At 73.5% G+C, this 55,933-nt stretch carries 53 protein-coding genes and 2 pseudogenes (2 of these 55 cut by a window edge); 21 read left to right on the forward strand and 34 right to left on the reverse strand.

Annotated features, from left to right (window positions below; all coding sequences use genetic code 11):
• Positions 1–136 carry the 3' portion of an alpha/beta hydrolase gene (locus BT341_RS29200; RefSeq protein WP_072479329.1) on the forward strand. 887 nt of this gene lie to the left of the window's left edge, so 136 of the gene's 1,023 nt are visible here — the last part of the coding sequence; its start codon lies beyond the left edge, outside the window; its stop codon occupies positions 134–136.
• Positions 133–984 carry an alpha/beta fold hydrolase gene (locus tag BT341_RS29205; RefSeq protein WP_072479330.1) on the forward strand — a complete coding sequence of 284 codons (852 nt, stop codon included), beginning with the start codon at positions 133–135 and terminating at the stop codon, positions 982–984. The genes BT341_RS29200 and BT341_RS29205 overlap by 4 nt, the downstream gene beginning before the upstream one ends.
• On the opposite strand, the gene BT341_RS29210 is transcribed toward BT341_RS29205, so the two are convergent.
• The 6 genes from BT341_RS29210 to BT341_RS29235 all read right to left on the reverse strand — a co-directional run bounded on the left by BT341_RS29210 (position 942) and on the right by BT341_RS29235 (position 5,230).
• The gene (locus BT341_RS29210; protein WP_072479331.1) at positions 942–1,283 is read right to left on the reverse strand and encodes a DoxX family protein; all 342 of its coding nucleotides are present in this window, start codon (positions 1,281–1,283) and stop codon (positions 942–944) included. The genes BT341_RS29205 and BT341_RS29210 overlap by 43 nt on opposite strands.
• 95 nt (positions 1,284–1,378) lie before the next feature.
• Positions 1,379–2,365, reverse strand: a complete 987-nt coding sequence (gene ligD / locus BT341_RS29215; protein ID WP_177328914.1) for a non-homologous end-joining DNA ligase — start codon at positions 2,363–2,365, stop codon at positions 1,379–1,381.
• A 48-nt stretch (positions 2,366–2,413) separates the two neighbouring features.
• Positions 2,414–2,833: a DUF6292 family protein gene (locus BT341_RS29220; RefSeq protein ID WP_072479332.1), complete on the reverse strand. Its 420-nt coding sequence runs from the start codon at positions 2,831–2,833 to the stop codon at positions 2,414–2,416.
• A gap of 55 nt (positions 2,834–2,888) precedes the next feature.
• The gene (locus tag BT341_RS45535) at positions 2,889–3,293 is read right to left on the reverse strand and encodes an STAS domain-containing protein (protein ID WP_177328915.1); all 405 of its coding nucleotides are present in this window, start codon (positions 3,291–3,293) and stop codon (positions 2,889–2,891) included.
• A 250-nt stretch (positions 3,294–3,543) separates the two neighbouring features.
• Complete coding sequence (gene ligD / locus BT341_RS29230) at positions 3,544–4,464, reverse strand: non-homologous end-joining DNA ligase (RefSeq protein WP_072479333.1); 921 nt, start codon at positions 4,462–4,464, stop codon at positions 3,544–3,546.
• A 25-nt stretch (positions 4,465–4,489) separates the two neighbouring features.
• Entirely contained in the window at positions 4,490–5,230 is a 741-nt protein-coding gene (locus tag BT341_RS29235; RefSeq protein WP_072479334.1) for a GAF and ANTAR domain-containing protein, read from the reverse strand.
• Positions 5,231–5,335: 105 nt separating this feature from the next.
• Here BT341_RS29235 and BT341_RS29240 point away from each other — a divergent pair, with 105 nt between their 5' ends.
• Both BT341_RS29240 and BT341_RS29245 read left to right on the forward strand, forming a co-directional pair.
• Positions 5,336–6,070 (forward strand): GAF and ANTAR domain-containing protein, encoded by a 735-nt coding sequence (locus BT341_RS29240; protein ID WP_072479335.1) that lies wholly within the window; start codon positions 5,336–5,338, stop codon positions 6,068–6,070.
• 8 nt (positions 6,071–6,078) lie between these two features.
• Positions 6,079–7,488: a PP2C family protein-serine/threonine phosphatase gene (locus BT341_RS29245; protein WP_072479336.1), complete on the forward strand. Its 1,410-nt coding sequence runs from the start codon at positions 6,079–6,081 to the stop codon at positions 7,486–7,488.
• Positions 7,489–7,550: 62 nt separating this feature from the next.
• On the opposite strand, the gene BT341_RS29250 is transcribed toward BT341_RS29245, so the two are convergent.
• Both BT341_RS29250 and BT341_RS29255 read right to left on the reverse strand, forming a co-directional pair.
• Positions 7,551–7,931 carry an STAS domain-containing protein gene (locus BT341_RS29250; RefSeq protein WP_245805142.1) on the reverse strand — a complete coding sequence of 127 codons (381 nt, stop codon included), beginning with the start codon at positions 7,929–7,931 and terminating at the stop codon, positions 7,551–7,553.
• Positions 7,932–8,036: 105 nt separating this feature from the next.
• Positions 8,037–8,798, reverse strand: a complete 762-nt coding sequence (locus tag BT341_RS29255; protein ID WP_245805362.1) for an ANTAR domain-containing protein — start codon at positions 8,796–8,798, stop codon at positions 8,037–8,039.
• Positions 8,799–9,014: 216 nt separating this feature from the next.
• Here BT341_RS29255 and BT341_RS29260 point away from each other — a divergent pair, with 216 nt between their 5' ends.
• On the forward strand, positions 9,015–9,953 hold the full coding sequence (locus BT341_RS29260; protein WP_072479339.1) for a PfkB family carbohydrate kinase: 939 nt from the start codon (positions 9,015–9,017) through the stop codon (positions 9,951–9,953).
• 29 nt (positions 9,954–9,982) lie between these two features.
• Here the strand turns inward: BT341_RS29260 and ligD (BT341_RS29265) are convergent, their stop codons facing one another.
• The 6 genes from ligD (BT341_RS29265) to BT341_RS29285 form a co-directional block, all read right to left on the reverse strand.
• Positions 9,983–11,566 carry a non-homologous end-joining DNA ligase gene (gene ligD, locus BT341_RS29265; protein WP_072479340.1) on the reverse strand — a complete coding sequence of 528 codons (1,584 nt, stop codon included), beginning with the start codon at positions 11,564–11,566 and terminating at the stop codon, positions 9,983–9,985.
• Positions 11,567–11,583: 17 nt separating this feature from the next.
• Positions 11,584–11,721: a hypothetical protein gene (locus BT341_RS45540; RefSeq protein WP_177328916.1), complete on the reverse strand. Its 138-nt coding sequence runs from the start codon at positions 11,719–11,721 to the stop codon at positions 11,584–11,586.
• A gap of 5 nt (positions 11,722–11,726) precedes the next feature.
• Complete coding sequence (locus BT341_RS29270; RefSeq protein ID WP_072479341.1) at positions 11,727–12,281, reverse strand: hemerythrin domain-containing protein; 555 nt, start codon at positions 12,279–12,281, stop codon at positions 11,727–11,729.
• A 55-nt stretch (positions 12,282–12,336) separates the two neighbouring features.
• On the reverse strand, positions 12,337–12,522 hold the full coding sequence (locus BT341_RS29275) for a hypothetical protein (protein WP_072479342.1): 186 nt from the start codon (positions 12,520–12,522) through the stop codon (positions 12,337–12,339).
• Complete coding sequence (locus tag BT341_RS29280) at positions 12,522–12,713, reverse strand: hypothetical protein (protein WP_072479343.1); 192 nt, start codon at positions 12,711–12,713, stop codon at positions 12,522–12,524. Before BT341_RS29280 ends, BT341_RS29275 begins: the two co-directional genes overlap by 1 nt.
• Before the next feature lie 101 nt (positions 12,714–12,814).
• Positions 12,815–14,398, reverse strand: a complete 1,584-nt coding sequence (locus BT341_RS29285) for a glycoside hydrolase family 13 protein (RefSeq protein ID WP_072479344.1) — start codon at positions 14,396–14,398, stop codon at positions 12,815–12,817.
• A 40-nt stretch (positions 14,399–14,438) separates the two neighbouring features.
• Here BT341_RS29285 and BT341_RS29290 point away from each other — a divergent pair, with 40 nt between their 5' ends.
• The gene (locus BT341_RS29290; protein ID WP_245805143.1) at positions 14,439–15,227 is read left to right on the forward strand and encodes a class I SAM-dependent methyltransferase; all 789 of its coding nucleotides are present in this window, start codon (positions 14,439–14,441) and stop codon (positions 15,225–15,227) included.
• A gap of 77 nt (positions 15,228–15,304) precedes the next feature.
• Here BT341_RS29290 and BT341_RS29295 read toward each other — a convergent pair whose 3' ends face one another.
• The 5 genes from BT341_RS29295 to BT341_RS29315 are packed head-to-tail and all read right to left on the reverse strand — an operon-like array spanning position 15,305 to position 21,038.
• The gene (locus tag BT341_RS29295; RefSeq protein ID WP_072479346.1) at positions 15,305–15,682 is read right to left on the reverse strand and encodes a hypothetical protein; all 378 of its coding nucleotides are present in this window, start codon (positions 15,680–15,682) and stop codon (positions 15,305–15,307) included.
• An 8-nt stretch (positions 15,683–15,690) separates the two neighbouring features.
• A complete protein-coding gene (locus BT341_RS29300) occupies positions 15,691–18,837 on the reverse strand; it encodes a WXG100 family type VII secretion target (RefSeq protein ID WP_072479347.1) in 3,147 nt (1,048 codons plus the stop codon).
• A complete protein-coding gene (locus BT341_RS29305; protein WP_072479348.1) occupies positions 18,837–19,151 on the reverse strand; it encodes a hypothetical protein in 315 nt (104 codons plus the stop codon). Before BT341_RS29305 ends, BT341_RS29300 begins: the two co-directional genes overlap by 1 nt.
• The gene (locus tag BT341_RS29310; RefSeq protein WP_072479349.1) at positions 19,148–19,423 is read right to left on the reverse strand and encodes an acyl carrier protein; all 276 of its coding nucleotides are present in this window, start codon (positions 19,421–19,423) and stop codon (positions 19,148–19,150) included. The genes BT341_RS29305 and BT341_RS29310 overlap by 4 nt, the downstream gene beginning before the upstream one ends.
• Entirely contained in the window at positions 19,404–21,038 is a 1,635-nt protein-coding gene (locus BT341_RS29315; protein ID WP_425426405.1) for a fatty acyl-AMP ligase, read from the reverse strand. The genes BT341_RS29310 and BT341_RS29315 overlap by 20 nt, the downstream gene beginning before the upstream one ends.
• Positions 21,039–21,107: 69 nt before the next feature.
• On the opposite strand from BT341_RS29315, the gene BT341_RS29320 reads away from it, so the two are divergent.
• Positions 21,108–21,587, forward strand: a complete 480-nt coding sequence (locus BT341_RS29320; RefSeq protein WP_072479351.1) for a DUF2087 domain-containing protein — start codon at positions 21,108–21,110, stop codon at positions 21,585–21,587.
• On the opposite strand, the gene BT341_RS29325 is transcribed toward BT341_RS29320, so the two are convergent.
• Together BT341_RS29325 and BT341_RS29330 are read right to left on the reverse strand one after the other, a co-directional pair.
• Positions 21,551–22,519 carry a sigma-70 family RNA polymerase sigma factor gene (locus tag BT341_RS29325; RefSeq protein WP_072479352.1) on the reverse strand — a complete coding sequence of 323 codons (969 nt, stop codon included), beginning with the start codon at positions 22,517–22,519 and terminating at the stop codon, positions 21,551–21,553. The genes BT341_RS29320 and BT341_RS29325 overlap by 37 nt on opposite strands.
• Positions 22,520–22,601: 82 nt before the next feature.
• Positions 22,602–23,117 (reverse strand): bifunctional nuclease family protein, encoded by a 516-nt coding sequence (locus BT341_RS29330; protein WP_072479353.1) that lies wholly within the window; start codon positions 23,115–23,117, stop codon positions 22,602–22,604.
• 169 nt (positions 23,118–23,286) lie between these two features.
• Here BT341_RS29330 and BT341_RS29335 point away from each other — a divergent pair, with 169 nt between their 5' ends.
• Together BT341_RS29335 and BT341_RS29340 are read left to right on the forward strand one after the other, a co-directional pair.
• The gene (locus tag BT341_RS29335) at positions 23,287–23,760 is read left to right on the forward strand and encodes an SRPBCC family protein (RefSeq protein ID WP_072479354.1); all 474 of its coding nucleotides are present in this window, start codon (positions 23,287–23,289) and stop codon (positions 23,758–23,760) included.
• 75 nt (positions 23,761–23,835) lie between these two features.
• Positions 23,836–25,242, forward strand: coding sequence for an MFS transporter (locus tag BT341_RS29340; RefSeq protein WP_072479355.1), 1,407 nt, complete (start codon positions 23,836–23,838; stop codon positions 25,240–25,242).
• A 15-nt stretch (positions 25,243–25,257) separates the two neighbouring features.
• Here BT341_RS29340 and pdxR read toward each other — a convergent pair whose 3' ends face one another.
• Entirely contained in the window at positions 25,258–26,670 is a 1,413-nt protein-coding gene (pdxR, locus tag BT341_RS29345) for a MocR-like pyridoxine biosynthesis transcription factor PdxR (RefSeq protein ID WP_072479356.1), read from the reverse strand.
• Positions 26,671–26,750: 80 nt separating this feature from the next.
• Between pdxR and BT341_RS29350 the strand changes: the two genes are divergently transcribed.
• Positions 26,751–27,968 carry an MFS transporter gene (locus tag BT341_RS29350; RefSeq protein ID WP_072479357.1) on the forward strand — a complete coding sequence of 406 codons (1,218 nt, stop codon included), beginning with the start codon at positions 26,751–26,753 and terminating at the stop codon, positions 27,966–27,968.
• A gap of 98 nt (positions 27,969–28,066) precedes the next feature.
• Here BT341_RS29350 and BT341_RS29355 read toward each other — a convergent pair whose 3' ends face one another.
• The 3 genes from BT341_RS29355 to BT341_RS29365 all read right to left on the reverse strand — a co-directional run bounded on the left by BT341_RS29355 (position 28,067) and on the right by BT341_RS29365 (position 30,886).
• Positions 28,067–28,861, reverse strand: a complete 795-nt coding sequence (locus BT341_RS29355; protein ID WP_425426495.1) for a hypothetical protein — start codon at positions 28,859–28,861, stop codon at positions 28,067–28,069.
• A gap of 81 nt (positions 28,862–28,942) precedes the next feature.
• A complete protein-coding gene (locus BT341_RS29360; RefSeq protein ID WP_072479359.1) occupies positions 28,943–30,460 on the reverse strand; it encodes a CehA/McbA family metallohydrolase in 1,518 nt (505 codons plus the stop codon).
• Between the two features lie 99 nt (positions 30,461–30,559).
• Entirely contained in the window at positions 30,560–30,886 is a 327-nt protein-coding gene (locus tag BT341_RS29365; protein ID WP_072479360.1) for a hypothetical protein, read from the reverse strand.
• A gap of 207 nt (positions 30,887–31,093) precedes the next feature.
• On the opposite strand from BT341_RS29365, the gene BT341_RS29370 reads away from it, so the two are divergent.
• The 4 genes from BT341_RS29370 to BT341_RS29385 all read left to right on the forward strand — a co-directional run bounded on the left by BT341_RS29370 (position 31,094) and on the right by BT341_RS29385 (position 40,704).
• A complete protein-coding gene (locus BT341_RS29370) occupies positions 31,094–32,713 on the forward strand; it encodes a DUF6345 domain-containing protein (RefSeq protein WP_072479361.1) in 1,620 nt (539 codons plus the stop codon).
• A gap of 209 nt (positions 32,714–32,922) precedes the next feature.
• Positions 32,923–33,162, forward strand: coding sequence for a hypothetical protein (locus tag BT341_RS29375; RefSeq protein ID WP_072479362.1), 240 nt, complete (start codon positions 32,923–32,925; stop codon positions 33,160–33,162).
• A gap of 561 nt (positions 33,163–33,723) precedes the next feature.
• Positions 33,724–39,195: an ATP-binding protein gene (locus BT341_RS29380; protein WP_072479363.1), complete on the forward strand. Its 5,472-nt coding sequence runs from the start codon at positions 33,724–33,726 to the stop codon at positions 39,193–39,195.
• A gap of 189 nt (positions 39,196–39,384) precedes the next feature.
• Complete coding sequence (locus BT341_RS29385) at positions 39,385–40,704, forward strand: M14 family zinc carboxypeptidase (protein ID WP_072479364.1); 1,320 nt, start codon at positions 39,385–39,387, stop codon at positions 40,702–40,704.
• Between the two features lies 1 nt (position 40,705).
• Here BT341_RS29385 and BT341_RS29390 read toward each other — a convergent pair whose 3' ends face one another.
• The 3 genes and pseudogenes from BT341_RS29390 to BT341_RS29400 form a co-directional block, all read right to left on the reverse strand.
• Complete coding sequence (locus tag BT341_RS29390) at positions 40,706–41,743, reverse strand: class I SAM-dependent methyltransferase (protein ID WP_072479365.1); 1,038 nt, start codon at positions 41,741–41,743, stop codon at positions 40,706–40,708.
• A 258-nt stretch (positions 41,744–42,001) separates the two neighbouring features.
• Entirely contained in the window at positions 42,002–42,487 is a 486-nt protein-coding gene (locus tag BT341_RS29395; protein WP_245805144.1) for a PadR family transcriptional regulator, read from the reverse strand.
• A gap of 468 nt (positions 42,488–42,955) precedes the next feature.
• A pseudogene (locus BT341_RS29400) lies at positions 42,956–43,614 on the reverse strand (LysR family transcriptional regulator).
• 95 nt (positions 43,615–43,709) lie between these two features.
• Between BT341_RS29400 and BT341_RS29405 the strand changes: the two are divergent.
• From BT341_RS29405 to BT341_RS29415, 3 genes and pseudogenes are all read left to right on the forward strand, one after another.
• Positions 43,710–44,511, forward strand: a pseudogene (locus BT341_RS29405) (putative sulfate exporter family transporter).
• A gap of 114 nt (positions 44,512–44,625) precedes the next feature.
• Entirely contained in the window at positions 44,626–46,110 is a 1,485-nt protein-coding gene (locus tag BT341_RS29410) for a sialidase family protein (protein ID WP_072482243.1), read from the forward strand.
• A 98-nt stretch (positions 46,111–46,208) separates the two neighbouring features.
• Positions 46,209–46,730: an STAS domain-containing protein gene (locus BT341_RS29415; RefSeq protein WP_245805146.1), complete on the forward strand. Its 522-nt coding sequence runs from the start codon at positions 46,209–46,211 to the stop codon at positions 46,728–46,730.
• Between the two features lie 9 nt (positions 46,731–46,739).
• Here BT341_RS29415 and BT341_RS29420 read toward each other — a convergent pair whose 3' ends face one another.
• From BT341_RS29420 to BT341_RS29430, 3 genes are all read right to left on the reverse strand, one after another.
• On the reverse strand, positions 46,740–48,032 hold the full coding sequence (locus BT341_RS29420; protein WP_072479366.1) for an MFS transporter: 1,293 nt from the start codon (positions 48,030–48,032) through the stop codon (positions 46,740–46,742).
• A gap of 77 nt (positions 48,033–48,109) precedes the next feature.
• Positions 48,110–48,616, reverse strand: a complete 507-nt coding sequence (locus BT341_RS29425) for a flavodoxin domain-containing protein (protein ID WP_072482245.1) — start codon at positions 48,614–48,616, stop codon at positions 48,110–48,112.
• A 110-nt stretch (positions 48,617–48,726) separates the two neighbouring features.
• Entirely contained in the window at positions 48,727–49,878 is a 1,152-nt protein-coding gene (locus BT341_RS29430; RefSeq protein WP_072479367.1) for a nitric oxide synthase oxygenase, read from the reverse strand.
• A 440-nt stretch (positions 49,879–50,318) separates the two neighbouring features.
• On the opposite strand from BT341_RS29430, the gene BT341_RS29435 reads away from it, so the two are divergent.
• Both BT341_RS29435 and BT341_RS29440 read left to right on the forward strand, forming a co-directional pair.
• Positions 50,319–51,323 (forward strand): CobW family GTP-binding protein, encoded by a 1,005-nt coding sequence (locus tag BT341_RS29435; protein WP_072479368.1) that lies wholly within the window; start codon positions 50,319–50,321, stop codon positions 51,321–51,323.
• 71 nt (positions 51,324–51,394) lie between these two features.
• Positions 51,395–51,676, forward strand: a complete 282-nt coding sequence (locus BT341_RS29440) for a hypothetical protein (RefSeq protein ID WP_072479369.1) — start codon at positions 51,395–51,397, stop codon at positions 51,674–51,676.
• Positions 51,677–51,796: 120 nt separating this feature from the next.
• Here BT341_RS29440 and ligD (BT341_RS29445) read toward each other — a convergent pair whose 3' ends face one another.
• A complete protein-coding gene (ligD, locus tag BT341_RS29445; RefSeq protein WP_072479370.1) occupies positions 51,797–52,801 on the reverse strand; it encodes a non-homologous end-joining DNA ligase in 1,005 nt (334 codons plus the stop codon).
• Complete coding sequence (locus BT341_RS29450) at positions 52,798–53,877, reverse strand: ATP-dependent DNA ligase (protein WP_177328918.1); 1,080 nt, start codon at positions 53,875–53,877, stop codon at positions 52,798–52,800. The genes ligD (BT341_RS29445) and BT341_RS29450 overlap by 4 nt, the downstream gene beginning before the upstream one ends.
• 54 nt (positions 53,878–53,931) lie before the next feature.
• On the opposite strand from BT341_RS29450, the gene BT341_RS29455 reads away from it, so the two are divergent.
• Both BT341_RS29455 and BT341_RS29460 read left to right on the forward strand, forming a co-directional pair.
• Entirely contained in the window at positions 53,932–54,438 is a 507-nt protein-coding gene (locus tag BT341_RS29455; protein ID WP_072479371.1) for a DinB family protein, read from the forward strand.
• Complete coding sequence (locus tag BT341_RS29460) at positions 54,438–55,361, forward strand: squalene cyclase (RefSeq protein ID WP_072479372.1); 924 nt, start codon at positions 54,438–54,440, stop codon at positions 55,359–55,361. Before BT341_RS29455 ends, BT341_RS29460 begins: the two co-directional genes overlap by 1 nt.
• A 33-nt stretch (positions 55,362–55,394) precedes the next feature.
• On the opposite strand, the gene BT341_RS29465 is transcribed toward BT341_RS29460, so the two are convergent.
• A protein-coding gene (locus BT341_RS29465; RefSeq protein WP_072482247.1) for a DUF1015 family protein crosses the window boundary here: on the reverse strand, positions 55,395–55,933 show its 3' portion. 634 nt of this gene lie beyond the right edge of the window; only the last 539 of its 1,173 coding nucleotides appear in the window; the start codon falls outside the window, past its right edge; its stop codon occupies positions 55,395–55,397.

Below are 55,933 nucleotides of genomic sequence, written 5' to 3' on the forward strand. Positions count from 1 at the left end.
GTTCCGGGCGGAGATCGCGAAGGCCGGCCTGCCCGGCGAGCGGGTGCACTTCGAGCTGTTCGAGGCGGGCCACGCCGCGATCGACTACCGGTACCCGCTTTCGCTGGCCTGGCTGGCGGAACGGCTGGCCCGGTGATCGAGACCGCCCTGACGCTGCCCGGCGGCCCAACCCTGCACGTCTACGACACCGGCGGTCCCGCGCGGCTGACCGTCCTGTGGCACCACGGCACGCCGAACCTCGGCGCGCCGCCGGGACCGCTGCTGCCGCTCGCCGAAGAGCTGGGAATCCGCTGGATCTCCTACGACCGGCCCGGCTACGGCTCCTCCACGCCCGCGCCCGGCCGCCGGGCCGGCGACGCGGCCGGGTGGGCGGCCGCCGTCGCCGAGGCGCTGGGGATCGGCGAGTTCGCCGTCATGGGGCACTCCGGTGGCAGCTCGCACGCCCTCGCCTGCGCCGCGCTGCTGCCCGGCCGGGTCCGGGCCGTCGCGAGCCTCGCCGCCGTCGCGCCTTTCGGGGGCGAAGGCTGGTTCGACGGCATGGCCGACGCCAGTGCGGCGTCCCTGCGTGCCGCCGCAGAAGGCCGTGCCGCCAAGGAAAGGCACGAAGCGGCGGCCGGGTTCGACCCGGACGTCTTCACCGCCGCCGACTTCGCCGCGCTGACCGGCTCGTGGTCCTGGCTCGACGAAGTCGTCCGGCCCGCACTGGGCGCGCCGGGCCTGATCGACGACGACCTCGCCTACGTCACGCCGTGGGGCGCCGACCCGGCGGCCATCACCGCGCCGGTCCTGCTGGTGCACGGCGAGGACGACCGGATGATCCCCGCGACGCACAGCCGGTGGCTCGCCGCCCGCTGCCCGGCCGCCGAGCTGCGCCTGTCCCCCGGCGACGGCCACATCTCCGTCCTCCGACACGCGGCCGAGGCTCTCAAGTGGCTGGCGGTTCAGGACAGCAGCGCCAGCGAAGCGACCGCTGGAGCCATGTAGAGCACCGGGAACGGCAGGTGTGCGTAGGATCGCGCGCGGGCCACGGTGACGAGGGCGCCGAGGAAGTACAGCACCAGCCCGATCGCGGCGGCGACACCGATCGCGGGCACGAACAGCCCCACGACGAGACCGGCCGCCCCGGCGGCCTTCGCCGCGCCGAGCCACGGCCACCACGTTTGCGGGACGCCGTACGAGGTGATGGGTTCGACGACCCACTTCGCGCGGGTGAAGACCGAGACGGCCGAGAAACCGGCCATGGCGGCGCCGACGAGGGTGACGATCACGTACGCGGTGGACATCGCGTCTCCTCCGGGAGTTCGGGGACACCGGGGTTCCGGGTCCGGTACTCCCCCGACCCCCGCGGCGGAACCGATGTGACCGGTGGTGACCACCGTCACAGTGGAAGCCGCGGTACGAGCACCTCCTCCGGCGCGCGGTCGGGCCGCAGGCCACGCCACGACGTGTGGCGCAGCCGCAGATCCGGGGTCACGCGCCGGAAGACGACCTCGCCGACCAGCTCCGGCCGCACCCAGTGGGCGCCGCGGGCACGGTCGCGCGGCACGTCGGTGGCGAACGGGCTGTCCGTGCGGGCCAGTGGCGCGAGCACGGCCCGCAGGTCGTCGAGCGCGCCGTCGGTGAAGCCGGTGCCGACGTCACCCAGGTACACCAGCGCGCCTTCGTCGTCGTACCCGCCGAGCAGCAACGCGCCGAGCGTGCCCGCGCGGCGGCCGGTGCCGGTCCGCCAGCCGCCGACCACCACTTCGCGCGTCTGCGTCAGCGCGCGCTTGGTCCACAGGGGCGAGCGGGCGCCGGGCAAGTACGGCGCGTCGAGGCGCTTGGCGACGACGCCTTCGATGCCGTGCTGGGCCGCCGTGGCGAGCAGCTGGTCCGGCGCGATGTCGGCGCGCGTGTACCACGGCGGCACGACGAGCCGGCCGTCCGCGGGCCGGACCAGCTCGGCGAGCAGCTCGCGCCGCTGCGCGTACGGCCGGTCCAGCAACGACTCGGTGCCGATCCGCAGCAGGTCGAAGGCGAAGTAGACGACGGGGACCTCGGCACGCAGCTTCGCCGTCGGCTCGTGCATGGCGCGGCGCTGCATCAGCTCGAACTCCGGGCGCCCGGCCGCGTTCAGCGCGACGACCTCACCGTCGAGCACCGCCGCGTGACCGCCGAGCGCGGGCGCGAAGACGTCCTGCAGCTCCGGGTAGCGGTGGGTGTGGTCGCTGCCGCTGCGGCTGGTGATCCGGGCCGCGCCGCTGCCGGCGACCCGGGCGCAGCCGCGGAAACCGTCCCACTTCCACTCGTAGCCGTGGTGGTCGTCGTCCGGCAGCGGACCGTCGACGGCCAGCATCGGCGCCACGGCGTCCGGCACCGCCTCCATCGCCACCTCCCCCAGCTCGCCCCAGTCTGGACGATCAGGCAGACCCTGTCACCCGGCGGGCAGCAGCGGGAGCAGCTCCTGGTGACGGCCCGCGCGGCGCAGCACGGGCGAACCGGGCCCGTCCGGCTCGAGGTCGCCGGCCCGCAGCGCGGCGAGGAACCGCACGATCACGCGCGGCGGCGGCAGGATGTCGGCCCCGCCGAGGTAGGCCAGCACGATCATCTCCTCCCCGCACGCGGCCTCGACCGCAACCGCCCAGCCGTGCACCTCGTCCCACAGCAGCGCGACGTCGCGCTCCGGAAACCGGCGCAGCCGCCAGTCCACCGCGACGTAGGCCGACACCGGGACGTCGACGTCCACGGTGCAGGACTCGAGGCCGAAGCCGAGCGCCGCGGCCACCTCGCCGAGGTACGCTCGCAGGCCGCGCTGGAACCAGAACTCGAGATCGGTGTCGATCAGGCCGGACACCCGTTTCCTTTCTTCCCGGACCGGCCGCGCGCCCTGCCCGGCCGGTCGAAGCGGATCAGCCGACCGCCGCGAGCGCGGCGGCCCGATCCCGGTGGCAGGAGAAGCCGGCGGCGCCGGTCTCCCGCAGCAGCCGCCACAGTGCGGCCGTCCGCACCACCCAGGCGAGCGGGACGGCCGCCTCGTCGGCACGGCGCTGGACGCGGTGCAGCGCGCGGAGCCCGGCGCCGGAGCAGAACGTCACGCCGCCGAGGTCGACGACGAGCGCGCCCGCCCCGCGCAACGCGGATTCCGCGCATTCGACAAGAATGGCGACGGTGGCGAGATCGATGTCGCCCGCCACCACGAGGAGCACGCACCGGTCACCCGGGAACATCGTGGTGACGGAGAACGGATCGCACAACGCACCCGGCGAAGAACGGCCGAAGGCCCGCGAAAGCCGCGGCGGTTTCCGGATCTTCACGGCCTGCCTCCGACGGCTGGAGGGTGGGGGTTCACGCGTAGACCGTACCCACCGTGTCCAGCTTGGCGCACAACGGATTCCTCCCGTTCCGCGGCCTGTGCACCGACACGGCCGTCTGCACGTGCAGCCGTCCACATGGGACACGAAGAAACCCCTGCTGAGATCGGCGAAGACGCACATTCCGCGATTACGGCGGGCCGCCACCTCCGGAACCGGAGCCGTTTCGCGGCGGATTCGTGAATTCCGGAATTCAGCCGATTGCCGGAATCGCTGCGCGAGTCCGGTCCAGCTCGGCGAAGAGGTCGCCGAGGTCGTCGACGCGCGCCAGGACCTCATCGGCGGTGAACCGCAGGTGCGACACGTGCCGGCAGGCCCGCACCTCGTCCCACGTCACCGGGGCCGACACGGTCGGCTCGTCCCGTCCGCGCAGCGAGTACGGCGCCACCGTCGTCTTGACCGGGTTGTTCTGGCTCCAGTCGATGAAGACCTTGCCCGGCCGCAGCGTCCTGGTCATCCGCGCCACGACGAGATCGGGCGTTTCCGCGGCCAGCCGCTCGGCCAGCGCCTTCGCGTACTGCGACGGTTCGGCGGCGTCCGTGGTGACGACACCCGCGTAGAGCTGCATGCCCTTGGAGCCGCTGGTCTTCGCGACCGGGGTGAGACCGTCGCCGGTGAGCACGTCGTGGAGCCGCTCGGCGACGCGGCAGCAGTCGACGACGGTGGCGCCCGGGCCGGGATCGAGGTCGAACACGAGCCGGTCGGGCGTGTTCCGCTCGCCGTCGTCGCCGACGGTCCACTGGTGGACGTGCAGCTCGAGCGCGGCGAGGTTGGCCGCCCAGACCAGCTCGGGCAGGTCGTTGATCAGCGGGTAGCTGATGATCTCGGGCTCCTTGCCCCGGCCGCCGACCGTCAGCCGCGCGGTGCGGACCCACTCCGGCGCGTGCCGCGAGACGTCCTTTTCGAAGAAGGAGCCACCGGCGACGCCGTCGGGGAACCGCACGAACGTCATCGCCCGGTCGCGGATGTGCGGCAGCAGCACCGGCGCGATCCGCGTGTAGTAGTCGAGGACCTCGCCCTTGGTGAAACCGTGCCGCGGGTAGAGCACCTTCTCGAGATTGGACAGCGTCAGCTGCCGCTCGCCCACCCGCACCGTGATCCGGCTCCCCGCCACGGCGCCACGCTAGCACCCGCGGAATTCACCCGGCACCACTCGAAACGACCCGCTCGACGAACCGCTCCGCGACCTCGCGCAGCTTCACGTTCTCCCGCTGCGACTGCTCCACCAGCAAGGCGAACGCGTCGTCGGCGCCGATCCGGCGGATCGCCATCAGCATCCCCTTCGCCTGGTCGATGACCGCCCGGGAGGTCAGCGCCGTGCGCAGGTGCTCGGCCGTCTCGCGGGCCCGCACGTACCGGTGGTAGACGCGGAAGATCGCCTCCACCGCGGCCGTGTAGAGCTCGAGCAGCTGGGCTTCGGTCTCCGCGAAGCCGTCGTCCTCGCGTCCGTAGCAGTTGAGCGCGCCGGAGTACTCCTCGTCGGCCACCAGCGGCGCGGCGAGGAAGCTGCCGAAGCCGGCTTCCCGGGCCTGGCCCGCGAACGACGGCCAGCGCTCGGCCGCCTCGGTCACCGACGTGCGGACGATCTTGCCGGTGCGGACCGCCTCCAGGCAGGGGCCGTCGCCGATGCGGTACTGGCCGGCGTCGAGCTCGCCGACGATCGCGCTGGTCGCCGACGCCGTGTGCGGCGTGTCCCCGATGACCAGCGTGACGGACGCTTCGGCGACGCCCGGGACGGCGTGGCGTGCCTGCAGGCACACGTGCCGCAACAGGATCAGCAGGTCGTCTTCCTGCCGCAGGACCGCGGTCAGCGCTTCGAGCGCCCCCGTGACCTCGTCGAGCAGCGGCGCGGCCGTGACGGCGGGCTCCGGCAGTTCCATGTCCACTCCTCGCGTCGTCCGTGAATCCCCCCGGGTACCCAGTCCCTGGCGAGCCATGTCACCGCCGCACGTTTGACGGCGGCCTCCGCTTGGTAATCAGCGGCCATGGCGTCGGAGAAGGCGGGCGGACTGCCGCTGGAGGAAGAGCTGGCGGCGGTCGCGGCGCGGATGTCGGGACTGCTGCTCTCGCGCGAGACCGTCGACTCGGTGCTGGAGCTGATCGTCTCCCTCGCCGGCACGACGATCACCACCGCGGCGGGCGCCGGGGTGACCCTCGTCGACGACGGCGACGGCGCTCCCGTCACGACGAGCGCGTCCGGCCCGCTCGTGCGCGACGCCGACAACCTGCAGTACGAACTCGGCGAGGGGCCCTGCATGGCCGCGCTGGCGGAGCGCTCGCCGATGCGGATCGACGACGTCGCCACCGAGCGGCGCTGGCCACGCTGGTGCGCCGCGGTCGCCGGCCTCGGGCTCCGGTCGGTGCTCACCACGCCCCTGGTCAGCGAAGACGGCTGCCACGGCGCGATCAAGCTCTACGCGAAGACGCCCGGCGCGTTCGGCGGCACCGACGAGCGGACGCTGGCGACGTTCGCCGGCCGCGCCGCCGTGCTGGTCGCCAACGCCCGCGCCTACGAGCGGGCCAGCCGCTTCAGCGAGCAGTTCAAGCACACCCTCCGCGACCGGGACCGGGTCACGATGGCGAAAGGCTTCCTCATGGGCCGGGACGGCCTGGACGAGGAGACCGCCTTCGACCGCCTCCTTTCGCTGGCCCGCGCCGCCGGCCGCAGTCCCGCCGAGGCCGCCGCCGAGCTGCTCGCGCCGGCACCGCGGGGAAGGTGAGCCCGCCGATGCGCTTCTTGCCCGAAGAGGAACAACAGCGGCTGCTCGCCGCCTGCTTCGCGCAGAGCCACCTGACGCCGGAGCAGCTGTGGATGCGGTACTTCGCGCTCGGTGGCAGCCTGAGCCTGCTGGACCTCGACGCCTACCTCAACGGGCTGACCGCGCTCCCCCGGCTCGACCGCGACATGCTCGCCCACGCCGTCAACGAACGGCTCGACGAGCTGTCCGGGCCACCGCGCGCGCCGTACAGCCATTCGGTGCGCGACGCCAAGCCGTTGCACGGCCCGCTGAAGGCGCTCGTCGACCTGCTCGAAGGCGCCCACCGCGCGCCGCCCGAGCGGCTGCCCGCCATCGTCGCCGAAGCCGGCCGCGCGCTCGACCTGCGGATCGGCATCTACCTCGCCGACTACGACCAGCGGACGCTCGTGCCGCTGCGCGCGGAATCCGCCGTCGGCCTGGACATCGAGACGACCGTCGCCGGCGACGTCTTCCGCCGGGCGGGAACCACCGTGACCCGTGACGGGCCGGACCCGACGCTGTGGGCGGTGCTGCTCGACGGCGTGGAACGGCTCGGCGTGCTGGAGATCGTCCCGACCGACGGCGCCGACCCGGACGACCCGGTGCTGCGGGAGCAGTGCCGCTGGCTGTCCGCGTTGCTGGGGCACCTGGTGACGATCACGACCCAGTACGGCGACGGTCTCGACGTGCGGCGCCGTCGCCGTCACCGTGCGTCGCCGGCCGAGCTGCTGTGGCAGAACCTGCCGCCGCTCACCGGAGCGACGGAGAGCGTGGTCGTCGGCGGCAGCGTCCAGCCGGCGTACGACCTGGGTGGCGTCGTGTTCGACTACGCGCTTTCGGAGCGGCGGGCGCAGCTGGCGATGTTCGACGCGGGCGCGCGGTCGAGCACGTCGAGCTACGCGGTCGTGAACGCCCTGGCCGCCTACCGCGCCGCCCGCCGTGACGGGGCTTCGCTGGCGGAGCAGTACATCGCGGTCGGCAAGGAGCTGGACGACCGGGCGTCGGCGGTCACCGGGGTGGTCGCGGAGCTGGACTTGCGCACGGGCGTGCTGCGCTGGCTGGACGCGGGCCACCCGGCACCGCTGATCGTCCGCGACGGCGCGCCGCTGCCGGGCACGGGGGCGGTCGCGGCCCGGTTCGCCGCGGATGAGCAGTCCCTGCGCGCCACGGAAGTCCACCTCCGCCCGGGAGATGTCCTGGCGGTGTACTCGCGCGGCCTCGCGGAGACGACGGACCGCGCGGGCGCACCGTTCGGCCGCGACCGGGTGGCGGAGTACCTGGCGGACGAGGTGCTGCCCCCGGAGACGGCCCGCCGCCTGACCCAGGCGGTCCTGTCCCACGGCGGGGGCGACCTCCACCACGACGCCGGGGTGCTGGTCGCCAGGTGGCTGGAGCGCTGACCCGGCGAGGCGGCCGCGGCCGGTTCGGTGTTCGTCGCCCGCCGGAGCGCGTCGCCGCCGGGTCAGCAAGCTGTGTCGTGGACCGCCAGCAGCTCCCGCAGCGCGTCCGACAGCGACGCGAACATCGGGACCACCGAGGCCAGCCCCGTGATCCGGAACAGCCTGGCCAACGTCCGGCTGGTCGCCACCACCCCGAAGCGGCTGCCTTCCCCGGCCGCGCGCTGGGCGGCCGCCGCCAGAGCCCGGGCGCCCGCCAGGCCGAGGAAGGCCACGCGGGTGAGGTCCACCACCGTCGTGCCCGGTGGGGCCGCCGCCAGCTCGCGCTGCAGGATCGGCAGGGTCAGTGCGTCGATCTCGCCGGTGAACGTCAGTACCAGGAGGCCAGGTCGGTACTGCGTCCGGCGCGCGGTCAGCGGGGACGGCCGCGCGGAGACCGGGGACATGGGGGACACGGGTTCGGCAGGCCTTCCGCGCCGGCGCGGGGCCGGCGTCGCAGCGGGTGATCAAGGACGGGATCTTGATACCCAAACCGCCGGAACGGAAACGCCTCAGTTCGCGGTGAACGCCGCCCAGAGCCGCTCGGCCGCGCGGTGCGCCGGGGCGCCCGGGCGGATCTCCGGGGTGCCGGCCGGCTGGGGCGCGGGGCCGCCGCCGACGTGCCCGACCAGGGCCACGGCCAGCTCGCGGACCTTGACGTTGAACTCCTGGCTGGCGCGCCGCAGCGTCTGCCACGCCTCGTCGGGCGAGCACCGGCGGACCGCCATGAGCACGCCTTTCGCCTGCTCGATGGCGGCGCGGGAGGCCAGCAGGTCCAGCGTCTGGTCCGGGTCGCCCGCGGTGGCCGTCTCGGCGACGACCAGGATCGTCTCGGTGAGCTTCTCGTAGCGCCGCAGGACGGCCAGGACGTCGCCGCCGGGCGGCCGGTCGAACGTCGCCGACAGCACGAACGTGCCGCCGTCGTCCCAGCTCCCGGGCAGCGCGGCGGCTCCGCGGACTTCGGCCAGCTCGGGGTGGCCGGCGAAGACGACGTCGCCGTTCAACGCGGGCCAGCGCTCGTCGGCGAACAGCTCGTCGGTCAGCACGGGCTCCCCGCCGGCGGCCGCGACGGCGACCGGGCCGCCGTGCGCCAGCTGGAGCGGGAGCAGCTTCTCCCCGATCCCGGCGGTGGCCAGCACCGCCGGCGCCCGGCCGGCGTGGCTGACGGTCAGGCCCGCGCCCAGGCACCCGGGCAGTTCGCCCGCGATGCGCTCGAGCAGGGCGTGCAGCAGCTCGGTCAGCGGTCTCCACCGGTCGGCCGCGTTCATCAGCATCTCGGTCACGCCTACTGATTTACCCGATCACGCCCGGGCCCACATCCGATGCGGGAGCAACCTGCGCCGCCGTCCGGCGCAACGCCGGTTCACCCTGTGACGATCACCGCACCGCGCGTGCCGCTCGACCCGAACGTGCGGTTTATCCGCCGCCCCGGCCGGGGTAGCCGATCATCGAATCCGAGGAGGCGCCATGACCGACCGGCGGTACCGCTGATGTTCAGCGAAGTCGTGGTCGTCGGGCAGATCGCCCGCGACCTGGTGATCGAGGTCCCGGACGCGCCCGGCGAAGACTCGTCGGCGCCGGTGAAGCACCGCAAGGAGATGCTCGGCGGCAAGGGCGCCAACCAGGCGGTGGCGCTGAGCCAGCTCGGCGTGGGGGTGTCGCTGGTCGGCGTCGTCGGCGCCGACCGGACCGGCGACGCCCTGCGCGCCCAGGCCCGCGCCGACCGGATCGGCACGTCCCACGTGGTCCGCCGGCCCGGGACCGAGACGGCACTGCTCATCGACGTGGTCGACGACCGCGGCCGCCGCCGCTACCTCGAGCACGTTCCCGAGGGGACGCTGGTCACCGAGACCGACGTCTTCGCCGCGTCCGCCCCGATCTCGGCCGCCGGCTCGCTGATCGTCCAGCTGCAGCAGCCCGCGGCGCCGGCGTTGCTGGCGGCCCGGCTGGCCCACACCGCGGGCACGCGCGTGGTGCTGGACGGCGCGCCCCAGGACGACACGCTGACCACCGACCTGCTCGCGCTGGCGGACGTCCTGCGCGCGGACGGACACGAAGCCGAACTGCTCACCGGCCGTCCGGTGGCCGACATCGCCAGTGCGGCCCGAGCGGCCGCGGACCTGCGGCGGCGCGGCCCGTCGCTGGTGGTGCTGGAGGTGGCGGGACGGGGCAACCTGTTCGCCGGCCCGGAGGGGTCGTGGTTCGTGCCCCACGTGCGGACGCAGGTCGTGGACCCGACCGGCGCGGGCGACGCGCTGATCGCGACGCTGACAGCGGCGCTGACCCGCCGCCGCCCCTTGGAGACGGCGGCCTGCCTGGCGGTGGCGGCCGCGGCGGCGACAACGGAACACGCGGGCGGCCGGCCGCACCTGTCCCCGCAGGAACTGGACCGGCTACGCCCCCGGCGGCTGGAGACGGTGGACGCCTGAGCGGCCGGCAGACCGCCGAACGCCGGCCGTTACAGCCCCGGCAGCTTCTGCTCCACACCGGCCAGCGCCGCGAACGGGTCGCCCCGCTCGGCCAGGCGGGACGGCACCTCCCGGATCGTCCACCGGTCCGGCGTCAGCTCCGGATCGTCCAGTTCGTCCCACTCCAGCGGCACCGACACCGGCGCCCCCGGCCGCGGGCGCACGCTGTACGGCGCGACCAGCGTCTTGTTGAGCACGTTCTGCGTGTAGTCGAGCCGGGCGCGGCCGCCGCGCTTGTCCTTGGACCACGCCCAGCTGACCAGGTCCGGCAGCACCCGCCCGATCGTCTTCGACACCGTCTCGGCCCACTCGCGCGTCTGCTCGTACGTGCAGTGCGGCGCGATCGGCACCCACACCTGGATCCCCCGCTGGCCGGTGACCTTCGGCCGCCCGGTCAGGCCGAGGTGCTCCAGCGCCGTCCGGTGCAGCCGGGCCAGTTCCAGCACCTCCGCGAACGTCGTCTCCGGGCCCGGGTCGATGTCGAACAGCACCCACGTCGGGTGGTCGACGTCCGCGGCTCGGGACGTCCAGGCGTGCAGCTCCAGCGCGCCGTAGTTCGCCAGCCAGGCCAGCGTCGCGACGCTGTCGGCGACGACGTACCGCTGGCTCTCGCCCGCGTCGGCGCGCTCGTTGCGCCACGTCGTCAGCCACTCCGGCGCGTGCCGCGGGACCTCCTTCTGCCAGAAGCCCGGCTCGGTGACGCCCTGCGGGAACCGGTGCGTGTTGAGCGGCCGCCCGGCCAGGTACGGCAGCATGACCGGCCCGACCGTGACGTAGTACCGGATGAGGTCGCGCTTGGTCACCGGCTTGCCGCCGTCGCGGGCGGGGAACAGCACCTTGTCCAGGTTGGTCAACGCCAGCTCGCGGCCCGCGACCGACCACTTGCCCTTGACGCCGAGCGCGTCCAGTGCGGCCAGCTCGTCGTCGGTCGCGGCCGGGAAGCCCACCGGCTCTTCGGCCGCCGCGGCCGGCCGGTCGCCGTGCCACAGCGCGTCCGGCGCGGCCGCCACCTCGTCGTTCGTGCGGCCGCTCTTCACCGAGCGCGGGTGGTCCTCGGCGTCCCAGCCTGCCGTGGCGTGCTCGTCCTGCTTGTGCAGCAGGAACCACTGGTCCTTCTCACCGCCGTCGCCGCGGCGGGTGCGGACCAGGACGAACCGGCCGGCCAGCTTTTCGCCGTCGAGGTCGAAGTGCAGCGTGCCGGCTTCGATCGCCTTCGCGGCGTCGTCCTCGACCGGCTGCCACACGCCGCGGTCCCAGACGATGACGTCGCCGCCGCCGTACTCGCCGCGCGGGATCACGCCTTCGAAGTCGGCGTACTCGATCGGGTGGTCTTCGACGTGCACGGCCAGCCGGCGCGCCTTCGGGTCCAACGTCGGCCCCTTCGGCACCGCCCAGCTGACCAGGACGCCGCCCAGCTCCAGCCGGAAGTCGTAGTGCAGCCGGCGGGCGCGGTGCCGCTGCACCACGAACCGGTGCCCGTCGGGCCCGGCCGCGCCGCCCGCCGGCTCGGCGGTGCGGCCGAAGTCGCGCATCTGCTGGTAACGCCGCAGTTTGCGGGCCGGATGCTCTGCCATGCCGACGGGGTACCCACTCAGTCCGGCGACGACCAGGGCGGGTTGTTCTCCGCCAGCTCCCGGTACTCGTCGACCTCCTGCGGCGTGGGATCGATGCCGGCCTCTTCGGCGAACGCCTCGGGGTCGGTGACGTCGTCGTCGGCCGGTTCGGTCATCGCGCTCACTTCCCCAGCGCGCCGCGGATGAGGTCACGCGCCCGGTCCATGATCGCGGCGGGCGGGCCCAGGACCAGGTTCGCCGTCGCGCTCTCGACACCGGGGTGCGGCCGGGTCGGCCCGACCGCTTCGGCGAGCTTCGCCGTCGCGGCCATCGCGCGCAGCCGCTCCGGCGGCCGGTGCGCCCGCAGCAGCGGGAACTCCTCGCGTTCCTCGTGCTCGGCGTGGGCCAGCACATCGTCGCGCAGCTGCACGAGGAGCGTGTCGAAGCCGTCGGCCTCCGGCCCCATCTTCTGCAGGGTGCTCAGCAGTTCCTTGGCGCGGTGCTCCTCGCCCAGCCGCGCCGCGACGACCGGCTCGGCGGCGGGTTCGAGGTCGCGGATCTCGGGGTGCACGACCATTTCCTCCGCCGTCTCGTGCACCGCGAGCAGCCGCACGAGGTCGTGGAACAGCTCCTGACGGCGGTCGCCGTCCGCGGTCTCCAGCCCGGCGAACAGCTCGCGGATCTCCCGGTGCTGCCGCTGCAGCAGCTCGATGACGTCCTCTTCGTTCTCCGGCACGGAAAGCCTCCTCCTCGTTCGGTGGTCAGCGGAGGCTTTCCCCGTCCGCGGCCGGTTACTCGTGCCGGTTCGCCAGTGTGAGCCACAGCGCGCCCGCGGCGGTCAGCGCGAGCCCGGCGACCGTCCACCACGACCACCACGTGAAGAAGGCGACGACCAGCCCGACGGCGAGCAGCACGCTCCCGCCGACCGCGGCGGTGTCCTCGTCGCCGCTGCGCGGAAACCCTCCGGCGACCGTCATCAGCCCATCCTCCCGTCGACGGCGGCCACCACCAGCGCGGCGCAGCGCGCCACCGTCAGGCCGCGCTCCTGCGCCATCGCCTTGAGCGCGGTGCGCGCGGCCGCGCCGCTCAATCCGTGCGCGGCAAGGACTTTCACGGCCATGCCGACGACGTCCGTGGCGGGCGGGGCGGCGGGCTGGGTGACGGGCATCGGACGACCTCCGGCTGGCTCGGCGGCGAAACGAACGCGACCGGATACCCCGTCGCCCCCGGTTTCACACGCTCAACCGAACCCGTCCCGGCGGGGCCGGCTCAACTCCGATCGAGCCACACCGCCGCGTCCGGCGGCACCCGGCCGTCCTCCGGCGGCACGCTCGCCAGCAGCACCCGCGCGTCGCCGGGCAGCTCGCACGCCTCGTCCGACAGGTTCACCAGGCACGCGAACCCCGGCTCCCGCGCGAAAGACAGCACGCCGGAAGACGACGGCAGCCACGTCATCGTCCCGTCGCCGAGCGCCGGGTGGCCGCGGCGTGTGGCGAGCGCGGCGCGGTACAGGCTCAGCATGGACGCCGGATCGGCCGCCTGGGCCTCGGCCGTCGCCGTCCGCCAGTGGGCGGGCTGCGGCAGCCACGGCGACCCGCCTTCGGGGCCGAACCCGAACGGCGGCGCCGTCCCCGACCACGGCAGCGGTACCCGGCAGCCGTCGCGGCCGCGGCGGGTGTGCCCGGACCGTTCCCACGTCGGGTCGGCGAGCACGGCCTCGGGCAGGTCCTCGACCTCCGCCAGCCCGAGTTCCTCGCCCTGGTACAGGTACGCGCCGCCGGGCAGGGCGAGCATCAGCAGCAGCGCCGCCCGGGCCCGCCGCGTGCCCCGCGCCAGGTCGCCGCCGGGCGCGAACCGCGTCACGTGCCGGACGACGTCGTGGTTGGACAGCACCCACGTCGCCGGCGCGCCGACCGGCGGCAGGGCTTCGAGCGTCCGGTCGATGACGGCCCGCAGCGCGCCGGCGTCCCAGTCGCAGCGCAGGAAGTCGAAGTTGAACGCGGTGTGCAGCTCGTCCGGGCGGACGTAGCGCGCGAGGCGGTCCGGCCGGTCGACCCACGCTTCGGCGACGAACACGCGGCCGGGTTCGAACTCGCCGGCGATCCTGCGCCAGGAGCGGTAGATGTCGTGCACGCCGTCGAGGTCCCAGTGCGGGTGGCGGCCGCGGCCGGGCGGCCGGACGATCTCTTCGTCGTCGGCGCCCAGGTCGGGGAAGGCGGGGTCCTTGAGCAGGCCGTGGGCGACGTCGATGCGGACACCGTCGACGCCGCGGGAGAACCAGAACCGCAGCAGGTCCTCGAACTCGGCCCGGACTTCGGCGTTGTCCCAGTTGAGGTCGGGCTGCTCGGGGGCGAACAGGTGCAGGTACCACTCGCCGCCGGGCACGCGGGTCCAGGCGGGGCCGCCGAAGACGCTGCGCCAGTCGGTGGGCGGCAGCTCGCCGTCCCGGCCACGGCCGGCCCGGAAGTGGTACCGCGCGCGTTCGGGCGAGCCGGGCGCGGCGGCCAGCGCGGCGCGGAACCACCGGTGCCGGTCGGAGGTGTGGTTCGGCACGACGTCGACGAGCACCCGCAGCCCGAGTTCGTGTGCCGCCGCGACCAGCTCGGGGACGTCGGCGTCGGTGCCGAACAGCGGGTCGACGGACCGGTGGTCTTCGACGTCGTAGCCGCCGTCGACCATCGGCGAGCGGTACCACGGCGTGGCCCACACCGCGTCGACGCCGAGGCCGGCCAGGTAGCCGAGACGGGAGCGCAGGCCCGCCAGGTCTCCGGTGCCGTCGCCGTCCGCGTCGGCGAAGCTGCGGACGTAGACCTCGTAGACGACGGCGTCGCGCCACCAGTTCGCGGAATCCATGACACCCGAGTATCGCGATCAGGGCCGTAGGCTGCAGAACGTGACTTGGGAACGGGATCCGTCCCGGTACGCCGGCAGTGCGGCCCACTACGCCCGTGGCCGCGTGGCCTATCCGGCGGAGCTGGCCACGGCGTTCGCCGCGGAACTGGATTCGGACGGCTCGGGGCGTCTGCTCGACGTCGGCTGCGGGCCGGGGTCGCTGACGCTGTTGCTGGCGGGGTCGTTCACGGAGGCGGTCGGGCTCGACGCGGACGCGGACATGCTGGCCGAAGCGGACCGGCTCGCGCGCCGGGCGGGAATCGGCCACTGCCGGTGGGTGCACCGGCGTGCGGAGGAGCTGCCGGCCGGGCTCGGCCGGTTCCGGCTGGTGACGTTCGCCCAGTCGTTCCACTGGTTGGACCGGCTTCGCGTGGCGACGACGGTGCACGGAATGCTCACCCGGGGCGGGGTGTGCGCGCACGTGCACGCGACGACCCACGAAGGCATCGACGGAACGGTGCCGCACGCGGAGATCGCGGAGCTGGTCAAGGAGTACCTCGGCCGGGTCCGGAGGGCGGGCCGCGGATCACCGGGCGACGAAGACGAGATCTACCGGGCAGCGGGGTTCCGCCGCCGGCGGCGGTTCGAGGTGCCGGGCCCGGTGGTGACCCGCTCGGCGGACGAGGTGGTGGCGGCGGTGTTCTCGCTGTCGAGTTCGACGCCCCATCTGTTCGGTGACCGGCGGGAGGAGTTCGAGGCTGATTTGCGGGAGCTGCTCGGCCGGGCGAGTCCGGAAGGGGTGTTCACCGAGCGGCTGCGGGAGATCGCCGTCGATCTGTGGGAGCCGTGACCGGTGGGTCGCCCCGCGGTGGTGGGCCCGGGGTTGTCGTCGGCGGCCTCCACCGCCGGGCGCGTGATCGCCCCGGCTCACCAGGGGTTGTTGTCGAAAGCCTCGTCGTCCTCCTCGGCCGCGCGGTGGCGGCGCGTCGGGCGGGGTGGTTCGTCCCTCGGTGGCCGCGGGGGCATCGGCGGGTTTCCCGGTGCGGCGGGGAACTCGACCGGGTCGTCGAATGCCGACGGGGGTTCCGCGTGCGTCCGGTCCGTGCTCCAGCCGGACTTCGTCTTGCGCTGGGCGAGTTCGCGGCGGTGCTGCACGTACCGCTCGGCCGCCTGGACCTGCTTGGTCATGTACTCGTGCGACTGGGCCTTGATCTCTTCGCCGCGCTGTTCACGCAGGGCGCGGCGCTCGGCCTGTTCGCGGACGAGTCCGTCCAGCTCGGCTTTCATGCCGGCGATGTCGGTCATGCGTCCTCCTACCAGGTCCGGGCGGACGGCGGGTCGTCGTCGTCGTTCAGCGAGCCGATGATCCGGCGGCCGGGCTCACCGAGGTTGTCGAAGACGGCGCCTTCGATCCGGTAGGCGGGCGAGCGCCGTTCGGTGTCGCCCCCGCCGCCACCGTGACCACCACCGCCCATGGCCCCCATGCCGCCGGGCATCCCGGACATCGGCTGGCCGGCAGCCCCGCCGACGGCAGCGGCGGGCGCGAAGGCGGCCACGGGCTGCGGCTGCGCGGTGCCGGTGTGGGCTCCGCCGGACGTGGGTGTTTCGCCGAGTCCGCCACCGTCGAAGCTGTGCGCCGGGAAGCCACCGTGCGAGCCACCCGCGAACCCGGCGGCCGACGGCCCACCCCCGCCGTGATGGGGCGCTGGGTTGTCGGCGCCGCCGGTGTGCGAGGTGCCACCCGAGTGGGAACCGCCGCCGTGCGACTCGCTGGAGCGGGAAGTGTCGCTGCTCGGCGAACCGCTGCCGTCGTGGGAGTTCTCGCCTGCGTGCGAACCACTGCTGTGCGAGTTGTCGCTGCCCGAATCGCTACCGCCGTGCGAACCGCTGCTCTGCGAGTGGCCGCCGGAGTGCGAGCCCTCGCCGCCGCTGTGGGAGCCGTCGCCGTGTGAAGTGTCGCCCGCGTGGTGCGTGCCGGGGTCGTCGAGGGTGCCGCGGTGGCTGGGCAGGTCGGCGCCGGGTGTGTCCGACGGCTTGTCTTCCTCGCCCAGTGTGTAGGTCGTCGGGGTGCCCTTGCCGTCGTCGACCGTGACCACCGTGGGGCCGTCCGGGCCGTCCGGACGCTCGGCCGTGATCTTGACGTCGCCGTCCTCGATGTGGATCTTGCCGTCCGCGCCGGGGTGGTACGTGCCGTCGTCCGTCCCTTGTGGACTCTCGGTGGACCAGTCGAGCTTGAAGTCCTTCGGGTCGCCGGGGCCGTCGCCGACCTTGATGTCCATCTTGCCGTCGTGGTCGGGCTCGGTCATCTCGAACGTCTTGTCGCCCTGCTTGACCTTCAGGACGTCCGGCTCGCCGTCGCCCAGCTTGCCGCCGTCGCCGGTGGGGTCCGTCTTGATCGGGTCGCCGCCGAACTCCTTCGGCGTGTCCGCTGCCGTGCCGTCGTCTCCCGCGGGTCCGCTGCCCGACTCCGTCTGGATGCCCGGGCCGCTGAACTGGCTCAGCGCATCCGCGGCCCGCTTCCTCGCCGCTTCCGCCGCGGCCTGGCCGTCGGGGGGTGGTACCGATGACGGGGTCGTGGCTTCCCCGCTTTCCCCCGAAGGTGTGGACAGATCCGGGATCGGCGGGATCGAGCCGCCCCCGCCGGATCCGCTGCCCGAGCCGGAACCACCGGACGGTGTGGACAGGTCCGGAATCGACGGCAACGGTCCACCGCCGCCCCCGCCGGAACCCGGGCCACCGCTCGCGCCGCTGGGCACGTCCACACCGCCGCCGGGCACGCCGGAACCCGAACCGCCGTCGGGGATCGGTGGCACCGAGCCGCCGCCGGAGCCCGCTCCCCCGCCGGGGATATCCGGACCCGAGCCGCCCGGACCATCGGCCGCACCGAAGCCGCCCAGCACGCCGGAACCCGAGCCACCGGAGACGCCCGCCCCCGAGCCGCTGGGCCCACCCGCGCCGGACCCACCCGGTAGACCTGAACCGCCAGGCATACCCGCACCCGAACCACCGGGCACATCCGCGCCGGATCCACCGGAGCCACCGGGCACACCTGCACCCGAGCCACCCGAACCGGCAGGCACGCCCACGCCCGAGCCATCCGGCAGACCCGCGCCCGAGCCACCGGAGCCACCGGGCACGCCCGCACCCGATCCACCCGAGCCCCCACCAGGCACACCCGTGCCCGAGCCATCCGGCACACCCGCACCGGATCCGGCCCCGCCGCCCGAGCCACCCGCGGCACCCGGCCCACCGGCCCCGGAACCACCGGCCCCGGAACCACCGGGCAGCGACACACGCTCGAACTCGTTCTTCACCGCGCCCATGACCTTGTCGAGCGCGTCGTACGCCTGGTCGACCAGGTCCTTCGTGTCCTTGCAAGTCTTCGCGAACCCTTGGTACAGCCGGTCCCACATGTCGGGGTTGAACTGGTTCTGGATCCACTGCTTGGCCAGGTCCTGGCCGTGCTGCTTGATCTCGTCGCCGTCGCAGCAGCCCCGGTCGTTCAGCGTCTGGACGAGGTTCGTGCCGAAGTTGAGGTCCATCCAGCCCGCGATCTGGGCGAGGTCCTCCTCGTTGCCGTGTTCGCCGTTGGCGACGGCGACCACCTTCTGCGCCATCGTGTAGTCCGCTTTGCCGACCAGATCGGTGTACATGCCGACCACCGCGTCGGCCTTGCCCTTGCACAGCTGGAACACCGTGGTCGCGGTGTGCAGGGTCGCTTCGCTCGCGTTGCCGAGCGTCTGCGCCAGCTTGGCCGCCTTCGGCTGGATCTTGTCGTTGTAGGTGTCCGACGCCGCGTCGGCTCCCGCGCCGCTCCACGTCCGGTACAGGCTGCTCAGCTGGGCGCCGGTGTCCTGCAGCGTCCGGTCCACCGTGTCCGCGCCGCGCTTGAAGTGCGCCGCGTCCGCGACGAAGTCCGCGAAGCTGATCCCGCGCTGCTCGTCGAACGGCGCCCGGATGTCCTTGTCCAGGTCGATCGGGCGGGTGTTGCCGCGGCAGTCGTCGGGGATCTTGGCCAGCAGCGACCCGAACGTCTCGAACAGCTTCAGCGCCGGGGCGGCCGCGTCGAAGATCTCGTCGGACGTCTTCGTCCCCGTGCTGCTCCCGTCGTCACCCGAAGCCGGCGGCTGGGTGCCGTCGAGCTTCGCCTTGCCTTCGTCGACGGCCTTCTTTTCCTGGTCCTGGTTGTAGCTGTTCCGGTCGCCGCTCTGCTTGGCCTTGTCGTAGGCCTCGTCGACGGACTGGCCGGCGAAGAACGGGTTCGCGTCGTACGCACCGGCGTACTTGGCGGCTTCCTGCCGCTTCTGCTTGATGTCGTCGGGTTCCTGGTCGGCCAGGAACGGCGGCGGTGGCGGGTTCTCCCGCAGCCAGCTGCTGATCAGCGCGGTCTTCTGCGCGGCGGGGACGCTCGGGTCGTCGAGCACCGCCTTGACGTCGGACCACGTCTTCCGGTCGGCCATCAGTGCGCTCCGGCGTTCGTGATCGCGGCCGACTGCGAGTCTTCGTTCGCGCTGTAGCTCGACCCGGCGGTACCGAGGTTCGCGCCGAACGAGCCGAGTGTGCTGCTGTAGCCGGAAACCGCGGCCCACAACGCCTGCGCGCCCGCGGTGTACTTCGCCGCGTGTGCGCCGTGCGCGCGGCCGAACTTCTCCGCCGTCACCTGCGGGGTCTGCAGGTCCGGGTTGTCGTCGAGCAGGTGCTCCGCCAGGTCACCGATGGTCTTGGACGCCGCCGACAACGCCTCGGTCGTCGCGGTGTACCCCCCGCCGCTCATTTCCGCGCCTCTCCGGTAGATCCGCCAGTTCCCAGGGCTTCCGCGAGCACGGCGGCCACCGAACCCACGTCGGTGAACCGATCGAGCAGGTCCAGGTCGATCGTCACGCCGTAGTAGACCTCCAGCGCCGCCAGGAGCCGGATCCGGCCCTTCGAGTCGATGCCCAGCTCCTCCAGGGGCGCGTCGGGCTCGACGAGGGCCGGGTCGAGCCGGAAGGTGTCGCTGACGACCTTCGTGACCTCGGCGCGGTGATCACCCACGGGCGCCACCATAACGTGCCCTGGCGGCCGACCGGGCGACCTTGCCGCTCGATGTGCGCGGAAGTCCGCCGGAAGGGACCAGATGTACCGCACGGAGCGTGAGATCGTGCTCGCGCGACACCGCGCGCAGCACGGCCCGGGTGACTTCCTTGACGTCCGCGCCGGCGTCGCGAACGCACTCCGCCACCACCATCGCGCCTTCACCTCGCTCGTCCGTGACGCCGAACGCGGCGACGCGGTCGCGGCGGATCGCGGGATGGGCCTCGCCCGCCGCCGCCTCGATGTCCTGCGGGTGGAAGTTGCGGCCGTCGATGACGATCAGGTCTTTGAGCCGCCCGGTGACGTAGAGGTCGCCGCGGTGCACGACGCCGAGGTCGCCGGTGCGCAGCCAGCCGCCGAGACCGTCCAGGGTGGCGCCGAACGCGGCCGCGTCGCCGCGGCCCCAGTAGCCGGTGGCGACGTTCGGGCCGCGCACCCAGATTTCGCCGACCGCGCCCTCGGGCTGCTCGCGGCCGTCGCGGACGATCCGGACGAGCTGCCCGACGGGGCGGCCCACCGACACGAGCTCCTGGCCACCGGCGGTTTCGACGGCCCGCCCCTGCGCGAGCGCTTCGCGGTCGAACACGGCGCCGCGCGGGCCTTCCGGGCCCGCGCTCGCGACGTACACGGTGGCTTCGGCCAGTCCGTACGAAGGCCGGTGTGCCGCCCGCCGGAACCCGCGCGGGCCGAAGACTTCCTGGAAGCGTTCGATCGTCCGGGGCCGCACGGGTTCGCTGCCGTTGAGCGCCACGCGCACGTCCGAAAGATCGAGGTCGTCGTCCGCGCCGGCGTCGGCGGCGAGGTCGTAGGCGAAGTTCGGGGCGGCGGTGAACACGGCGGGGTGGTCCGCGAGCTGCCGCAGCCACCGCCGCGGCCGGTGGACGAACTCCGCCGGCGCCATGAACACCGCCCGCGCGCCGGCGAAGACCGGCAGGCACAGCAGCTGGATCAGGCCCATGTCGTGGAAGAACGGGATCCAGCCGGCGCAGGTGGTGCCCTCGTCCACGGCGTAGGCACGCGAGCCCTGCCAGCAGGCCGCGACGATCGCCCGGTGCGGGATCACCGCGCCGGCCGGTTCGCGCGTCGAACCGGACGTGTACTGCAGATAGGCCGGATCCTCCGGCGCCACGGGCACCGGATCGGCGCCCGGCCCGGTCAGCTCGTCGACCACCACGACGTGCTCGTGCGCGGGCAGCCGCGCCGCCGCGGCCGACGACGTCAGCCAGACGCGGGCGCCGCAGTCGGCCAGCACCCCCGCGAGCCGGTCGGCCTGGGCCCGGGTCGCGGGCGCCATCAGCGGGACCGCCACCAGTCCGGCGGCCAGCGCGCCGAAGAAGGCGACCGGGTAGGCCAGCTCCTGCCCGGCGAGGACGGCGACGCGCTCCCCCGGCTCGGCCGTCCGGCGCAGCTCGCCCGCCACGACCCGGACCCGGGCGGCGAACTGGGCCCACGTCAGCGTGTGCTCGGCGCCGCGGGTGTGATCCTGGTGGGTGAACAGCGGCCGGTCGTCGTCCGCGCGGGCGAACAGCCGCTCCACGATCGAGACGCGCAGCACCGCCTCGGGCACGGTCACCGGCGGACGGGGCACGCGAGGCAACCTACTGGACACCGGATATCCGGTTCGCCGCCGGGGCGGCGGCCGGTACGGTCGGAGGCCATGGCCGCACCGGAAGCTCTCGTCTCCGCCCTCGCGGACCCGGCACGTCTGCTGCTGTTCGCGCGCATCTGCGCCGCGCCCGAAGGACTTCCCCACGACGAGGTCCCGGCCAAGCTCGTGCGGCGGCTGGCCGACGCGGGGCTCGTCACGCTCGGGCAGGACCGCTGCCGGGCCGCGCCCGAGGTGTTCCGCGACGCGCTGGCCAAGGCCCCGGCCGACCCGCTCGACGCGCTGTTCCGCCGCGGCCGGCTCGTCACGATCCCGCATTCGGGCAAGCGGCGGCAGCTGCTGCTCGCGTATCTCGCCGAGCGGTTCGAGCCGGGCCGGCTCTACACCGAGCGGGAAGTCCGCGAGAAGCTCGTGATGGTCCACGACGACCACGCGACGCTGCGCCGCTACCTCGTCGACGAAGGCCTGCTGCAGCGCAGCAACGACGGCGGCGCCTACGGCCGTCCGTCGGAGGCTCGCGTCGCCGGCTGAGTGGCGGGCAGGCCGAACAGCGCCAGCACGGCGGGATCGGCGAACACCACGTTGTGCGCGACCCGCCCCCCGGTGACCGTGAACACCTGCACGGTGTGCAGCCGGTACCCGCCGGTGTCGTCGCGGCAGTACGCCACCAGCGCCGGCTGGCCGTTGGCCGCCGTACGGGTCATGCGCCAGTCCGGGCCGCGCATGGCGAACAGCCGTTCCAGGAACCGGCCGTAGCCGTCGCGGCCGCGGTACCACAGCGGCACCGGCGGCATCTCCATCACGACATCGTCGGTCAGCAGCTCGACCAGCCCGGCGATGTCGGCGCGCTCGAACGCCCGCACATAGCGGTCCAGGACCGCTTCGACCGCCGAGTCGTCCGGCTCGGGAACCTCGTCCGCCGACAGGCCGCCGAGACCCGCGCGGGCGCGCTGCAGGGCGCTGTTGACCGCCGCGGGCGTCGTGTCCAGGAAGCCGGCCACCTCCGCCGCGCTGAACTCGAGGACGTCCCGCAGGATCAGCACCGCGCGCTGCTTCGGCGGCAGCGTCTGCATGGCCGCGAGCAGCGCCAGCCGCAGCGTGCCCCGGCGGGCCAGCCGCAGGCCGGGGTCGTCCAGGCGCGCGTCCGGGAACGGGTGCAGCCACGGGATTTCGAACGACGGCGTCAGCGGCGCCTGCGGGTCCTCGCTCGGACGGCCGAGGCCGGACGGCAGCGGGCGCCGGGCCCGGCCTTCCAGCGCCGTCAGGCACGCGTTGGTCGCGATCCGGTAGAGCCACGTGCGCACCGACGCGCGGGCCGGGTCGTAGCCCGCCCACGCCTTCCAGGCCCGGATCAGCGTCTCCTGGACCAGGTCCTCGGCCTCGTGCACCGAGCCCAGCATGCGGTAGCAGTGCACCAGCAGCTCACGCCGGTGCGGCTCGGTGCGGGCCGCGAAGTCCTGCATCGTTCTCCCGTTCGGCCGGAGACGGTCGACGGAATGTACCGGCGCCGCCGCCGGAATTCATCGCCGCGGGAGCGTGTCCGCGCTACAGGTCGCCGAAGTCCTCGGGACTCAGGTCGTCGAGCTCGGCGCGGAACTGGGCGATCTCGGCCTCGGCGTCCAGCACGTCGGCGGCCGGCCCCTCGGCCTCCTGCTCGACCTCCAGCTGCACCGACGCGACGTCGAGCACCGATTCGGCGACGGTGATCGGCGCGCCCTGGCGCAGGCCGAGCGCGACCGCGTCGCTCGGGCGGGCCGACACGCGGGTCCCGGAGGCGAGCACCAGGTCGGCGTAGAAGATCCCGTCCCGCACGTCGGTCAGCTCCACCGCGGCGACCCCCTGGCCGAACGCCGCGAGCACGTCACCGAGCAGCTCGATCGTCCCGGGCCGCGGTAGGGCGATCTGCTCGCGCGCCCGCACGAGCGCCTCCGCCTCGCCGTACCCGATCATGATCGCGAGCCAGCGGCGCGCCCCCTCCGGCTCGCGCAGCAGCATCAGCGGTGCCTCACCGGGAACCGGAACAGCCATCCCCACGACCTCGATCGGGATCACGCCGACCACCGCCCCTCCGTGTAGGGAACCCTCGCGCGCGGGATACCCAGAACGGCCGGGCGGCAACCGGGTTTCGCACGTGGGTTTTCCAGGGGTTTCCCCGGTGGCGGCTCTCCGTTGCTGCGGAGATCGCCGCGACGCCTTGCCGGGCGCGTCGCGGCGCTGTCACCGTCGGGGGGTGGAGCCGACGATTTCGCGCAGCATCGACGTCCCCGCCGAGCCGGCGACCGTGTGGGCGTGGGTCACCGACCTGCCGCGGATGGGCGAGCTGAGCCCGGAGAACGTCGGCGGCCGCTGGCTGGACGGCACCGGCCCGGCACTGGGGGCGCGGTTCCGCGGCCGCAACCGCAACGGCGAGCTGAGCTGGTGGACGCGGGTGCGCGTGGTGGGGTTCGAGCCGCCGCACCGGTTCGCCTTCGACGTGCGGACGCCGTTCGGGTCACGGGTCTCGCGGTGGGAGTACGTGCTGGTGCCGAGCGCGGCCGGCTGCCGGGTCACCGAGAACTGGTACCGGATCGGGAGCTGGGTCGTGCGGAAGTTCATGGGCCCGCGCGTGACCGGCCGCGCCGACCGGCCCGGCTACAACGTCCGGTCGATCGAGCACACCCTCGCCGCGTTGAAGGCCCGGGCCGAGGAGCAGGCCGCGGCGTGACCGCTCCCACCACGTCAGTCTCTTATTGAAACCCGCGTTCTCCAGCTAGGTTGTGTTTTCGAACCTAGGAGGACCATGACCGGCGCCACTCCCAAGCCCGGCCTCGTGCTGCTGGTCGTCTCGACGGCCGCGTTCCTGGCCGGCCTGGACACCTTCATCGTCACGATCGCCTTCCCCGGCATCCGGGCGGCGTTTCCCGGCGACGACCTCGCCACGCTGTCGTGGGTGCTCAACGGCTACACGGTGCTGTTCGCCGCCTGCCTCGCACCGGCCGGGCGGCTGGCCGACCGGTACGGCCGCAAGCGGCTGTTCCTGCTCGGCGTCGCGGTGTTCACCCTCGCGTCGGCCGCGTGCGCGGCCGCGCCGTCGATCCCGCTGCTGATCGCGTTCCGCGCGGTGCAGGCCATCGGAGCCGCGCTGGTCATGCCGACGTCGCTGGCGCTGCTGCTGACGGCGTTCCCGGCCCGCCGGCGGCCGATGGCGGTCGGCGTGTGGGCGTCGGTCGGCGCGGCGGCCGCGGCGCTCGGCCCGCCGGTCGGCGGCCTGCTGGTCGAGGCGTCCTGGCGCTGGGTGTTCCTGGTGAACCTGCCGATCTGCGCGGTCACGCTGCTGGCCGGCCCGCGGGTCCTGCCGGAGTCGCGGGACACGTCGACGGGCGTGCCGGACCTGCTCGGGGCGGCCGGGCTGCTGGCCGGCGTGGGCGCGCTGGCCTACGCGCTGGTCGAGGCGCCCGAGCACGGCTGGGACGCCGCCGACGTCCTGGTGGCCTTCGCGGTCGCGGCGGTGGCGCTGGCCTGGGTGCCGCTGCGCTCGGCACGGCACGCGGTGCCGGTGCTGGACCTGCCCGCGCTGCGCGTCCCGACGCTGTGGCTGGCGTGCGTGACGACCGGCGTGTTCGCGGCCGGGTTCGCCGCGATGCTCTTCGGCAATGTGCTGTTCCTGACCTCGGTCTGGCACGACTCGATCCTCGTGGCCGGCCTGTCGCTGGCGCCGGGCCCGCTGATGGTGGTGCCGGTGTCGGTGCTCGGCGGCCGGTTCGTGCACCGCCACGGCCCGGGCCCGGTGGTCGCGCTCGGCGGCGTGTCGTTCGGGGCGGGCGTGCTGATCTGGCTGCTGCGCATGGACTCGGTGCGCGACTACGCCGGGTCGATGCTGCCCGGCCAGCTGCTGACCGGCATCGGGGTGGGGCTGATCCTGCCGAGCCTGTCGGGCGTGGTGGGCACGGTCCTGCCGCCGTCACGCTGGGGCGCGGGCTCGTCGATGGTGAACACGACCCGGCAGATCGGCACGGTGCTCGGGACGGCCGTGCTGGTGGCGATCTTCGCCGGCGCGCCCGGCCTGACCGGCTTCCGCCACGGCTGGCTCCTGGTCCTGGCGGCGGCGTTGGCGACCGGCGTGGGCGGCGTGCTCATCGCGGCACGACGGCGAAGGGACCACCACCCGGATCAGCCGGCCGCGGTCGTGAGCGTGAAACCGGGTTAGCACACTGTTTCTCACTCACGACCGCCAGGCCCGGTCGAGAGCCGCGAGGCCGTCGCCGATCCGCTCCACCGGGATCGAGCCGTAGCCGAGGACCAGCCCCGGCGCCGGAAATCCGCCGCAGAGATCGGAAAGCGCCTGCACCACCACGCCGTTGCGCGCGGCCCGGGCGGCCACCGCCTCCAGGTCGGTGCCGTCCTCGCCGAAGGCGCACAGGTGCAGGCCCGCGGCCGACGGGATCCGGCGCAGGCGCCCGGCGAAGAGTTCATCCACAGTAGACACGAGACGTTCGTGGCGCTCGGCGTACACCTTCGTCGCGCGGCGGATGTGGCGGGCGAAGAGCCCTTCGTCGACGAACCGGGCCAGCGCGGCCTGCGCGGGCAGGTCGCCGTGCCAGTCGGTGAGCCGGCGGGCGTGGCGCAGGGCGTCCCGCAACGACGCCGGCGCGACCAGGAAACCCAGGCGCAGCATGGGAAGCAGCGTCTTCGAGAACGAGCCGACGTACGCCACGCGCCCCGCCCGGTCCAGGCTCTGCAACGGCTCCAGCGGCCGGTCGGAGAAGCGGAACTCGCTGTCGTAGTCGTCCTCGACGATCACCGCGTCCGCGCGCTCGGCCCACGCCAGCAACGCCGTGCGGCGGGGCAGGGACATCGGCGTCCCCAGCGGGAACTGGTGCGACGGCGTGACGTACACCAGCTTCGTCCGCGCGGGCAACGCGGCGACGTCCAGGCCCTCGCCGTCGACCGGCACCCCGGCGATTTCGGCGCCGTGGGAAGCGAAGAGCAGCTTCGCCTGCCGGTAGCCCGGCTCCTCGACGGCGACGCGGTCGCCCGGCGAGAGCAGCACGCGGCACAGCAGGTCGAGGGCCTGCTGGGCGCCCTGGGTGACGAGCACGTCGTCCGCGCCGGCGCGCACCGAACGCGAGACGCCGACGTGCCGGGCGATCGCCGCGCGCAGGCCCGCGTGTCCGGCAGGGTCGCCGTAGTGCGCGAACCCGGCGGCGTCCCGCAGTTCCCGCGCGAGCAGCCGCCGCCACGTCTCGAGGGGGAACAAGGCGGCGTCGGGGATGCCGACGCGGAAGTCGTACACCGGCGCTTGCGCGGCCGCCGCGTCCGGCGGCGGCAGCGACCGCCAGATCGCCTTCGGCCGTGGCCCGTGCCCGGACGGCGCGCGGCGGGGTTTCGTCGCCGGGAGGGACGTGCTGACGTAGGTTCCCGCGCCGACCCGGCCGGTGAGGAAGCCGTCGGCCGTCAGCCGGTCGTAGGCCACCGCGACGGTGTTGCGCGAGACGGCCAGCCGTCGCGCCAGCTCCCGCGTCGGCGGCAACCGCTCCCCGGCCCGCAGCCTGCCGTCCAGCACGGCGTCGCGCAGCTGGCGGTAGATCCGGACGGACAGGTCACCGCGTCCGGCCAGGCTGACGTGGAAGTCCATCCGGCGAGCCTACATTGGCCCAATTCGAATCGGGAGAATTGGATCTGGGATCGGGCCAAGTCCCGCCTTACCGTGAGCGTATGACGCTGCTTCTGGACCGCCCCGCACCCGCGCGCCCCGGCCGCCTGCTGGCGGCCGCCCAGCTGGCCGGCTCACTCGGCGACGGCGCGTTCCTGACCTGCTCGGTGCTGTTCTTCACCCGGATCGCCGGCCTGACGCCGGCGCAGGTCGGGCTCGGCCTGACCCTGGGCTGGGCGGTGGGCTCGGTGGCGGGCGTGCCGCTGGGCCACCTCGCCGACCGGCACGGCGCCCGGGGATCGGCGGTGCTGCTGGCGCTGGCCACCGGCGCGTCGATCCTGGCGTTCCTGTTCGTCCGCACGCCGGTGCCGTTCGTCGTCGCCGCGTGCGTCTACGGCAGCTGCCAGACGGGCCTGGCCGCCGTCCGGCAGGCATTGCTGGCGGCGCTGGCGGACCCGCGGCACCGGACGCGCATCCGGGCGCACCTGCAGTCGGCGGGCAACGCGGGACTCGCGGTCGGTGCCGGGCTGGGCGGGCTGGCCCTCTCGGCCGACACGGCCTCGGCGTACCTGACGGTCTTCGTGTTCGACGCCGCGGGTTTCGCGGTGACGGCGGTGCTGCTGAGCCGCCTTCCGGTGGTCCCGCGATCGGCGTCGCCGCGCACGGGCGAGCCGAAGCTGGCGGTCCTGCGCGACCGGCCGTACGCGCTGGTGACGCTGCTCAACGCGATCCTGTTGCTGCGCATGCCGCTGCTCAGTGTCGCCATCCCGCTGTGGATCGCCGAACGCACGGCCGCGCCCGGGTGGACCGTGTCGGCGTTGTTCGTGCTGAACACGGTCGTGGTGGTGCTGCTGCAGGTCCGCGTGGCGGGACGGCTGGCGAGCATCGGCGCGGCGGCCCGCATGGTCCGGCACTCGGGCGTGCTGCTGCTGGCGTCGTGCGTGGCGTTCGCGTTGTCGGCGTCGGGAACGTCACCGTGGACCGCGTTCACGGTGCTGGTGGCGGGCGCGCTGGTGCAGGTGCTGGGCGAGATGCTGCAGTCGGCCGGCACGTGGGAGATCGGCTTCGCCCTCGCCCCGGCCGCGAAGCAGGGGCAGTACCAGGGTTTCTTCGGCACGGGGGTGTCGGTGGCCCGGGCGGTGGGCCCGGCGCTGCTGAGCACGACGGTGATCGGCTGGGGCACCCCGGGCTGGCTGCTGCTGGGCGCGCTGTTCCTGACGGCGGGGTACGCGATGGGCCCGGCGGTCCGCTGGGCACAGGCGACGGCCGGGACCCCCTGAGCCGCGCCGAGGAACGGCCGGTCAGGCCTTCAGGTCCCCCTGCTGCGCCGTCTTCCGGCGGCCCCGGGGTGTGTCCGACGCACCGAAGTGCTGGTCCGTCACTCGCTCTGCCGGGCAGCCGGAGCCTGGTGCAGCGACAGGTCGGCGCCCGCGGCGGAGTCCTGGGCCCAGGCTCCGGACTCCGCCGTCCACGTCTGGCCGGCGAAGCTCACCTTGTCCACGCCCAGCGCTTCGGCCCGGCCGACCAGCCAGCTCGCGTACGTCCAGCCCTCCCCCGCCGGGTGCGCGCCGCTCAACCGGGCCGTGCCCAGTTCGCCGGTCGCCGCCGCGGCCACGTCCGCCGGCGCCGCCAGCGTCAGGTTCCGGCAGGTCAGCGCGGCCGGGACCTGGCCGGTGAACGCGGCGGCCAGCGCGCGGGACTGCGGCTCCCACTGCGCGTACGCACCCGGGACGCCGGAGCGCTGGATCGCCTGGGCCGCCTCGGTGATCGGCATCGCCTCCCAGCCCGGCAGCTTGTCCAGCTTCTCGTAGAACGCCGTCGCCGCGTAGACCGGGTCACGCAGCTGGGCCACCGTGCCCCAGCCCTGGCTGGGCCGCTGCTGGAACAGTCCCACCGAGTCGCGGTCGCCGCCCTCGAGGTTGCGCAGCTTCGACTCCTGCAGCGCCGTGGCCAGCGCGACCGTGGCCGCGTGCGGCGGCAGGCCCAGCTTCGTCCCGACGGCCGCGATCGTCGCCGCGTTGTTCGCCTGCTCGGGCGTGAACGTGTACGCGCCCTGCCCCGGCAGCGCCACCGTGCAGCCCGGCGTCCGGACCGGGCTGCGCGTCAGCACGACCGCCACGACGATCCCCGCGGTCAGCACGACGACCGCCCCCAGGAAGAGCGCCACCTTCAGGCCACAACCCCGCACCCTGCCTCGCCTTCACCCGTTCGCCCCAGTCTGCCAAAGACAGGACGCCGCGGGCCGGGCGCGGGTTCAGTGGCCGGTGCCGAGGAAGATCGGGTTCGACATCGCGACCATGGCGTTCGGCTGGGTCGTGTTCGGGCCGCCGGACGGGCGGCGGACCTCGACCCGCACCCAGCGCGAGTAACGCGGGTACGTCGTCCACGTCACCGTGGCCGCGCCCGAGTCGCCGACGGTCTCGGTGTGTTCCGGGCCGAGCTGGTCGAGGAACGTCACCGTCGTCCCCGGAACCCCGCCGACGACCGCCTTCACCGTCACGGGCGTTCCGGTGCCCAGTGGCAGCCGTTCGCCGATGCCTGCCGTGCGGCCGCCGCCGGAGGCGGTGAAGTCGAGCTGGACGGCCGCCGACTCGGCCAGCCACGACCGGCCGGCCTTCAGCCCGGCCAGCAGCTCCTGTCGGCGCAGCCGGTCGGCCAGCACGACGGTGTGCGGGAGCGCGACCCGCTGGTCCGGGTTGTGCGCGTCGGAGTCGCCGATCGCCGGGATGAACCGGCCGCCGCGCAGCAGGCCGTCCCAGTGGATGACGCTCGCCTCGTCGTCCTGGGTCCACGGGCCGTTCCACACCTCGACGAGATCGGCCAGCTCGTAGGCGAACTCGTAGGTGCAGCCGAAGCAGCCGGCGAACGGGTGCGCGGCGGTGACCAGGCCGCCCGCGCGGTGCACCTGGTCGGTGAAGCGGCGGAAGTCCTGCGGGTCGCCCGCGCGGTAGCGCCAGTCGATCCACGTGCCGGCGGGCAGGCCGATGGCCGGCCAGTGCCCGGACCGCGTCGTCACCTCTTCGCCGTTGAGGATCAGCAGGTCGTCGGTGGCGTACCGGCCCCACACCAGCTGGGAGCTGGACGTGTTGTGGTCGGTGGAGACGATGAAGTCCAGCCCGGCGGCGCGCGCGTCGGCGACCAGCTGCTCCGGCGTGCGGCGGCCGTCGGAGTGGACGGTGTGCAGGTGGCCGTCGCCGCGGTACCAGGCGCGGCCCCGGTCGCGCGCCGGGGCGGACTCCGGGGCCGGGTCCGGGACGAACGGAGTGCCGTCCGGGCCGAAGGTGAGCGTGATGTCGACCTTGTAGTCGAGCCCCTGCGGCGCGACGGTGTAGGGGCCGAGGATGACGTGCCACCGGCCGGGCGTGATCGGGCCGGCCAGGTAGCCCGGCGTCGCTTCGGAGGCGTTGATCGAGAACCGGTCCCGGAAGCCGCCCGACCAGCCGCGGAAGCCGCGGGCGTTGCCCAGTTCGTGGCCTTCCGGCCCGAACACGCCGATGTCGCAGGCGTTGCCGCGGGTGCCGGCGGGCACCGGCGGTTTGGCGTAGGAGTAGACGACGTCGATCTGCCGGACCCCGCGCGGGACGTCGACCGGCAGGTAGTACCAGTCCGGGACGTCCGGCTTCAGCGTGCCGGTGACGGTTTTGGTCTGCGTGCCCGTGCCGCCCGGCTGGGCGGCGAACGCCACGCCGGGCAGCATCCCCATCGCCGCGCCGGCCGCGGCCACGCCGCCCGCGCGCAGCAGCGTGCGCCGGCTGAAGTCCCCAGAACTCATGCGTACCTCCGCATCGAAAGACGCCCCGACGCTAAGTGAGGAACGCGAACGCGGACAAGAACCGCCGGTGAACTTTCGGCGCGCGGCCGCCGGTGCCGGTCAGGACCTGACGCGGCGGGCGAGGATCCCGGCGAGCGCGACGACGGTGACGGCGGCGGCCAGCCCGAGCCGCGTCACGTCGACCGCGGGCACCCACGTCACGCCGCCGTCGCGGACGACGAACGCCCCCGCGGGCCGGGCGAACACCCCGAAGCCGGCGCCTTCGCGCACCGGCAGCGCTTCGGTGTCGCCCGCGCCGCCGCCTCCGCCGCCGAACACCGTGGCGGCCGGGATCACGACCGCGCCGTCGCGTTCCACCGGCTCCCCGTAGACCAGTTTCGCGGAGAACAGATCCCGCGCCGTCGCCGCCAGCTGCCCGAGTTTCATCCCGACATCATGGCGGAACCCCGCGAGGTCCACTGTGGCCGGTGGGTCCCCACCGCCTGCCCGCCGCACACGGGAAACGTCCACGGAATCGGTGCAGCGGTGAAAAAATTGCGCTGAAGGTGTGGCAAAAAGATGTATCCGGCTGCTTTGCCCGATTCCGCCGGTAGCGTCACGGCGTTCGACGACGCCACATCCGGGGAGGAAACCATGGCATTGCTGAAGAACGGCGCGGTCGCCGCGCCACCGGGCACACCGGCCGCCGCACGCGCGCTGACGTCGCGAGATCCGTTCGGCACCACCGGCCTGCGTGCCGATCGCGGCGCGAACCGGTACGGCGTCTGCTCGATCGAGGACTTTCCGCCGGGAATCACCGACCTGTCCGCCACCCACGAGGACGCCGGCGGTTTCTACAATTACGTCAACCAGTTCACGGCCCCGAACTTCTGGTACCGCGACGGCGGGGTGCTGTCCTGGATCTACGGCGAGGAATACGACGACTGGCAGGGCACCTACGGCTTCGACGCCTGCGTCGCCGAGTACCACTCCGGGCACGGGACGATGGACGCCGGTGGCGTGTTCCGGATGCCGATGGGCGGCACCTGGGGCGGCTCGGCCTGGACCAGCTCGGCCGAGATGCGGCTGGGCAACGAGGTCGCGCGCTACCTGTTCTTCTCCACCTGCCTCTCGCTGCGCATCGGCGACGGCAACAGCCCGATCCGCACGTGGGACGCGGCCAACCTGGGCCTGCGGATGATCTTCGGCTTCGAAACGACCAGCGTCGACAGCCCGAACTACGGTGCGTTCTTCTTCGGCAAGTGGAACGGCAACGGCCACAAGTTCAGCAAGGCGTGGCTCGACGCGTCGTGGGACATCGACCACCACCAGGCGCCCTCGGTCGTCGCCTGCGGGGCGACGCAGGCCGAGGCGCAGGACCGGCTGTTCAACGAGGGCACCTTCGACCCCGCCGCCGCGTCGAAGAACTGGTGGTGGTGGACCTGGTACGACGCCGCCCGGAGCATCAGCACGCCGCGCCTGGAGCTGCCGGGCACCCCACGCACGGCCCGGTTCGCGCCGCAGCGGCTGTCGTCCGCGCGGCTGACCGAGCTGGCCGGCCACTTCGGCGTCCGGCTCGACGGCCCGGTGGCGGCCACGGCGGGCCCGCACGGCCTCGTGCTGGGCGACGGCCAGGGCGGGCCGCGGCTGAGCGTCGACCCGCGCGGGGTCCGCGAGATCACCTTCGCCGAGCCCGACGGCACCGGCCGCGACGCGCCGAGCGCCGCCGAAGCCGTCCGGATCGCGCAGGACGCCGTCGAGACGTTCGGGCTGGCCGACCGCGTCGACCTCGTGGCCGACAAGGTCCGTCACCAGTACCACGCCGGCGGCACCGCCGACGAGGTCGCCGATCCGCGGGTGCGCGAGACCCATGTGGTGTTCACGCAGCTGGTCGACGGGCACCCGGTGGTCACGCCCGGCCTCGGCGAGGTCCGGGTGTCCATCGACGGCGCGGGCACGGTGACCACGATCGTCGACGCCACCCGCGAGGTCGAGCGGCTGGCCGAGAGCGCCCCGGCGGCGCCGGCGGACTCGCGCGCCACGGCGCGTGCGTCCACTGTGGACGAGGCACTGGACGCGCCGCTGCAGCGGCTGCTGCGCCGGCTGTCCGCGGGCGGCCGGGTGCCCGCGGAGGTCCGGACGATCCCGGACTCGACGGCCGTCGGCTACGCCCTGCGCGGGGACGACGGCGCCCAGGTCATCCGCCGGACCGTCGAGGTCGACTGCGGCGCCGGGCTGGCCAAGCGGTACGTGCTGGAGGCGCCGCTGCACTGAGGGCGGGAGGACGGGCCGGCACCGCGTCGGGGGGTGCCGGCCCGGTCCCGTGCGCGCCGGCCACCACACGATCGATGACGCGGCCGGCCGGTCGCCGCCGATTTTTCCGCCCGATCGGGTGTGAACGTGAGGTATCCGGGGAATCAACAAGGGACACCTGTGCCCGGGGCCGTGCTTGTGACCGTGCCTGTGACCGAGGGGAGACCGCGATGACCTTCGACTTCGTCAGCCGCTGGCTGGGCCGGGATCGCACGCGCCCCGGCGTCACGGTGGACCTCTCCTGCGGCGGCCGCGTGACGCTGCGCGAAGTCGACGGCAAGCCGGTGCTGGCCATCACGACCGCCCCGGGCCCGGACGGCCGGTGCGACGTGGCCGCCGTGCCGCTCTCGGCCGCCGAACGCCGCGAACTGGGCCAGGTCCTCGAATCGGACATCCTGCTCGCCTCCTGACCGGACGGCCGCATCCTGGCCAGCGGACCCGCTCCACCGGCAGGTCCTCGGACTCCGGCGGTATTCGGCCTGGTGGACCCGCTCCACCCGGCAGACGCCGGACCGGAACCACCGCACCCGCCCGGCGACCCGCTCCACCCGGCGGCCCCGACCCGGACCACCACCTCCGGCCTGGCGGACCCGCTTCACCCGGCAGCCCGCCGGACCGGAACCACCGGGGAACCCGCTCCACCCGGCCGCCCCCGACTCGGGCGGCCGCCGCTGTCCGGAGTCGGACCGTGCGAAACAGGGGACCCGTACTTTCCCGCCACCGGGGGTTTCCCTACCGTTCGCGCCGTAAGCTCCCGACCGTGCTTTGTGGCAGTCCTCGCGAGAAAGCCGGTCCGCGCGGTGTGGCGCGGGTCGCTTTTTGTGGGGTTCCCACAACGCAGCCGCCTCGGCATGCGCCATGGCGGACATTGGTCTACCCGGCGGTAATCCAGCAGGGTGTAGACAGGTGCAGGCGACGCCCCACGACAGGTGCGTCGCCTTCTGTGCGTGCGTACTTGGGAGGCTCAGCCGGTGTTCAGTCGTGTCGCCATCGTCAACCGCGGAGAGGCCGCGATGCGGCTGATCCACGCCGTCCGGGACCTGTCGGCGGAAACGGGCACGAAGATCGAGACGGTCGCCCTCTACACCGACGCCGACCGCACCGCCACCTTCGTCCGTGAAGCCGACGTCGCCTACGACCTCGGCCCGGCCGCGGCGCGCCCCTACCTCGACCTCGCCAAGCTCGAGCAGGCGCTCGTCGAGACGAAGGCCGACGCCGCGTGGGTCGGCTGGGGCTTCGTGGCCGAGGACCCGGCCTTCGCGGAGCTGTGCGAGAAGGTCGGTGTCACGTTCGTCGGGCCGAGCGCCGACGCGATGCGCAAGCTCGGCGACAAGATCGGCGCGAAGCTGATCGCCGAAGAGGTCGGCGTGCCGGTCGCGCCGTGGAGCCGCGGCGAGGTCGCCACCCTCGAGGACGCGCTACGCGCCGGGAGCGAGATCGGCTACCCGCTGATGCTCAAGGCGACCGCGGGCGGCGGCGGGCGCGGCATCCGCAAGGTGTCCTCGGCCGACGAGCTGGCCGACGCCTACGAGCGCACCAGCCAGGAAGCCCTGCGTGCCTTCGGCTCCGGCGTCGTGTTCCTGGAGCGCCTGGTCACCGGCGCCCGGCACGTCGAGGTCCAGGTGATCTCGGACGGCGCGACGGCGTGGGCGCTCGGCGTGCGCGACTGCTCGGTGCAGCGGCGCAACCAGAAGATCATCGAGGAGTCCGCGTCCCCCGTCCTGGAGCCGGAGCAGGCCGCCGAGCTGAAGGCGTCGGCCGAGCGGCTCGCGGTCGCCGTCGGCTACCGCGGCGCGTGCACCGTCGAGTTCCTCTACCACCCCGGCGAGAAGCTGTTCGCCTTCCTCGAGGTCAACACCCGCCTGCAGGTCGAGCACCCGATCACCGAGATCACCACCGGGACCGACCTGGTCCGGCTGCAGCTGCACGTGGCCGGCGGCGGCAAGCTCGAAGGCACCCAGCCCCCCGAGAACGGCCACGCCATCGAGGCGCGCCTGAACGCCGAAGACCCCGACCGCGACTTCGCGCCCTCCCCCGGCCGCATCACGCGGCTCGCGCTGCCGGCCGGCCCGGGCATCCGCGTCGACACCGGCGTCAGCGAGGGCGACACCATCCCCGCCGACTTCGACTCGATGATCGCCAAGATCATCGCCTACGGCCGCGACCGCGACGAGGCCCTCGGCCGGCTGCGCCGCGCGATGGCCGAGACCACCGTCATCATCGAGGGCGGCGCGACCAACAAGAGCTTCGTGCTCGACCTGCTCGACCAGCCCGAGGTGATCGACGCGAGCGCCGACACCGGCTGGATCGACCGCGTCCGCGCCGAGGGCAGGCTGGTCACGCACAAGCACTCGGCCGTCGCGCTCGCCGCCGCCGCCATCGAGGCCTACGAGGACGAGGAAGAGGTCTCCGTCCAGCGGCTGCTGTCCACCGCGCACGGTGGCCGCCCGCAGGTGCGGCACGAAAGCGGCCGCCCGCTCGACCTGAAGCTGCGCGGTGTCGGCTACCGGGTGAGCGTGGCGCGCGCCGGCCGGAAGCGCTTCCGGATCGGCATCTCGGCGGGCGGCTCGGACGTCCACCGCGCCGACGTCGAGATCGACCGCTTCGACGCCCATAGCGGCCAGATCCTGGTCAACGGGCAGCGCTTCCGCGTGATCTCCGCGACGCACGGCCCCATCCACCTCGTCGAGGTCGACGGCGTCACCCACCGCGTCAGCCGCGACGAAGGCGGCGTCGTCCGCTCCCCCGCCCCCGCGCTGGTGGTCGCGACGCCGCTGTCGGTCGGCGACGAGGTCGAGGCGAACGCGCCGATCCTCGTGCTGGAAAGCATGAAGATGGAGACGGTGCTGCGCGCGCCGTTCCGCGCCCGGGTCCGCGAATGCCCGGTGTCGGTCGGCAGCCAGGTCGCCACCGGCGCCCCGCTGATGCGGCTGGAGCCGCTGGGCGACGACGCCGCCGAGGAGGCGGCCGCCGAGACCGAAACCGTCGAGATCGACCTGCCCCCCGCGCCGGCGGACGTGTCGGCGGCCGACCGCGTCGCCCACGGCCTGCAGGACCTGCGCAGCCTCCTGCTCGGCTTCGACGTCGACCCGGACGAACGCCGCCGCGTCCTCACCGCGTACCTCGAGGCGCGGGCCGAGCTGGGCGGCCGTCCGGTCGAAGGCGAGCTGGACCTGCTGACCGTCTTCGCCGACCTGTCCGAGTTGAGCCGCAACACCCCGGGCGGCGAGCCCGACACCGTGCCGAACGGCGCGGTGCACAGCCCGCGCGAGTTCTTCCACAGCTACCTGCAGAGCCTCGACGTCGAGCGCGCCGGCGTCAGCGAAGGCTTCCAGGCCAGGCTCACGCGGGTGCTGGCGCACTACGGCGTCACGGACCTGGAGCGCACGCCGGAGCTGGAGTCCGCGGTCTTCCGGATCTTCCTGACCCAGCAGCGGATGGCGTCCGACGTCGCCGTCGTCTCCGAGCTGCTGCGGCAGTGGCTGACCGGGCCGCCGCCGGTGGAGGCGCTGCGCGAACGGGCCGGGCTCACCCTGGAGCACCTGGTCGAGGCCACGCAGGTCCGCTTCCCCGCGGTGTCCGACCTGGCCCGCGGCGTGGTGTTCCGCTGGTTCGCCCAGCCGCTGCTGCGCCGCAACCGCGCCCGCGTCTACGCGGCCGTGCGCGACGAGCTGCGCTACCTCGACCAGCACCCCGACGCGCCGGACCGCGCCGACCGGATCCAGGCCATGATCACCGGATCGCAGCCCCTCGTGCGGCTGATCGGGCAGCGGATCGGGCGGCCGGGCCGTGATCACGCGCCGCTGCTGGAAGTGCTGACGCGCCGCTACTACGGCAACCGCAGGCTCTCCGGCGTCGCCGTGCGCGAGGCCGGCGGCTCGCGGTGGCTGACCGCCGAGCTGAACACCCCGGACGGCGTGCTGCCGCTGGTCACCACCGCCGTCGACTTCGCCGCCCTGCCCGGCGCGCTGCGCGCGCTCGGCGAGGTGGCGACCGAGGGCGTGGTCGCCGACCTGTACCTGCGCTGGGAAGACCAGCCGGACGTCGACGCGGCCGCCGGGCGGCTCGGCGAGCTGCTGGCCGGGCACCCGCTGCCGCCGAGCGTGCGCCGCGTCGTGGTCACCGTGGCCGGCACCGGCGGCGCGGTGATGCACCACCACTTCACCTTCGAGCGCGACGGCGCCGGCTTCACCGAAGACCGGCTGATCCGCGGCCTGCACCCGCAGATCGCCCAGCGGCTGCAGCTGCAGCGGCTGCGCGAGTTCGACCTCACCCGGCTGCCGTCGGCGGACGAGGAGATCTACCTGTTCAAGGCCGTGGCGAAGACCAACCCGGCCGACGAGCGGCTGATCGCGATGGGCCAGGTCCGCGACCTGACGCCGCTGCGCGAGGCCGACGGCAGGCTCGTCGCGCTGCCCGCGCTGGAGGACGCGGTCACCGCGTGCCTCGACGCGATCCGCAACATCCAGGCGCAGCGGCCGGAGAACAAGCGGTTCGACACGAACCGGATCATGATGTACGTCTGGCCGCCGACCGAGCTGACCACCGAGGAGCTGAACACGCTCGTCCAGCGCATCCTGCCGACGTCGGTGGGCGCCGGGCTGGAGGAGGTCCAGTTCCTGGCCCGCCGGCGCACCGACGCCGGCAAGCTGGCCGAGCTCGCCGTCCGGATCACCTTCGACCCCGGCCACGGCGCCCGGCTGCACGTCGGGCACCCGTCGACCGAGCCGGTCAAGCCGCTCGACGACTACCGCCTCAAGGTCCTGCGCGCGGCGCGGCGCGGCAACGTCTACCCGTACGAGCTGACCGACCTGCTCGCCGGCCCCGAGGGCACGTTCGTCGAGCACGACCTCGACGAGAGCGGCGTGCTGGTGCCGGTGGACCGGCCGAAGGGACAGAACTCCGCCGCGATCGTCGCCGGGGTCGTCACGACGCCGACCGAGCGGCACCCCGAAGGCGTCACGCGGGTCGTGCTGCTGGGCGACCCGACGAAGTCGCTCGGTGCGCTGTCGGAGCCGGAGTGCTCGCGCGTCATCGCGGCGCTCGACCTCGCCGAGCGGATGCGCGTCCCGCTGGAGTGGTTCGCGCTGTCGTCCGGCGCGCGGATCTCGATGACCTCGGGCACCGAGAACATGGACTGGGTCGCCGCGGCGCTCAAGCGGATCGTCCACTTCACCCAGGACGGCGGCGAGATCAACATCGTGGTCAACGGCATCAACGTCGGCGCCCAGCCGTACTGGAACGCCGAAGCCACGATGCTCATGCACACCAAGGGCATCCTGGTGATGACGCCGGACTCGGCGATGGTGCTCACCGGCAAGCAGGCACTGGACTTCTCCGGTGGCGTGTCGGCCGAAGACAACTTCGGCATCGGCGGCTACGACCGCGTCATGGGCCCGAACGGCCAGGCGCAGTACTGGGCGCCGAACCTGCCGGCCGCGCGCGCGGTGCTGATGGCGTACTACGACCACACGTACGTCGTGCCGGGCGAAGCCGGGCCGCGGAAGGTCGGCACGACCGACCCGGTCGACCGCGACGTCTCGACATACCCGCACGCGATCGTGGGCAGCGACTTCACGACCGTCGGCGAGATCTTCTCGGCCGAGCACAACCCGGACCGCAAGAAGCCGTTCGACATCCGCACGGTGATGCGCGCGCTGTCCGACCAGGACCACCCGGTGCTGGAGCGCTGGGCGGGCATGGCCGACGCGGACACCGCGGCGGTGCAGGACGTGCACATCGGCGGGCGCCCGGTCTGCCTGGTCGGCATCGAGTCGCGGTCGGTCCCCCGCCGCGGCTTCCCGCCCACCGACGGGCCGGACACCTACACCGCGGGCACGCTGTTCCCGCGGTCGTCGAAGAAGACCGCGCGGGCGATCAACGCGGCGTCGGGCAACCGGCCGCTCGTCGTGCTGGCGAACCTGTCGGGCTTCGACGGCTCGCCGGAGTCGCTGCGCAAGCTGCAGCTGGAGTACGGCGCGGAGATCGGCCGGGCGATCGTCAACTTCGAGGGCCCGATCGTGTTCTGCGTGATCTCGCGCTACCACGGCGGCGCGTTCGTGGTGTTCTCCAAGGCGCTCAACCCGAACATGACGGTGCTGGCGCTGGAGGGCTCGTTCGCCTCGGTACTGGGCGGCGCCCCGGCGGCGGCGGTGGTGTTCTCCGGCGAGGTGAACAAGCGCACGGCGAACGACCCGCGGGTGACCGAGCTGCAGACGCAGGTGGCGGCGGCCAGCGGCGCCGACCGCGCGACCCTGAGCGCGAAGCTGGCCGAGGTCCAGTCGTCGGTCCGCGCGGAGAAGGTCAGCGAGGTCGCGGCGGAGTTCGACCGCGTCCACAGCATCCAGCGCGCGGTCGAGGTCGGCTCGGTGGACGCGATCATCAGCGCGGCCGAGCTGCGGCCGCGGATCATCGAGGCCATCGAGCAGGGCCAGAAGAAGTAGCGAGCCCACAGCGCCCCAATGTGGCCTTCGGTGCGCAAGACGCACCCAAGGCCGCCTTGGGGCGCTCGGCGGTTTCGCGACTTTCGGGGGTATGCCGGGTTTGTACCGCGCCGACACACTGTGCGTGCCGGTACGGTGACCCCGGGTTCCGACCGGACCTCCATCCGCGCGACGTGAGGAGCTCCCCCGATGGCGTCAAGGTCCCTGTCCCGGCTCGCCCTCGCGGCGACCGGGGTCCTGCTCACCACCCTGCTCGGGGGCACGGCCGCCGCGCAGCCGGCGGACACGCCGGTGTTCTGGCGTGTCCCGGCGACCGCCGCCCAGGCCCAGGCGCTGGTGGCGGCCGGGTTCGACGTCGAGGAGGGCGGCGCGGGCACGATCGACGTCGTCGGCGGCCAGGCCGTGGCGGGGAAACTGCGCGCGCTCGGCTACCGGCCGTCGTTCTTCGACACCGTCTACAAGGACGTGCCCGCGCGGACGGATTCCCTGGCGGCCGACACGTTCTACGGCGGATACCGCACCGTCACCGCGCACGAGAACCACCTCGCGGCCGTCGCCGCCGCGCACCCCGACCTGGCCACGAAGTACACGATCGGGCAGTCCTGGAAGAAGACGAAGGGCCAGGGCGGGCACGACGTCCAGGCCATCTGCCTGACCAAGAAGCAGGCGGGCGACTGCACGCTTTCGACGTCGTCGCCGAAGCCGAAGTTCTTCCTGATGGCCCAGATCCACGCGCGCGAGCTGTCGACCGGCGAGCTCGCCTGGCGCTGGATCGACTACCTCGCCGACGGCTACGCCACCGACGCCACGGCGAAGTCCATTTTGGACACGACCGAGGTGTGGGTGGTGCCGATCGCCAACCCCGACGGCGTCGACATCGTCGCCTCCGGCGGGAACTCGCCGAAGCTGCAGCGCAAGAACGCGGACAACAGCCGTGGCGGCTGCTCGGGCACGAACATCGGCGTCGACCTGAACCGCAACTCGACGTTCAAGTGGGGTGCCGACTCCAGCTCGCCGTGCGCGGAGACCTACCAGGGCGTGAGCGCCGGGTCGGAGCCGGAGACGCAGGCCCTGGAGAAGCTGGCCCGCGCGATCTTCCCGGACCAGCGCGGCCCCGGCAACGACGACCCGGCGCCGTCGACCGCCCAGGGCACGATGATCACGCTGCACAGCTACGGCAACGACATCATCATCCCGTGGGGCTTCACCCAGGCCACGTCGCCGAACGACGCGCAGTACCGCAGGCTCGGCGCGAAGTACGCGGCGTCGAACGGCTATCTCGTCGGCACGAACGAGGAGACGGTCGGCTACGACACGAGCGGCACGACCGACGACTTCACCTACGGCGAACTCGGCGTCGCGAGCGTGACGTTCGAGGTCGGCGCGTCGAGCGGCAGCTGCGGCGGTTTCCTGCCGAAGTACACCTGCGTCGACAGCACGTTCTGGCCGAAGAACAAGGGCGCGCTGGTCACCGCCGCGAAGGCCGCGGCGGCGCCGTACCGGCAGTGAGTCACGGACGGCAGACGTAGATGCAGTTCTGCGGACGCGGGGAGGCGGCCACGCGCACGTGCCCGAACCCCGCGTCCGTCAGCATTTCGGTGGCCTTCTCGGTGCCCCACATGGCGCCGAGCGCGGCGCCGCCTTCGGCGAGTGACGTCGTCGTGCAGTACATCAGGCTGATCGAATAGGTGAGGGCCGCCAGCGGGTTGCCGACGTTTCGGGCCACGTCGCTGGAGAAGAAGGTGTCCACCATGAAGAACAGGCCGTCGGGAGCCAGCGCCCGGCGGACCTGCCGCAGCACGACGTCGGGCCGGTCCTGGTCGTGGACGGCGTCGAAGGCGGTGATGAGGTCGTACGGCGGATCGGCGGTCAGTGCGGCAGCGTCCCCGACGGCGAACTCGGCGTTCGGCAGGTCGCCGGCGTTCTGCCGGGCCAGGTCGACGACGCGCCGGTCGATGTCGATACCGGTGAACCGCGAGGCGGGAAAGGCGCGCGCGGCGACTGAAATGGCGTGGCCGGTACCGCAGCCGAGATCGAGCACCCGCACCCCGGCGGCGAGCCGCTCGGTGAGACCGGGGACGGCACCGAAGAAGCCGTCGACGAGGTGTTCGCGGTAGATGTGCTTCCAGCTGTCGCCGGTCTTCGCGCCGAGGGATTCGAGGTGGGGGCCGTAGGCGGACCGGGGCACGCCGCCGCCTTCGGCGAAGGCGCGTTCCAGATCGGGCAGGATGGCGGTGAAGGCGGAGAGGGTCAGCAGCGAGGGCATGAGGTTCGACGCGGTGTCGCCGAGCAGGAATTTCGCGTGCTCGGTCGGGAAGGTGTACTCGCCGGCTTCATAGGTGAAGATGCCGCCGGTGACCATGGCCCCGAGCCATTCGCGGACGTAGCGTTCGTGCAGCCCGGCCCGTTCGGCGAGACCGGCACTGGTGGCGGGCCCCCGGGCGGCGGCCTGGAAGAGCCCGGTGCGGTGCCCGATCCCGATCAGCATGGTGAGCGCGCTGCCGGTCATGGTGGCGGTGAGGTGCGCGGCGAAGTCCGACTCCTTCATGCGGAGTGAGCCTACTCGCCGGGGATAGTCCGATGTGGACGATCCGGCCGGGCGGGTCCGACTTCGGCTCCCGCGCCCCGGCGGCCGTGCCGCTGCGGCTCGGCACGATTGGGTCCGGGCACGTGCCCGGCTCCGGTTCCGCGAGCCCCACGGCGCCGGCCTCGCACACCCGACGGCTGCAGCTCGGCACGAATCCGGTTTCGCGGGGCAGGCGCACCCGGCGGCCGGGCCGGCTCAGCCGTGGCCGCCGGGTGCGGGTCAGTCCTCGTCCTCCAGGCCGGCGTCCGCGAGTACCGCGTACACGCGGCGGCGCGCGTCGGCGAGGATTTTCTTCACCTCCGTGATCTGCGCTTCCGTTCCGCTGTAGCCCACCTGGGCGGCCGCGCCCGACAGCTCGCCCAAGGCGTGCCACAGGGCGGCGAAGCGGTCGGCGCCCTGCTCGTCCTCCGGTTCACCCCAAAGAGCGGCGAATTCGGCTTCCCGCCCGGCGACGTGCTCCCGCCCGGCCTCGGTCAGCTCGGCGACGCGGCGGCCACCGGTCTCGACCGTGTGGACGAGCCCCTCGTCCTCCAGCTGCTGCAGGATCGGGTAGACCGAGCCCGGACTGGGCCGCCACCGGTCCTGGGTCCGGCGCCGGATCTCCTGCATGAGCTGGTAGCCGTGCATCGGCTCCTCCGCGAGCAACGCGAGCACGGCGGGCCGCACCGGACGGCTCGGGCTGCGGCCCCCGCGGAACTCCTGCACCCGCTGGAAGGCACCGGGGCCGCCGAACCACCCACCGGGCCCGCCGAAGGAGCCGGGCCCCCCGGGAAACCCAGGCGGCTGCGGCGGATGCGGTGGATGCGGCGGAAAGCCCCCGCGGGCCAGGTCGGGGACGCCCTCCCAGGGCTCGTGACCAGGGAAGTCGCCGTGCTCACCGAAGTGGCCTGGCCCATGGCCAAAACCCGGATGACCGGCGACATGCCCCGGAACGCCGAGGTGACTCAGCCCCGGGTGGTCGGGCAGGTCACCGGGATCATGGCCCGGCTCGTGCTCCGGCACACCGCGGCCCCGCCCCCGAGGCGGACCGGCCGGGTGGTCGCCGGGCCCGTGCCCGGAACCCGGACCCCCGGGCCCGAAATGACCCGCACCGTGTCCGCCGCCGAACCCGGCTCCGAACCCCGCGAACGGATGTCCCATCGTCTTCCTCCTCCACTGGTCGTATCGCCGACACTACGACGATATATCGCCGTTGGATCGCCGGCAAGCCGCCGTGGAGGACTTGACCGCCAGCGTCAGCAAGTCCGCCGCCGGGCCCGTCAACGCCGTCCCGCCGGCCAGACCGCTCGCAGCACCCGGCTCAGCTCCACTCCCGCCACCGCCACCGCCGCCAGACGGCGGCCCGCCACCTCGCGCACCACGTCCAGTTCGTTGGTCACCGCCGGGCCCGCGCCCGCGATCACCGCGTTCCGCACCGCCGACGCCGACCCCAGCTCCAGCAGCGGCCGCGCGCCACCAGGTCGGCGACCTGCTCCGAGTTCGCCACCACGAGCCGGTCCGGTCCGCTTGACCTCGCCGGTCCACGCCGGCACGAAGTGCTCGGCCAGCGTTATGCTCGCCGCCACGCGCAGCTGCGCGCCACGCTGCGTGAGCAGGGCCTCCGCGCCCGTGCGGAGTCCGTCCACTTCGGCCAGTGCGCGGTGCGCCCAGCCCGCGATCACGCGGCCGTCCGGGGTCTGGGCCCAGCCGCGGCGGGTCCGGTCCACCAGGGACAGTCCCAGCTGTCGTTCCAAAGTGGACAGACGCTTGCTCGCCGCGGGCTGGGCGATGCCGAGCGCGCCCGCCGCCTGGCCGATGCTGCCCAGGTCGTCGACGAGCACCAGCACCCGCAGGGAGTCGAGATCGGGTCCGGTGACAGCCGCAGTCTATGGCCTCCCCACGCACCGGCAGCTACCGCGGAGCCCCGAACCGGGCGACGCTGGGAGCCATGGCACTCGCGTCGGCGAGAACCTCCGGCTTCGCGATCACCGCGCTCGGCGTCGCGGTGGCGTACGCACAGAACTCTGCGTGGCCCGTGGCCGGCGCGCTGACCGTCGCCGTGGTGCTCGGCATCGTCGCCGGCAGCACCCCGCTGCTCACCGAAGAGCACCGGACGGCCGTCGCCCGGATCACGAAACGCCTGCTGCGCGCCGGTGTCGTCCTCCTCGGCCTGCAGCCGGCCGTCCCGACGGTGTTCGCGCTCGGCCCCGGCACGCTCGCCGCCGTGGTGCTGACGGTCGCCACGACCTTCCTCGGCACCCTCGGCCTCGGCCTGCTCCCCCTGCTCGCCGGCGCGCTCGGCCTGGACGCGACCCGGACCGGCACCTGGGCTGGGATCTCGGTGCACGAGGTCGCGCAGGTCGTCGCGGCCGCCGGGCTCGCGGGCGCCGCCGCGGTGGCCGTCGCGATCGTGGTGAAGCCGAGCCGCGTGGCGCTGCTCGCGCCGGTGGTCGCCCTCGTCGGCGCCGCCGAACGCACCCGCCGCGGCGGGCACGCGCCGCTCGCCGCTGTTCGTCGTGGGCTTCCTGGCGATGGTCGCCGTCCGCAGCACCGGCCTCGTCCCGGCGGTCGTGCCCGACGCCGCGAAAACCGGATCGACGCTGCTGCTCGCCGACGCGTTGTTCGGCCTCGGCTGCGCCGTCCGGCTCGGCTCGTTGCTGCGCGGCGGCGGCCGCGCCGTGCTTCCGGGCGCCCTCTCCACGCCTCTCGTCGTGGTGACCGGCTTCGGCACCCTGGCCGCGTTCACCTGAATTCGCTTTCGCGCCAGGTATAGGACGTTATACGCACGGTTGTACGGGTCTTGTACGAGCCGGGTCGACGCTACGGCCGAGACGTAGGACGTAGAACGACTTCGGAGGATGACCGTGAAGATCACCCGCATCGCGAGAGGGCTGCTGGCCGGGCTGCTGGGGTGCGCGGCCGTGGCCGTCCCGGCGGCCGCCACGGCGCAGGCCGACGTCGCCAGCACGCTGGTGTTCAGCAAGAACACCGAAGGCCACGACTGCTACCGCATCCCGACCGTCGTCGGGGCGGACAACGGCGACCTGCTCGCCTTCGCCGAGGGCCGCAACGGCGGCGCGAGCGCGTGCGCCGACCTCGGCGAAATCGACCTCGTCATGAAGCGGTCCACCGACGGCGGCAAGACGTGGAGCGCGCTGCAGACGGTCATCAAGGCCAACGGCGACACCAAGGGCAACCCCGTGCCGATCGTCGTCCCCGGCAGCAGCCGGATCGTGCTGCTGTCGACGATGCAGTGCTACACCAGCCCGTCGTGCGGCCGCGTGCCGCGCGTGTCCATCAGCGAGGACAACGGGAAGACGTGGGGCGCGCCGCGCGTGCTGACCACCGAACTCGGGTTCGCGAGCGCGCCCGGCTGGCTCGCCACCGGGCCGTCGCACGGCATCGTGCTCACCCGCGGGCAGCACGCCGGGCGGCTCGTCGCCGGCGTGAGCTGGACGATCAGCGGCCAGAACACCGGCGCGCTGGTCTACAGCGACGACCGGGGCGCGACGTGGCACCGCGGCGCGACCGACTCGCCGTCCACCGCGATCGACCCGCAGGAGATCAGCGTCACGGAACTGCTCGACGGCCGCGTCTACGCGGCCGCGCGCAACCAGGCCGACGACGGCGACAAGTGCCTGGACGGCGGCACGCGCAACCGCGCCTTCGCGATCAGCTCCGACGGCGGCGCGACCTTCAGCTCGAAGTTCGCCTTCGCCGGCGACCTCGTCGCGCCGACCGTGCAGGGTTCGACGGCGCGCATGAGCGCCACCGACACGGGTGGCAAGTACAACCGGGTCGTGTTCGCCGCGCCGTCCACTTGCGACCGGCGCAAGGAGCTGCGGGTGCACTCGTCGTTCGACGAGGGCGCGAACTGGACCGGCACCGCGGGCAGCCTGCTCGTGTGGGGCCAGGACGCGGCGTACTCCGACATGGTGCAGCTGTCGCAGTCGTCGGTCGGTGTGCTGTTCGAGGCGGGGCCGGAGTACCACGCGAACGACACGATCCGGTACGCCACCGTCAGCGAGGCCGCGCTCGGCGCGCCCGCCTGTGGCGGCGGTTACGGCGTCATCGACTCGGCACCGCTCGGCACGGCCGGCACGGCGTACCTGTCGTACAACGCCGCCACCGGCAGGAACTGCGTCAGCGCGATGAAGAGCGCCTCCGCCGGGAAGGCGACGGCGGCCTCGGCGTTCCTGGAAGTCCAGGGCTCGTCGCGGCTCACGGACTCGGGCTCGTTCTCCTACTTCGCCGGCCCGGTCACCGCGGCCGCGGCGGGCAAGTGCGTGAAGTGGGGCGGCACGGCCGACGGCCAGTCCTGCACCAGCGGGTTCGAGCACTGCGGCTGACCCGGCTCGGAGCCGCCGTCCCCCGGTCGGGTTCCCTCACTGGGCCAGGTGGGTGATGTCACTGTTGCGAACCAGGCCCCGGGAGCGATGTCTCAGATATGGCCTGGCCCGAGGATGACGCACGCCACCGCGAGGTGCTCGCGGCGCTGCGTGCGTGGGCCCGGGAGATCGACTCGGTGCCCTACCCGCCCGGCCTGGACATCGAGGCGCTGATGGCCCGCCACTACGCGAGCCTGCGGGACGAAGCCGACAGCGTGATGACGATGACGGTCACGGCCACGCCCGAGGTCACCGTGCTGGCCGTGCGCGGCGAGGCCGACGTGTCGGGCACCATGCGGCTGCGGCGCCGGCTCGGCGAGGAGATCGAGCTGGCCCCGCGGGCACTGGTCCTGGACCTCACCGGCATGGACCACTGCTCCGCCCGCGGCGTCGCCGTCCTGCTCGAAGCCACCGGCGAGGCCGAGGCGGCCGGCGTCCCGTTCGCGATCGCGGGCTGCGCTCCGGTCGTGCGGCGGGCGGTCGACGCGCTGGGCCTGGACACGGCCCTGCCGATCCACCCGACGACGGCCGCGGCCGTCGAATGGCTGGAACTGCTCGGCCGGCTCAAGGCGGCCAGGTGACGCGCCGGGCTACTTCGCCGCCGGTGCCGTCGCCACGGCCGACTCGCCGAACCTGATGCCCTTCGCCTCCTTGCCGATCGCCGTCAGGACCGCGACCGCCACCAGGCCGGGCACGACCGTCCACAGCAGCGCCGAGGGGTAGCCGTGCGCCTCGGCGATCGCCTGCTGGATCGGCAGGTTCAGCGCCGCGAGCAGGTTGCCCAGCTGGTAGGTCACGCCCGGGTAGAAGCCGCGGATCGCGTCCGGCGACATCTCCGTCAGGTGGGCCGGGATCACGCCCCACGCGCCCTGCACCATGACCTGCATCAGGAACGAGCCCAGCGCCAGCATGCCCGCGCCGTGGTCGAAGGCGAAGATCGGGATCACCGGCAGGCCGAGCACGGCCGCGGTCACGATCGTGCGGCGGCGGCCCAGCCGTTCCGACAGCGTGCCGAAGGTCAGGCCGCCGATGATCGCGCCGACGTTGTACAGGACGGCGATCCACGTGCTCGCCGTCGCGCTCAGGCCGGCCCCGCCGTTCTCGTGGGCCTTGAGGAAGCTCGGGTAGACGTCCTGGGTGCCGTGGCTCATCCAGTTGAACGCGGTCATCAGCAGGATCAGGTAGCCGAACCGGCGGACCACCTTCGGGTCGAGCAGGACGTCCTTGACCGACGTCCGCGTCACCCGCAGCTTCTCCCGCGTCGACTCCCAGACCTCCGACTCGCGCACCCGCGCCCGGATCAGCAGCGTGATCAGCGCCGGGAGGATGCTGAGCACGAAGATCCAGCGCCACGGCAGGCCCAGCGCCGAGTGGAACAGCAGGTACGCGAGCGCGGCCAGCAGGTACCCGATGGAGTAGCCGACCTGGAGCAGGCCGGAAAAGAACCCGCGGCGCCCGGCCGGGATCTTCTCCATGGCCAGCGCGGCGCCGAGGCCCCACTCCCCGCCCATCCCGATGCCGTAGCCGAACCGCAGGAGCAGCAGCACCGTGTAGTTCGGCGCGAACGCGCACAGCAGGCCGGCCGCCGAGTACAGCAGGACGTCGGCCATCAGCGGGATCCGCCTGCCGACCCGGTCGGCCCACAGGCCGAACAGCAGCGCGCCGACCGGGCGCATCACCAGGGTCGCGGTGGTGATGAAGGCCAGCTGGGTCGCGCTCGCCCCGAACGACTTGTCCTTGGCGATGTCGGCCAGGACGAACACGACGAGGAAGTAGTCGAAGGAGTCCATGCTCCAGCCGAGCAACGCCGCGAGGAACGCGTTGCGCTGATCGGATGTAAGCGCTTTCTTGCCTGTCCCGGGCCCCGCCTGCCGATCCGTCACGTTTGCCCCGTCCCGTCGGTTCTTCACCGGAAGGCCTCAGGGCTGGTCTAGCACCCGCCCCCGGGCACGGGCAAGGGTCAGAGGGTCACGCGCGTGCGGACGCGGCGGCCGACGTCGCGGGCCCACGCCTTGATCCGGTCCCAGTCGCGGAAGTCGCCCGCGCGCTGCCCCGACGCCATCAGCCGCGGGATCAGGCCCCGCACGGTCGCCGGGTCGAGCCTGCCGCCGAAGGTCGCGGTGCGCTCCGCGTCGATGCGCGCGGCGAGCAACGCCACATTCGCCGGCAGGCTGACCTGGTGGGTGGCCGCGCCCGGGCCGCACGGCCCGCTGTGGAACAGCCACACCGGACGTTCCGCGAGCGCCTTGGCGTTGCGCTCCAGCAACCGGACGGCTTCGGGCCGCCACCGGTGGTAGTACAGCGCGCTGCCGACGACGACGGCGGCGTAGTGGTCGACGCCGCCGACGTCGGCGGCGTCGCGCACGTCCACGTTCAGCCCGGCTTCGCCGAGCTCGGCGGCGATGACCTCGGCGATCTGCCGGGTTCCGCCGTGCCGTCCGGCGTAGGCGACGAGGACTGCGGTCATGCGTTCCATTGTCGGCCTTTCCGCGCCGGGCCGCGCCGTGGGTCCGCGACGATCCGCCGAACGGGCGCTCGCACGCTGCTCTGCGTGGTCCCCGGGGCACCCGGCACGACTCAGCCCGGTGACAGGAACGCCGGTCGCTCCCGCGGGTCGGGCGGCTCGTAGTAGCGGTGGAACACCGCGGTCTGGCCGCCGGACAGCGGCGGCACGATCCAGCTCCAGTCGGCCCGGCACCGGCGGCCGGCGCGCTCCTCGCGTTCCAGATGGGACAGGAAGCGGCGCGACTCGGTGTGGTGATCGGCCATCGTGACGCCGGCGGCGTCGAACGAGTGCTGCACCGCGAGCGTCAGCTCGACCAGCGCGCGATCGCGCCACAGCGTGCGCTCGGAGGTCGTGTCCAGGCCCATCAGCTCGGCGACGACCGGCAGCAGGTCGTAGCGCTGCTCGTCGGCCAGGTTGCGGGCGCCGATCTCCGTGCCGAGGTACCAGCCGTTGAACGGCGCGGCCGGGTAGGTGACGCCGCCGACGACCAGCGGCATGTCGCTGATCGCGGGCACGGCGTGCCAGCGCAGCCCGAGCCCGGCGAACCACCGGTGGCCGGGGTGGGTCAGCGGGACCTCGAGGACGGCGTCCGCGGGAAGCGTGAACAGCCGCGGATCACCGGGGGCCGCCTCGACCACCAGCGGCAGGACGTCGAACGACCCTCTTCGCTCCGGGGGCCGCCAGCCGAGTCTTCGCACGTGGTCGGTGAACTCGGCGTAGCGCGGATCGCCGAGGACGGAACCGTCTTCGAGGCGGTAACCGGCGTAGCGGATCAGCTGCTCGTTGTGGATGCGCGGCCCGGGACCGGCGGGGGTGCCGGGGGCGAATACGGTGATCGTCGGCCGGATCCGCCCGCCGCGCGTGGCCTGGCGCAGGTGGGCGACGCACTCGCCGGCGATCGCGTCGGCGCCGGTGACCCGGCGCCGGTCGCGGACCCGCAGGCTGCGCCAGTACAGCCTGCCGATGCAGCGGGCGGAGTTGCGCCACGCGACGCGCGCGCCGTAGGCCAGCTCGGCGGCGGTGTGCCGGTACGTGCCCGTTTCGGCGATTTCCGCGCGGACGCGGGCGAGCCGGGTCTCGAAGCAGACGCCGTCTTCGGCGGCGCCTTCGGCGAACATCCGGTCGAGGAATTCCTCCGCCTCCGCGGAATCGACGCTCCGCTCCCCGGAGACACGCCGGCAGACCGGCTGCGCGGATGTCACCCGCTCGGGTGTAACCGTCATCGCCTTGCCCCACTCTCCGAAATCGTGCCCGGCGTTCCGGCGGGAAGGTCCACGTTTCCTCCGCTCATCGTCGTCGACAGGTCCGGCCGGAGTCGACGGCGAATTTGGCGGCTCCGGCCAGGCCGGGCAGCGTACTCCGCGGCGGGCGCCGCGCAATCTGCCCGGCATCACCGGTTTCCCCGCACGCCCGTGAATTCGCCGCTTCCAGCGGAAACGCCCGGAAAAAACCCGCTACCAAGCGTCATCCCGACTTGGCGCTGCGCAATTCCCGGAATTCGATCACGGCGGGTCCCGGAATGGGGAAGATCTTTTTTCGCCGGGATCGGTTCGTCTTTTCGTGGGTTTTCGGCGGGCGGCCTTTCCCGGCCGCGGTCACCCGTGTACCGGCGGCGCGCACCGCGGCGTTAGAGTCGCGGTGATCGGCAGAGGAGGGACGTTTCGTGAGCCGGATTCCCGTGGTCCTCGTCGCCGGGTTCCTCGGCGCGGGCAAGACGACGCTGCTCAACCACCTGCTCGCCAATCGCGAGGGCGCCCGGGTCGGGGTCGTCGTCAACGACTTCGGCCAGGTGAACGTCGACGCGCTCGCCGTCGCGGGCCAGGTCGACACGATGGTCTCGCTCGGCAACGGCTGCCTCTGCTGCGCGGTGGACGCGAGCGGGCTCGACGCGATGCTCGGCAGGCTGTCGTCCGCGGAGGCGGGCATCGACGTCATCGTCGTCGAAGCCAGCGGCATCGCGGAGCCACGCGACCTGATCCGGCTGATGATCGCCAGTGAGAACCCCGGCATCCGGTACGGCGGGCTCGCCGAGGTGGTCGACGCCGCCGAGTTCGACGCGGCCCGCGAACGTCACCCGGAGCTGGCCGGCCACGTGCGGCTCGCGGACGTGGTGGTGCTGAACAAGGCCGACCGCGTATCGGCGGAGAAGCTGGCGAAGGTGACGGCGACGCTCGAGGAGCTGGCGCCGGGCCGCCCGCTGCTGGTGACCTCGCACGGGCGCGTCGACCCGCGGCTGTTCTTCGACCCCGAGCCGCGCGGCGAGCGCGTCGGCCAGCTGTCGTTCGACGACCTGCGCGAGGACGACCACGCGGAGCACCTGCACGCGGAGTACCAGACGGTGACGTTCACGGCGGCGACACCGCTGGCCCCGAAGGCGTTCGTGGAGTTCCTCGAGCGACGGCCGGCGGGGCTGTACCGGATGAAAGGCCAGGCGGACTTCGGCGCGGGTTCACGCTTCCACCTGCACACGGTCGGCGGGTTTGTGCAGCTCGAGCGTTCGGCGTGGCCGGCGGGGGCCGGACTGCGGACGGAGCTGGTCCTGATCGGCGCGGGCATCGACACGGGCACGGTCCTGGCGGAGCTGCAGGCATGCGTGGCCCCCGACCCGTCGGCGGTCGACGAGCGCGGGCTGCTGCACATCCTCCGCTACCTGCCGGAGGAGGCATAAGGCCGCGGCCCGCCACGCCGAAGATCGGCAAAGGCGCGGGTTGACCGCGGAGCCGACGGACACTGACGGCCATGACGACCACGGCGGTGAGCGCACCACGCTGGTACCTGGTCGGCGTGCTGCCGGAAGAGGTGCCACTGGCGCATCTGATGACCCGCGCGGGCGACCTGCGCTACCGGCGGTCGGCCTGCGGCGAGCGCGAGTCCCGCAGCTGGAAACCGGTGGACCTGACGACCTCGGAGATCGCGCCGTGCCCGGCCTGCGTGGCGACGCTGCCCACGCCACCGGCGGGTGCCCGATCGGCCCCGGCCGAGGCGGATCGGGGCCAGCTCGCGTTGGACCTGGGGATCTGACGGCAAGCCCCCGCCACACCGGCTCGCGCGCCGTGGTGCCCCGGCTGGCCCGGCCGATCCGGCCCTGGCCAAGCGGACCTGGCCCGGCCGAACCGGACCCGGCCCTCCCCCGGTGGGCGATCAGCCCTTCTTCGCCCGGCTGGGCGCCACCCGCGGCGGCTCGTTCGGCATCTTCGGGTACACCGGCGGCCAAGGCGCGTCCATCAGCCCATTCGCCATGTCGACCTCGGACATCTCCAGCAGCGGCTCGATCGACTGCGGCCGCTCCCCCGCCCCGGCCCACGGGTCGCCCCGCTCGGCGACTCTCGACGGCACCGTGCTCAACGTGAACGTGTCCGGCTCCACCGTGTCCAGCTCGTCCCAGGCGATCGGCGTCGACACCTGGCCGCCCACCCTGGGGCGCACGCACCACGCCCCGAACACCGTCTTGTGCGGCGCGTTCTGGTTGAAGTCGACGAACACGCGCGAGCCGCGTTCCTCCTTCCACCACTGCGCCGTGATCTTCGCCGGGTGCCGCCGCTCCAGCGCCCGCGCCAGCGCGACCGCCGCCGCGCGCACCTGGAAGCTGTCCCAGCGCGGTTCCAGCAGCACGTACAGGTGCAGCCCTCGCGAGCCCGACGTCTTCACGTGCCCCTCGATCCCGTGCCCCGCCAGGAACTCCCGGGTCAGCAGCGCCGCCTCGCGCAGCTGGTCGAAGCGCACCCCGGGCGACGGGTCGAGGTCGACCCGCAGCTCGTCGGTGACCTCCGGCGCGTCGGCCCGGTACGGCCAGACGTGGAAGCCGAGACAGCCGAGGTTCACCGCCCACAGGATGTGCGCCAGGTCCTTCGCCACCAGCGCGTCGCTCGTCGTGCCGTTCGGCGTCGAGACGACCGTGGTGGCCAGCCACGGCGGCGCGCCCTTCGGCACGCGCTTCTGGAACCAGCTCTTGCCGCCCGCGCCGTCCGGGTAGCGCTCCAGCAGCAGCGGGCGCCCGCCGAGCCGGGCCAGCAACGGCCCGGACACCGCCCGGTAGTACTCGACGAGGTCCAGCTTCGTCTCGCCGCGCTCGGGGAAGTACACCTTGGCCGGGCTGGTGATCTTGACCTCGACGCCGTCGACGTCGAGCAGGACCGGCTCGCTCATCGAGCCTCCCCGAACAGTTTCGCCAGCTCGGCGGGCGGTGCCTCGTCGAGCTGGGCGTACGTGCACGACTCCGGCGTGCGGTCGGGCCGGAACCGCACCAGCCGCCCGCCGTGCCGGAACCGGCCGCCCTGCAGGTGCTCGTAGCGGACCTCCGCCACCCGTTCGATGCGCAGCGGCTCCCAGGCCAGGTCCTTCTGCGGCGCCCACCGGCTCATCGCGCCCGGCTTGCGGCCCGGGTCGGGCTCGTACTCGGCCCAGGTACGCCACGGGTGGCCCTCGAGCGCGTTCTCGCGCAGCGGCGCCAGCTCCTCGACCAGCTCGGCACGGCGCTTCTTGGTGAAACTGCTGGCCACGCCGACGTGGTGCAGCACGCCCTCGTCGTCGTACAGGCCCAGCAGCAGCGAGCCGATGCCCTCGCCGTCCTTGTGCCGGCGGAACCCGGCGACGACGCAGTCGGCCGTGCGCTCGTGCTTGACCTTCCACATGACCCGCTTGTCCTGCTCGTACGGCAGGTCGGCGGGTTTGGCCATGACGCCGTCGAAGCCCGCGCCCTCGAACCGGGTGAACCAGTCCTCGGCCTGGGCCGGGTCGTCGCTCAGCGGGGTCAGGTGCACGCGCTGCAGGCCGTGGGCGTCGGTGCGCAGGATGGCCTCGAGCTGCTTGCGCCGCTCGCGGAACGGCTCGCCGGTGAGGTCGGTGTCGCCGAGCGCGAGCAGGTCGAAGGCGACGAAGCTCGCCGGCGTCTCCTCCGCGAGCTTGCGCACCCGCGACGCGGCCGGGTGCAGCCGCAGCTGGAGCGCCTCGAAGTCCAGGCCCGCGGGCGTGGCCAGCACGATCTCGCCGTCGACGACGCAGCGGGGCGGCAGCGCGGCGGCCAGCAGCTCGACCAGCTCCGGGAAGTAGCGGGTCAGCGGCCGGTCGTTGCGCGAACCCAGCTCGATGTCGTCGCCGTCGCGGAACACGACGCAGCGGAAGCCGTCCCACTTGGGCTCGTACAGCAGCCCCGGCTCGTGCGGGACGGCGTGCACGGCCTTGGCGAGCATCGGCCGCACCGGCGGCATGACGGGCAAGTCCACCGCGCGAGCTTAAAACACGGGTACGACAGTTCCGGGCGTGATAGACACTGTCCGGTGACCACAGAACGACCCGAACCGCCCCTGGTCGGGGGCGAGCGCGAGATGCTGCGCACGTTCCTCGACTTCCACCGCGCCACGCTCGCCATGAAGTGCGACGGACTGTCCGACGAGGACCTCCGCCGGGCGTCGAGCCCGCCGTCCACGCTCTCCCTGCTCGGCCTCGTCCGGCACATGGCCGAGGTGGAGCGCACCTGGTTCCGGCGGGTGATCAACGCCGAGGACATCCCGCTGGTGTGGTCGGCCGAAGGCGATTTCCAGGCGGCGTACGACGCGAGCTCGTCGACCCGCGCGGAGGCGTTCGCGGCGTGGCATGCCGAAGTGGAGCAGTCGCGCAAGATCGAGGAGGCGGCCGAGTCCCTGGACGTCGTCGGCCACCAGGCGCGCTGGGGCGAGGACGTCTCGCTGCGGCTGGTGATGCTGCACATGATCCACGAGTACGCCCGGCACAACGGCCACGCCGACTTCCTGCGCGAGGCCATCGACGGCGTCACGGGAGCCTGATGGACCTGCTCGCCTGGTTGCGCGACTCCGATCCGGCCCTGCGCTGGCAGGTGGAGCGCGACCTGGCGGGCGAACCGCCGGCGGTCTGGGAAGCGACGCGGGCGCGGATCGCGTCGGAAGGGTTCGGCGCGCGGCTGCTGGCGCTGCAGGACCCGGACGGCCAGTGGGCGGGCGGCGCGTTCTTCCCGGCCGGCTTCCGCGGCGGCGAGCCCCAGCCCTGGACGGCGACGACGTGGACGTTGAACACGCTGCGCGAATGGGGCCTGGACGCCGGCGCCCTGAGCGGGACCGCGGAGCTGCTGGCGCAGAACAGCCGCTGGGAGTACGGGAACCTGCCGTACTGGGGCGGCGAGGTCGACTGCTGCATCAACGCCTGGACCCTGGCCAACGGCGTGTGGCTGGGCGCGGACGTCGCCGGGATCGCGTCGTGGTTCGCCGAGCACCGCCTGCCGGACGGCGGCTGGAACTGCGAGTGGGTGTCGGGGTCGGCGCGTTCGTCGGTCCACTCGACGCTCAACGCGGTGAAGGGCCTGCTCGCCTTCGAGACGGCGACGGGTGGGACGCCGTCTGCACGCGCGGCCCGGCTCGCCGGCGAGGAGTACCTGCTGGAGCGCGGCCTGTTCCGGCGGCGGTCGACGGGCGAGCCGATCGCGCCGTGGGTGACGGAGTTCGGCTACCCGTTCCGCTGGCGCTACGACGTGCTCAACGCGGCCTCGTACTTCCGCGACGCGGACCGGCCGGACGAGCGGATGGCGGAGGCGGTGGCCCTGATCCGCGCGGCGCGGCAGCCGGACGGCACCTGGCTGCAGGCGCGCACCGAACGCGGCCGGGTGTGGTTCGAGGTCGACGTCCCGGCCGGGCAGCCGTCCAAGTGGCTGACGCTGTTCGCCGCGCGGGTGCTGGACTGGTGGGACGCGCGCTGACGCCCGCCCGCGAGCACCGGCGTGCCGCGAACGTCACCGGCCGCGCTCCAGCTCCGCCAGCACCAGCCCGCTGCGCGGCTTCGGCGTGAAATACGTGGCCTTCCGCGGCATCCGCCGCCCGGCCGCGTGCACCGCCAGCACGTCCGCGTACCGCACCGGGGCCAGCAGCACCACCGCGTCCGCGTCCGGCGGCACCGGGCGGCCCGCCGGGAGCGGCCGCACGCACGGGCCGTCCGGGTTCACGCCCAGCGCGTCGTCGAACAGGATCCGCTCGACGATTTCGTGGTCGATCACCGGTTCCGTCCCGCGCGGCTTCGGCAGCCGGACCCGCAGCACCGCCGGGCCCGCGCGGACCACCGCCTCTCCCGTCACCGGGACCGCGTGCTCGTCGTACCGGACGTCCAGCCCCGCCGCGCACCAGCGCGACACGAGGTCCTCCGGGCCGAGGCCGGTGCCCGTCAGCACCCGGTGGATCGCGCCGATCCGCAGCTGCGGGCCCGCCGTCACCAGCGCCAGCAGCGCGCCGTGCCCCGCCGCCGCGGCCGCGGCCACCCGGTGGTTGCCGTCGGCGA

Origin of the sequence: Amycolatopsis australiensis, from assembly GCF_900119165.1 — a bacterium.
GTDB lineage: Bacteria > Actinomycetota > Actinomycetes > Mycobacteriales > Pseudonocardiaceae > Amycolatopsis > Amycolatopsis australiensis.

What these genes read in the sequence shown, in the direction of transcription:
- BT341_RS29210 (WP_072479331.1), bottom strand. Translation starts at nt 1,283, where the DNA reads ATGTCCACCGCGTACGTGATCGTCACCCTCGTCGGCGCCGCCATGGCC.
- ligD (WP_177328914.1), bottom strand. Translation starts at nt 2,365, where the DNA reads ATGGAGGCGGTGCCGGACGCCGTGGCGCCGATGCTGGCCGTCGACGGT.
- BT341_RS29235 (WP_072479334.1), bottom strand. Translation starts at nt 5,230, where the DNA reads ATGGAACTGCCGGAGCCCGCCGTCACGGCCGCGCCGCTGCTCGACGAG.
- BT341_RS29240 (WP_072479335.1), top strand. Translation starts at nt 5,336, where the DNA reads ATGGCGTCGGAGAAGGCGGGCGGACTGCCGCTGGAGGAAGAGCTGGCG.
- BT341_RS29245 (WP_072479336.1), top strand. Translation starts at nt 6,079, where the DNA reads ATGCGCTTCTTGCCCGAAGAGGAACAACAGCGGCTGCTCGCCGCCTGC.
- BT341_RS29250 (WP_245805142.1), bottom strand. Translation starts at nt 7,931, where the DNA reads ATGTCCCCGGTCTCCGCGCGGCCGTCCCCGCTGACCGCGCGCCGGACG.
- BT341_RS29255 (WP_245805362.1), bottom strand. Translation starts at nt 8,798, where the DNA reads ATGCTGATGAACGCGGCCGACCGGTGGAGACCGCTGACCGAGCTGCTG.
- BT341_RS29260 (WP_072479339.1), top strand. Translation starts at nt 9,015, where the DNA reads ATGTTCAGCGAAGTCGTGGTCGTCGGGCAGATCGCCCGCGACCTGGTG.
- ligD (WP_072479340.1), bottom strand. Translation starts at nt 11,566, where the DNA reads ATGGCAGAGCATCCGGCCCGCAAACTGCGGCGTTACCAGCAGATGCGC.
- BT341_RS45540 (WP_177328916.1), bottom strand. Translation starts at nt 11,721, where the DNA reads ATGACCGAACCGGCCGACGACGACGTCACCGACCCCGAGGCGTTCGCC.
- BT341_RS29275 (WP_072479342.1), bottom strand. Translation starts at nt 12,522, where the DNA reads ATGACGGTCGCCGGAGGGTTTCCGCGCAGCGGCGACGAGGACACCGCC.
- BT341_RS29280 (WP_072479343.1), bottom strand. Translation starts at nt 12,713, where the DNA reads ATGCCCGTCACCCAGCCCGCCGCCCCGCCCGCCACGGACGTCGTCGGC.
- BT341_RS29285 (WP_072479344.1), bottom strand. Translation starts at nt 14,398, where the DNA reads ATGGATTCCGCGAACTGGTGGCGCGACGCCGTCGTCTACGAGGTCTAC.
- BT341_RS29295 (WP_072479346.1), bottom strand. Translation starts at nt 15,682, where the DNA reads ATGACCGACATCGCCGGCATGAAAGCCGAGCTGGACGGACTCGTCCGC.
- BT341_RS29300 (WP_072479347.1), bottom strand. Translation starts at nt 18,837, where the DNA reads ATGGCCGACCGGAAGACGTGGTCCGACGTCAAGGCGGTGCTCGACGAC.
- BT341_RS29305 (WP_072479348.1), bottom strand. Translation starts at nt 19,151, where the DNA reads ATGAGCGGCGGGGGGTACACCGCGACGACCGAGGCGTTGTCGGCGGCG.
- BT341_RS29310 (WP_072479349.1), bottom strand. Translation starts at nt 19,423, where the DNA reads ATGGTGGCGCCCGTGGGTGATCACCGCGCCGAGGTCACGAAGGTCGTC.
- BT341_RS29320 (WP_072479351.1), top strand. Translation starts at nt 21,108, where the DNA reads ATGGCCGCACCGGAAGCTCTCGTCTCCGCCCTCGCGGACCCGGCACGT.
- BT341_RS29325 (WP_072479352.1), bottom strand. Translation starts at nt 22,519, where the DNA reads ATGCAGGACTTCGCGGCCCGCACCGAGCCGCACCGGCGTGAGCTGCTG.
- BT341_RS29340 (WP_072479355.1), top strand. Translation starts at nt 23,836, where the DNA reads ATGACCGGCGCCACTCCCAAGCCCGGCCTCGTGCTGCTGGTCGTCTCG.
- pdxR (WP_072479356.1), bottom strand. Translation starts at nt 26,670, where the DNA reads ATGGACTTCCACGTCAGCCTGGCCGGACGCGGTGACCTGTCCGTCCGG.
- BT341_RS29350 (WP_072479357.1), top strand. Translation starts at nt 26,751, where the DNA reads ATGACGCTGCTTCTGGACCGCCCCGCACCCGCGCGCCCCGGCCGCCTG.
- BT341_RS29360 (WP_072479359.1), bottom strand. Translation starts at nt 30,460, where the DNA reads ATGAGTTCTGGGGACTTCAGCCGGCGCACGCTGCTGCGCGCGGGCGGC.
- BT341_RS29365 (WP_072479360.1), bottom strand. Translation starts at nt 30,886, where the DNA reads ATGAAACTCGGGCAGCTGGCGGCGACGGCGCGGGATCTGTTCTCCGCG.
- BT341_RS29370 (WP_072479361.1), top strand. Translation starts at nt 31,094, where the DNA reads ATGGCATTGCTGAAGAACGGCGCGGTCGCCGCGCCACCGGGCACACCG.
- BT341_RS29375 (WP_072479362.1), top strand. Translation starts at nt 32,923, where the DNA reads ATGACCTTCGACTTCGTCAGCCGCTGGCTGGGCCGGGATCGCACGCGC.
- BT341_RS29385 (WP_072479364.1), top strand. Translation starts at nt 39,385, where the DNA reads ATGGCGTCAAGGTCCCTGTCCCGGCTCGCCCTCGCGGCGACCGGGGTC.
- BT341_RS29390 (WP_072479365.1), bottom strand. Translation starts at nt 41,743, where the DNA reads ATGAAGGAGTCGGACTTCGCCGCGCACCTCACCGCCACCATGACCGGC.
- BT341_RS29415 (WP_245805146.1), top strand. Translation starts at nt 46,209, where the DNA reads ATGGCCTGGCCCGAGGATGACGCACGCCACCGCGAGGTGCTCGCGGCG.
- BT341_RS29425 (WP_072482245.1), bottom strand. Translation starts at nt 48,616, where the DNA reads ATGACCGCAGTCCTCGTCGCCTACGCCGGACGGCACGGCGGAACCCGG.
- BT341_RS29430 (WP_072479367.1), bottom strand. Translation starts at nt 49,878, where the DNA reads ATGACGGTTACACCCGAGCGGGTGACATCCGCGCAGCCGGTCTGCCGG.
- BT341_RS29440 (WP_072479369.1), top strand. Translation starts at nt 51,395, where the DNA reads ATGACGACCACGGCGGTGAGCGCACCACGCTGGTACCTGGTCGGCGTG.
- ligD (WP_072479370.1), bottom strand. Translation starts at nt 52,801, where the DNA reads ATGAGCGAGCCGGTCCTGCTCGACGTCGACGGCGTCGAGGTCAAGATC.
- BT341_RS29460 (WP_072479372.1), top strand. Translation starts at nt 54,438, where the DNA reads ATGGACCTGCTCGCCTGGTTGCGCGACTCCGATCCGGCCCTGCGCTGG.